The 54,837-nt window shown below is 63.6% G+C and carries 57 protein-coding genes and 3 pseudogenes (2 of these 60 cut by a window edge); 28 read left to right on the forward strand and 32 right to left on the reverse strand.

Annotation, left to right across the window (positions count from 1 at the left end; translation table 11 throughout):
• Positions 1-387: the 5' portion of an ABC transporter permease gene (locus H1B27_RS18030; RefSeq protein WP_061877936.1), read on the reverse strand. The gene continues 750 nt to the left of window position 1, outside the view; only the first 387 of its 1,137 coding nucleotides appear in the window; its start codon is at positions 385-387; the stop codon falls past the left edge of the window.
• A 174-nt stretch (positions 388-561) separates the two neighbouring features.
• Between H1B27_RS18030 and H1B27_RS18035 the strand changes: the two genes are divergently transcribed.
• Entirely contained in the window at positions 562-837 is a 276-nt protein-coding gene (locus H1B27_RS18035; RefSeq protein ID WP_197966963.1) for a hypothetical protein, read from the forward strand.
• Positions 838-1,326 (forward strand): phage holin family protein, encoded by a 489-nt coding sequence (locus H1B27_RS18040; protein WP_061877934.1) that lies wholly within the window; start codon positions 838-840, stop codon positions 1,324-1,326.
• A gap of 36 nt (positions 1,327-1,362) precedes the next feature.
• On the opposite strand, the gene H1B27_RS18045 is transcribed toward H1B27_RS18040, so the two are convergent.
• Complete coding sequence (locus tag H1B27_RS18045; protein WP_197966964.1) at positions 1,363-4,056, reverse strand: bifunctional acetate--CoA ligase family protein/GNAT family N-acetyltransferase; 2,694 nt, start codon at positions 4,054-4,056, stop codon at positions 1,363-1,365.
• Between the two features lie 63 nt (positions 4,057-4,119).
• Entirely contained in the window at positions 4,120-4,953 is an 834-nt protein-coding gene (locus H1B27_RS18050; RefSeq protein ID WP_197966965.1) for a universal stress protein, read from the reverse strand.
• Between the two features lie 171 nt (positions 4,954-5,124).
• Here H1B27_RS18050 and H1B27_RS18055 point away from each other — a divergent pair, with 171 nt between their 5' ends.
• The 3 genes from H1B27_RS18055 to H1B27_RS18065 are packed head-to-tail and all read left to right on the forward strand — an operon-like array spanning position 5,125 to position 8,656.
• Positions 5,125-6,108, forward strand: coding sequence for a zinc-dependent alcohol dehydrogenase family protein (locus H1B27_RS18055; RefSeq protein WP_197966966.1), 984 nt, complete (start codon positions 5,125-5,127; stop codon positions 6,106-6,108).
• 11 nt (positions 6,109-6,119) lie between these two features.
• The gene (locus H1B27_RS18060; RefSeq protein ID WP_246515496.1) at positions 6,120-7,670 is read left to right on the forward strand and encodes a bifunctional aminoglycoside phosphotransferase/ATP-binding protein; all 1,551 of its coding nucleotides are present in this window, start codon (positions 6,120-6,122) and stop codon (positions 7,668-7,670) included.
• A gap of 11 nt (positions 7,671-7,681) precedes the next feature.
• Entirely contained in the window at positions 7,682-8,656 is a 975-nt protein-coding gene (locus tag H1B27_RS18065) for a CHAD domain-containing protein (protein WP_061877930.1), read from the forward strand.
• On the opposite strand, the gene H1B27_RS18070 is transcribed toward H1B27_RS18065, so the two are convergent.
• On the reverse strand, positions 8,653-10,506 hold the full coding sequence (locus H1B27_RS18070) for a PHA/PHB synthase family protein (protein WP_197966967.1): 1,854 nt from the start codon (positions 10,504-10,506) through the stop codon (positions 8,653-8,655). The genes H1B27_RS18065 and H1B27_RS18070 overlap by 4 nt on opposite strands.
• A gap of 207 nt (positions 10,507-10,713) precedes the next feature.
• On the opposite strand from H1B27_RS18070, the gene H1B27_RS18075 reads away from it, so the two are divergent.
• Complete coding sequence (locus H1B27_RS18075; protein WP_061877928.1) at positions 10,714-11,442, forward strand: CBS domain-containing protein; 729 nt, start codon at positions 10,714-10,716, stop codon at positions 11,440-11,442.
• A gap of 40 nt (positions 11,443-11,482) precedes the next feature.
• Here the strand turns inward: H1B27_RS18075 and H1B27_RS18080 are convergent, their stop codons facing one another.
• The 3 genes from H1B27_RS18080 to H1B27_RS18090 form a co-directional block, all read right to left on the reverse strand.
• Positions 11,483-11,947, reverse strand: a complete 465-nt coding sequence (locus H1B27_RS18080; protein WP_197488662.1) for a RidA family protein — start codon at positions 11,945-11,947, stop codon at positions 11,483-11,485.
• Positions 11,948-11,962: 15 nt separating this feature from the next.
• The gene (locus tag H1B27_RS18085) at positions 11,963-13,654 is read right to left on the reverse strand and encodes a benzoate-CoA ligase family protein (RefSeq protein WP_197966968.1); all 1,692 of its coding nucleotides are present in this window, start codon (positions 13,652-13,654) and stop codon (positions 11,963-11,965) included.
• A gap of 147 nt (positions 13,655-13,801) precedes the next feature.
• Complete coding sequence (locus tag H1B27_RS18090) at positions 13,802-14,320, reverse strand: MarR family winged helix-turn-helix transcriptional regulator (protein WP_028181148.1); 519 nt, start codon at positions 14,318-14,320, stop codon at positions 13,802-13,804.
• A 251-nt stretch (positions 14,321-14,571) separates the two neighbouring features.
• Between H1B27_RS18090 and H1B27_RS18095 the strand changes: the two genes are divergently transcribed.
• Together H1B27_RS18095 and H1B27_RS18100 are read left to right on the forward strand one after the other, a co-directional pair.
• On the forward strand, positions 14,572-15,747 hold the full coding sequence (locus H1B27_RS18095; RefSeq protein WP_061877926.1) for an ABC transporter substrate-binding protein: 1,176 nt from the start codon (positions 14,572-14,574) through the stop codon (positions 15,745-15,747).
• A gap of 30 nt (positions 15,748-15,777) precedes the next feature.
• Positions 15,778-16,230: a cupin domain-containing protein gene (locus H1B27_RS18100; protein ID WP_061877925.1), complete on the forward strand. Its 453-nt coding sequence runs from the start codon at positions 15,778-15,780 to the stop codon at positions 16,228-16,230.
• Positions 16,231-16,239: 9 nt separating this feature from the next.
• On the opposite strand, the gene H1B27_RS18105 is transcribed toward H1B27_RS18100, so the two are convergent.
• The 4 genes from H1B27_RS18105 to H1B27_RS18120 all read right to left on the reverse strand — a co-directional run bounded on the left by H1B27_RS18105 (position 16,240) and on the right by H1B27_RS18120 (position 21,636).
• The gene (locus H1B27_RS18105) at positions 16,240-17,490 is read right to left on the reverse strand and encodes a flavin-dependent oxidoreductase (RefSeq protein ID WP_197966969.1); all 1,251 of its coding nucleotides are present in this window, start codon (positions 17,488-17,490) and stop codon (positions 16,240-16,242) included.
• Positions 17,491-17,541: 51 nt separating this feature from the next.
• Positions 17,542-19,893 (reverse strand): bifunctional salicylyl-CoA 5-hydroxylase/oxidoreductase, encoded by a 2,352-nt coding sequence (locus H1B27_RS18110; protein WP_197966970.1) that lies wholly within the window; start codon positions 19,891-19,893, stop codon positions 17,542-17,544.
• Between the two features lie 101 nt (positions 19,894-19,994).
• Positions 19,995-20,831, reverse strand: coding sequence for an enoyl-CoA hydratase family protein (locus H1B27_RS18115; protein ID WP_197966971.1), 837 nt, complete (start codon positions 20,829-20,831; stop codon positions 19,995-19,997).
• 43 nt (positions 20,832-20,874) lie between these two features.
• A complete protein-coding gene (locus H1B27_RS18120; RefSeq protein WP_197966972.1) occupies positions 20,875-21,636 on the reverse strand; it encodes an SDR family NAD(P)-dependent oxidoreductase in 762 nt (253 codons plus the stop codon).
• 212 nt (positions 21,637-21,848) lie between these two features.
• Between H1B27_RS18120 and H1B27_RS18125 the strand changes: the two genes are divergently transcribed.
• The 5 genes from H1B27_RS18125 to H1B27_RS18145 are packed head-to-tail and all read left to right on the forward strand — an operon-like array spanning position 21,849 to position 27,567.
• Entirely contained in the window at positions 21,849-22,646 is a 798-nt protein-coding gene (locus H1B27_RS18125; protein WP_061877920.1) for an alpha/beta fold hydrolase, read from the forward strand.
• 12 nt (positions 22,647-22,658) lie between these two features.
• A complete protein-coding gene (locus H1B27_RS18130; RefSeq protein ID WP_061877919.1) occupies positions 22,659-23,948 on the forward strand; it encodes an acyl-CoA dehydrogenase family protein in 1,290 nt (429 codons plus the stop codon).
• 2 nt (positions 23,949-23,950) lie between these two features.
• The gene (locus H1B27_RS18135; protein ID WP_197966973.1) at positions 23,951-25,486 is read left to right on the forward strand and encodes a class I adenylate-forming enzyme family protein; all 1,536 of its coding nucleotides are present in this window, start codon (positions 23,951-23,953) and stop codon (positions 25,484-25,486) included.
• Complete coding sequence (locus tag H1B27_RS18140) at positions 25,483-26,571, forward strand: NAD/NADP-dependent octopine/nopaline dehydrogenase family protein (protein ID WP_197966974.1); 1,089 nt, start codon at positions 25,483-25,485, stop codon at positions 26,569-26,571. The genes H1B27_RS18135 and H1B27_RS18140 overlap by 4 nt, the downstream gene beginning before the upstream one ends.
• Positions 26,572-26,574: 3 nt before the next feature.
• Complete coding sequence (locus H1B27_RS18145) at positions 26,575-27,567, forward strand: 3-hydroxybutyryl-CoA dehydrogenase (RefSeq protein ID WP_197966975.1); 993 nt, start codon at positions 26,575-26,577, stop codon at positions 27,565-27,567.
• Here the strand turns inward: H1B27_RS18145 and H1B27_RS18150 are convergent.
• The 6 genes from H1B27_RS18150 to H1B27_RS18175 all read right to left on the reverse strand — a co-directional run bounded on the left by H1B27_RS18150 (position 27,564) and on the right by H1B27_RS18175 (position 33,885).
• Positions 27,564-28,610 (reverse strand): 2,5-dihydroxypyridine 5,6-dioxygenase NicX family protein, encoded by a 1,047-nt coding sequence (locus H1B27_RS18150; RefSeq protein ID WP_197966976.1) that lies wholly within the window; start codon positions 28,608-28,610, stop codon positions 27,564-27,566. The genes H1B27_RS18145 and H1B27_RS18150 overlap by 4 nt on opposite strands.
• A gap of 32 nt (positions 28,611-28,642) precedes the next feature.
• Positions 28,643-29,410: an ABC transporter permease gene (locus tag H1B27_RS18155; RefSeq protein WP_197966977.1), complete on the reverse strand. Its 768-nt coding sequence runs from the start codon at positions 29,408-29,410 to the stop codon at positions 28,643-28,645.
• Positions 29,407-30,192 (reverse strand): ABC transporter permease, encoded by a 786-nt coding sequence (locus H1B27_RS18160; protein WP_197966978.1) that lies wholly within the window; start codon positions 30,190-30,192, stop codon positions 29,407-29,409. Before H1B27_RS18160 ends, H1B27_RS18155 begins: the two co-directional genes overlap by 4 nt.
• Positions 30,189-31,034 carry an ABC transporter ATP-binding protein gene (locus tag H1B27_RS18165; RefSeq protein ID WP_061877912.1) on the reverse strand — a complete coding sequence of 282 codons (846 nt, stop codon included), beginning with the start codon at positions 31,032-31,034 and terminating at the stop codon, positions 30,189-30,191. Before H1B27_RS18165 ends, H1B27_RS18160 begins: the two co-directional genes overlap by 4 nt.
• A gap of 94 nt (positions 31,035-31,128) precedes the next feature.
• Positions 31,129-32,823 (reverse strand): dihydroxy-acid dehydratase, encoded by a 1,695-nt coding sequence (ilvD, locus tag H1B27_RS18170; RefSeq protein ID WP_197966979.1) that lies wholly within the window; start codon positions 32,821-32,823, stop codon positions 31,129-31,131.
• A gap of 78 nt (positions 32,824-32,901) precedes the next feature.
• The gene (locus tag H1B27_RS18175) at positions 32,902-33,885 is read right to left on the reverse strand and encodes an ABC transporter substrate-binding protein (protein WP_197966980.1); all 984 of its coding nucleotides are present in this window, start codon (positions 33,883-33,885) and stop codon (positions 32,902-32,904) included.
• A gap of 166 nt (positions 33,886-34,051) precedes the next feature.
• Here H1B27_RS18175 and H1B27_RS18180 point away from each other — a divergent pair, with 166 nt between their 5' ends.
• On the forward strand, positions 34,052-34,969 hold the full coding sequence (locus H1B27_RS18180; protein WP_197966981.1) for an NAD(P)-dependent oxidoreductase: 918 nt from the start codon (positions 34,052-34,054) through the stop codon (positions 34,967-34,969).
• A gap of 15 nt (positions 34,970-34,984) precedes the next feature.
• Here the strand turns inward: H1B27_RS18180 and H1B27_RS18185 are convergent, their stop codons facing one another.
• From H1B27_RS18185 to H1B27_RS40170, 4 genes and pseudogenes are all read right to left on the reverse strand, one after another.
• Complete coding sequence (locus tag H1B27_RS18185; protein ID WP_197966982.1) at positions 34,985-35,548, reverse strand: flavin reductase family protein; 564 nt, start codon at positions 35,546-35,548, stop codon at positions 34,985-34,987.
• Between the two features lie 9 nt (positions 35,549-35,557).
• A complete protein-coding gene (locus H1B27_RS18190) occupies positions 35,558-36,763 on the reverse strand; it encodes an acyl-CoA dehydrogenase family protein (protein WP_246515497.1) in 1,206 nt (401 codons plus the stop codon).
• Between the two features lie 90 nt (positions 36,764-36,853).
• Positions 36,854-38,122 (reverse strand): CaiB/BaiF CoA transferase family protein, encoded by a 1,269-nt coding sequence (locus tag H1B27_RS18195; protein WP_197966984.1) that lies wholly within the window; start codon positions 38,120-38,122, stop codon positions 36,854-36,856.
• 239 nt (positions 38,123-38,361) lie between these two features.
• Positions 38,362-38,499: pseudogene (locus tag H1B27_RS40170) on the reverse strand (GNAT family N-acetyltransferase); the annotation flags it as partial.
• Positions 38,500-39,213: 714 nt separating this feature from the next.
• On the opposite strand from H1B27_RS40170, the gene H1B27_RS18200 reads away from it, so the two are divergent.
• Positions 39,214-39,414 carry a hypothetical protein gene (locus H1B27_RS18200; RefSeq protein WP_197966985.1) on the forward strand — a complete coding sequence of 67 codons (201 nt, stop codon included), beginning with the start codon at positions 39,214-39,216 and terminating at the stop codon, positions 39,412-39,414.
• Positions 39,378-39,638 carry a hypothetical protein gene (locus H1B27_RS18205; protein ID WP_311976958.1) on the forward strand — a complete coding sequence of 87 codons (261 nt, stop codon included), beginning with the start codon at positions 39,378-39,380 and terminating at the stop codon, positions 39,636-39,638. The genes H1B27_RS18200 and H1B27_RS18205 overlap by 37 nt, the downstream gene beginning before the upstream one ends.
• On the opposite strand, the gene H1B27_RS18210 is transcribed toward H1B27_RS18205, so the two are convergent.
• The 3 genes from H1B27_RS18210 to H1B27_RS18220 form a co-directional block, all read right to left on the reverse strand.
• A complete protein-coding gene (locus H1B27_RS18210) occupies positions 39,632-39,901 on the reverse strand; it encodes a DUF6894 family protein (protein WP_197966986.1) in 270 nt (89 codons plus the stop codon). The genes H1B27_RS18205 and H1B27_RS18210 overlap by 7 nt on opposite strands.
• Before the next feature lie 144 nt (positions 39,902-40,045).
• Entirely contained in the window at positions 40,046-40,294 is a 249-nt protein-coding gene (locus H1B27_RS18215; protein WP_061877902.1) for a hypothetical protein, read from the reverse strand.
• Between the two features lie 433 nt (positions 40,295-40,727).
• Positions 40,728-40,955: a hypothetical protein gene (locus tag H1B27_RS18220; protein WP_197966987.1), complete on the reverse strand. Its 228-nt coding sequence runs from the start codon at positions 40,953-40,955 to the stop codon at positions 40,728-40,730.
• A gap of 483 nt (positions 40,956-41,438) precedes the next feature.
• On the opposite strand from H1B27_RS18220, the gene H1B27_RS18225 reads away from it, so the two are divergent.
• From H1B27_RS18225 to H1B27_RS18245, 5 genes are all read left to right on the forward strand, one after another.
• Positions 41,439-41,759: a hypothetical protein gene (locus tag H1B27_RS18225; protein WP_061877899.1), complete on the forward strand. Its 321-nt coding sequence runs from the start codon at positions 41,439-41,441 to the stop codon at positions 41,757-41,759.
• Positions 41,760-41,770: 11 nt separating this feature from the next.
• Positions 41,771-42,397, forward strand: a complete 627-nt coding sequence (locus tag H1B27_RS18230) for a general stress protein (RefSeq protein ID WP_197966988.1) — start codon at positions 41,771-41,773, stop codon at positions 42,395-42,397.
• 231 nt (positions 42,398-42,628) lie between these two features.
• Positions 42,629-42,814: a hypothetical protein gene (locus H1B27_RS18235; protein WP_035676373.1), complete on the forward strand. Its 186-nt coding sequence runs from the start codon at positions 42,629-42,631 to the stop codon at positions 42,812-42,814.
• 234 nt (positions 42,815-43,048) lie between these two features.
• Entirely contained in the window at positions 43,049-44,335 is a 1,287-nt protein-coding gene (locus H1B27_RS18240) for an NRAMP family divalent metal transporter (protein ID WP_197966989.1), read from the forward strand.
• 138 nt (positions 44,336-44,473) lie between these two features.
• Positions 44,474-45,688 carry a mandelate racemase/muconate lactonizing enzyme family protein gene (locus H1B27_RS18245; RefSeq protein ID WP_197966990.1) on the forward strand — a complete coding sequence of 405 codons (1,215 nt, stop codon included), beginning with the start codon at positions 44,474-44,476 and terminating at the stop codon, positions 45,686-45,688.
• Positions 45,689-45,691: 3 nt separating this feature from the next.
• Here H1B27_RS18245 and H1B27_RS18250 read toward each other — a convergent pair whose 3' ends face one another.
• Both H1B27_RS18250 and rocF read right to left on the reverse strand, forming a co-directional pair.
• A complete protein-coding gene (locus H1B27_RS18250; protein WP_061877895.1) occupies positions 45,692-45,976 on the reverse strand; it encodes a hypothetical protein in 285 nt (94 codons plus the stop codon).
• 175 nt (positions 45,977-46,151) lie between these two features.
• Positions 46,152-47,129 carry an arginase gene (rocF, locus tag H1B27_RS18255; RefSeq protein WP_197966991.1) on the reverse strand — a complete coding sequence of 326 codons (978 nt, stop codon included), beginning with the start codon at positions 47,127-47,129 and terminating at the stop codon, positions 46,152-46,154.
• Positions 47,130-47,388: 259 nt separating this feature from the next.
• Between rocF and H1B27_RS18260 the strand changes: the two genes are divergently transcribed.
• Positions 47,389-47,649, forward strand: coding sequence for a hypothetical protein (locus tag H1B27_RS18260; RefSeq protein WP_061877893.1), 261 nt, complete (start codon positions 47,389-47,391; stop codon positions 47,647-47,649).
• 15 nt (positions 47,650-47,664) lie between these two features.
• Here H1B27_RS18260 and H1B27_RS18265 read toward each other — a convergent pair.
• Positions 47,665-47,982 (reverse strand): annotated as a pseudogene (locus H1B27_RS18265) (EAL domain-containing protein); the annotation flags it as partial.
• Here H1B27_RS18265 and H1B27_RS40175 point away from each other — a divergent pair.
• From H1B27_RS40175 to H1B27_RS18275, 3 genes and pseudogenes are all read left to right on the forward strand, one after another.
• Positions 47,982-48,197: pseudogene (locus H1B27_RS40175) on the forward strand (ShlB/FhaC/HecB family hemolysin secretion/activation protein); the annotation flags it as partial. The pseudogenes H1B27_RS18265 and H1B27_RS40175 overlap by 1 nt on opposite strands.
• A 148-nt stretch (positions 48,198-48,345) precedes the next feature.
• Positions 48,346-49,176 (forward strand): alpha/beta fold hydrolase, encoded by an 831-nt coding sequence (locus H1B27_RS18270; RefSeq protein WP_197966992.1) that lies wholly within the window; start codon positions 48,346-48,348, stop codon positions 49,174-49,176.
• A 291-nt stretch (positions 49,177-49,467) separates the two neighbouring features.
• Entirely contained in the window at positions 49,468-49,785 is a 318-nt protein-coding gene (locus H1B27_RS18275; RefSeq protein ID WP_197966993.1) for a c-type cytochrome, read from the forward strand.
• A 189-nt stretch (positions 49,786-49,974) separates the two neighbouring features.
• Here the strand turns inward: H1B27_RS18275 and H1B27_RS18280 are convergent, their stop codons facing one another.
• Both H1B27_RS18280 and H1B27_RS40180 read right to left on the reverse strand, forming a co-directional pair.
• Positions 49,975-50,316, reverse strand: coding sequence for a phasin (locus H1B27_RS18280; RefSeq protein ID WP_028178910.1), 342 nt, complete (start codon positions 50,314-50,316; stop codon positions 49,975-49,977).
• A gap of 132 nt (positions 50,317-50,448) precedes the next feature.
• Positions 50,449-50,634, reverse strand: a complete 186-nt coding sequence (locus H1B27_RS40180) for a hypothetical protein (protein ID WP_061877889.1) — start codon at positions 50,632-50,634, stop codon at positions 50,449-50,451.
• A gap of 627 nt (positions 50,635-51,261) precedes the next feature.
• Here H1B27_RS40180 and H1B27_RS18290 point away from each other — a divergent pair.
• Entirely contained in the window at positions 51,262-51,618 is a 357-nt protein-coding gene (locus H1B27_RS18290; protein WP_197966995.1) for a hypothetical protein, read from the forward strand.
• A gap of 45 nt (positions 51,619-51,663) precedes the next feature.
• On the opposite strand, the gene H1B27_RS18295 is transcribed toward H1B27_RS18290, so the two are convergent.
• Together H1B27_RS18295 and H1B27_RS18300 are read right to left on the reverse strand one after the other, a co-directional pair.
• A complete protein-coding gene (locus H1B27_RS18295) occupies positions 51,664-52,239 on the reverse strand; it encodes a hypothetical protein (protein ID WP_197966996.1) in 576 nt (191 codons plus the stop codon).
• Between the two features lie 46 nt (positions 52,240-52,285).
• Positions 52,286-52,819 carry a GcrA family cell cycle regulator gene (locus H1B27_RS18300; RefSeq protein ID WP_197966997.1) on the reverse strand — a complete coding sequence of 178 codons (534 nt, stop codon included), beginning with the start codon at positions 52,817-52,819 and terminating at the stop codon, positions 52,286-52,288.
• Positions 52,820-52,975: 156 nt separating this feature from the next.
• On the opposite strand from H1B27_RS18300, the gene H1B27_RS18305 reads away from it, so the two are divergent.
• Together H1B27_RS18305 and H1B27_RS18310 are read left to right on the forward strand one after the other, a co-directional pair.
• Positions 52,976-53,584 (forward strand): S24 family peptidase, encoded by a 609-nt coding sequence (locus H1B27_RS18305; protein ID WP_061877885.1) that lies wholly within the window; start codon positions 52,976-52,978, stop codon positions 53,582-53,584.
• A gap of 109 nt (positions 53,585-53,693) precedes the next feature.
• Entirely contained in the window at positions 53,694-53,969 is a 276-nt protein-coding gene (locus H1B27_RS18310; protein ID WP_197966998.1) for a hypothetical protein, read from the forward strand.
• A 38-nt stretch (positions 53,970-54,007) separates the two neighbouring features.
• Here H1B27_RS18310 and H1B27_RS18315 read toward each other — a convergent pair whose 3' ends face one another.
• Positions 54,008-54,837 carry the 3' portion of a quinone oxidoreductase family protein gene (locus H1B27_RS18315; protein ID WP_197966999.1) on the reverse strand. The gene runs 145 nt beyond the window's last position, so only the last 830 of its 975 coding nucleotides appear in the window; the start codon falls outside the window, past its right edge — the gene reads right to left on this strand; its stop codon occupies positions 54,008-54,010.

Raw genomic sequence — 54,837 nt, forward strand, 5'->3', positions numbered from 1 at the left:
CCGCGACCCGACCGTGGATTTGCCGAGATCGCCCAGCCTCGCCAGGACCGGATTGGGCGCAGGCGCCGGGGCCGGCGTGTGGCGGTTGACCTGGCGCACCTCGTCCATCAGCCCGCTGAAATGGTCGGCGACGCCGACGAATTCGGCCGATCTGCCTGACGATGCGGCCCTGCGCGACAGCTTTTCAAGGACCCAGGCGCCGAGCGTGTCGAGCGCGCTGATGCCCGACATGTCCAGGGTTACGACGCGCGACCGGTCGACGTCGCCTCCAACCGACCGGGACAAAGTTTCGAGCGTCATCACATTGGCGGCAGTCCAGGGCCCTTCAGGGCGCAATTTCAGCTCGTCGCCGGACGGCGTCGCGAGCAGCAGCGGTTCGTGGTTCACGCTTCCACCTCATCGGGACAATCGGTCCCCATTCAGCCGGCATTTCTAGGCTAGCATGTGGCGGCCGGTTTGACCTGTCTCAAGACCCGAACACGCCCTGCCCCTTGACGCAAATCAAGCGCGGTCGCACGGTGGGTCTTAGACTTGCCTCGATTTAACGAGGATACCAGATCCATGTTCGACAGTAACAGGATGGGCGAAGAACTGCGGGCGCTGAAGGTCGACGTCACACGTCTGCTGAGCACCGCCGGCGAGGAGTTGTTCGAGAGCTCGAAAGACCGCGCCGACGCACTCGCCGATCAGATCAGGGCCGCGCTCACCGAACTCGGCGAGACCGTCGAACAAGAGCAGGAGCAGCTTCAGGGCCTCGTTGCGGAGCGTCCGATCACATCGCTCGCCTCCGCCTTCGCGCTGGGCGTGGTTGTCGGCTTCATGTTCAGGAGACACTAGGTGAATACCGAGAACGTCGTCAAACATCTGCGCGTGCTGTGGCGTACCGACAGGATCATCGCGGACATCAGGCTGCGCCATCTGCTGATCGGCCTCGGCCTGCGCGCCTTCGCGGCGCTGATCGCCGCGTTCGGGCTCCTGATGCTGGAATTGTCCGCCTATTTCGCGCTGGTGCAGATCTGGAGCGCAATTGCCGCAGCTGCGATCCTCGGCGCCGTCAATTTTGTCATCGCGGCCGTTCTCTTCGTGATCGCCGGCCGCGCTCCGTCGGGACGTGACATCGAGCTCGCCAACGAAATTCACGGCGCCTCGATCGAAGCCCTCCAGCTCGAGGCGCGCGCGCTCCAGGCCCAGGTGTCGGGCGCGGTGCATCATCCGCTCAGCACGATCGTGCCGGTGCTGCTGCCGCTGATCGCAATCATCATCAAGAACCTGCGGACGCCGGCCAAGGCGTCCGCCGATGCGACATCGGCCGAAGCGCGCTCCTGAAGCCCGCACCTTGCGCTGACGCGCTCCAGCGCACGCTCAAAGCTTCAACTTGACGTCGCAAAGGTCGGGCTCGGACGGATCCGGCTTGACCTCGAAACCGAGCTGCCGGCACATGTCGAGCATCACGGTGTTCTCCTGGAGCACGTCGCCCGATATGGCCTTCAGTCCTTCCGACCGCGCATAGTCGATGATCAGCTGCATGAGCGCCCAGCCGAGCCCCCTGCCCTTGAGATCGGACCGTAGCAGGATCGCGTATTCGCCGCTCTCGTAGATCGAGTCCGAATGGAGCCGGACGACGCCGACCATTTCGCCGGTGGCCTCGTCGAATGCGATGAAGGCCATCGCGCGCGCATAGTCGAGCTGGGTCAGGCGTGCGATGAATTCGTGGGTGAATTCCTTCATCGGTGCGAAGAACCGCAGACGAAGGTCATGCGGGGTGACGTGGCCCAGGAATTCGTGGATGATCGGCTCGTCCTCGGGCCGCATGGGCCGCACGAAGATGTGCCAGTCGTCCTTGAGCTCGAGGCGGCGCTCCCATTGCGACGGATAGGCGCGAACGGCGAAATTGGCCGGGCCGGAGCCGACAAACTTCCGCTGCGGCGGCCCGACCGCAACGCGGGCATCGACCGCGGTCACGCCGGATTCGTCCGCCAGCAGCGGATTGATGTCGAATTCGCGGATCTCGGGAATGTCGGCCGCCATCTGCGCGAGCTTGACCAGCACCATGGCGACTGCGTCCAGCTTCACAGCCGGCACGTCCCGGTAAGCGCGGAGCAGCCGCGACACGCGCGTGCGCTCGATCAGGTCGCGGGCCAGCTGCAGATCGAGCGGCGGCAGCGCAAGCGCCTTGTCATTGATGATCTCCACCGCCGTCCCGCCCCGGCCGAAAACGACGACCGTGCCGAAGGTCGGATCGTCGGCGAGGCCAAGGATAAGCTCGCGCGCTTTTGCCTTGACGACCATCGCCTGGACGATGACGCCGCCGATGCGCGCCTCCGGACGCAGCTTTTTCGCGCGCGCGATGATGCCCGTGGCGGCCACTCGCACTGCTTCAGGCGTGGTCAGGTTGAGAACGACGCCGCCGACGTCGGATTTGTGGACGATGTCCCGCGACATGATCTTCAGCACGACGGTGTCGCCCTGTGCGAAGATGTCGTTCGCATAGGCAACCGCCTGCTCGACATCGGTCGCCGCATAGGTCGGCACCATCGCGATGTCATAGGCTTCGAGCAGGTGCTTGATCTCGACAGGTTCGAGCCATTCACGGCCATCCGCGACCGCGGCGGTGACGATCTGCCTCGCTCCCCGGGCGTCCGGAACGAAGGTATCAGGCATCGCCGGAGGAACCTGGCTCAGCTCCTCCACCACCTCGCGGTGCCGGACCAGATACATGAAGCCGCGCACGGCGTCGTCCTCGGTCGGATAGTTCGGCACACCGGCGCTGGAGAGTGTCTGGATGATGTGCTGATCGGCTCCAACCCAGGCCGCCAATACGGGCTTCGCCCAGCTGCGGTGCTGCTCGCGATATCTTCTGACGAGCTCCGTCACGGTCGTGGCGATCTCGGCGGCCGAGGCGATCGCCGTTTGCACGTTGAGGACCAGGACTGCGTCGTTGTCACGATCGGCCAGCAGTTCCTCCAGCGCCACCGCATAGCGCGAGGCGTCGGCATCGCCCACGATGTCGACGGGATTCGCACCGGACCAGGTCGGCGGCAGCGCTGCATCGAGCTTCTTGCGCGCTTCAGCCGAGATGGTTGCCGGAATTCCTCCGAGTTCGACCAATCGATCGATAGCAAGGACGCCGATGCCGCCACCGTTGGTCAGGATGGCGAGACGCTTTCCCGTCGGCGATTCGACACGGCCGAGCGTCTCGGCACAATCGAACAGCTCACGCAGATCGGAGACCCGCAGGACACCCGCGCGGCGGAACGCCGCGTCGTAGACGGCGTCGGCGCCGGCGAGCGCACCGGTGTGCGTGGCAGCCGCCTTCGCGCCCTGCGCCATGCGGCCGGATTTCACCACGACGACGGGCTTCACGCGCGCGGCGGCGCGCGCCGCCGACATGAACTTGCGCGCGTCCTTGATGGCCTCGATGTAGAGCAGGATCGCGCGGGTCTTGTGATCCATCGCGAAATGGTCGAGCAGATCGGCAATATCGACGTCGATCTGATCGCCGATCGAGACGATGCCGGAGAATCCGACGCCGCGCTGCGCAGCCCAATCGACCATGCCGGCGGCAATTGCGCCCGATTGCGAGATCAGCGCGAGGTTACCCGCCCCCGGCATGTGCGCGGCGAAACTGGCATTCAGGCTGACGCCGGGCATCATGATGCCGAGGCAGTTTGGGCCGATCAGGCGCATGCCGTGTTTTCGGGCAGCAGTGCTTGTGGCTTCGTGCAGCGATCCCGGTCCCTGGCCGAGCCCGGCCGAGACGATCAGTGCGCCCGCAGACCCGAGACGCCCGGCCTGGTCGACAATGCCTGGAATCTCGCCCGCGGGGGCGGTGATGACCACGAGTTCGGGCACGAAGTCCAGCCTGTCCAGGCTCTTCACCGCCGCGACGCCGCCGATCTCGGCATGGCGCGGATTGACGAGGCCAAACTGCCCCTTGAATCCAACCTTGCGAATGTTCTCCAGAACGGCACGTCCCACGGACCCCGAACGGGCGCTCGCCCCGACGAGCGCGACCGAGCGCGGCGATAGCAGGTTGTTCAGACGATAGGTTGACATGAAAGAAAATGCGCCGGGTCAGCGGCGGTTCCGACTGGTTGACGATCAGGACGAAGAAGGCGCCTAGTGCGAGATCATAACCCAGCACGGTGGCTGGCCAATGACGGTCTTTGTCACACCGCCCCAGACGATCTCGTTCAGGCGCGAATGATGATAGGCGCCCATCACGATCGCATCGATGCCATGGGAATTCGCCCAGCTTCCCAGTACCTTGCCGATCGAGCTGCCGCCGCATTTCGTTGTTTCGAACGAGGCATCGACCCCATGTTCCCTCAAATGATCGACGAGAGCCGTGCCGGATTGCACGACCGCCTCGGTCTTGTCGTCCGCCACGGTCACCACACGGACCGAGGTGGCAGCCCGAAGAATCGGCAACGCGTCGCCGACCGCACGCGCGGCGCGAGCAGAGTGATCCCAGGCAATCATGACGTTTTCGAATTCAGGCCGAAGTTCGTCCGCGAGATGTTCGGGACAAAGCAGAAGCGGCCGGCCGGATCCGAACAAGAAGGCTTCGACAATCCCCTCTGTTCGGCTGTCGTGCGGTTTCACGGGAACCAGCGTAAGGTCGCTGAAGCGAGCATGCTCGGCCAGGATCGCGCCGATCTGATCCGCAGGCACCTTGCCCGATCGGCTCTGGGCGCGAATGTTGGCACGGAAAGCTGCGCTGGTGAAGGCATTCAGGAGCTGCTGCATGTCGGAAGCCTCGGGACCGGCGTGCTCGGAATCGCGATCGTAAGGCAGCATCACCCTCGGTCGCTCGAAGATTTCTTCCTCGAGCGCGAGCGCGGTGATCCTGGCGCCGAGATCGGCGGCAACGGCCACGCATTTCTCCATCGCGACCACAGCCGGTCCGCGCGGCAGGCCGACAAGGGGCAGAAAGACGTCCTTGATGGGCATCCGCATTCTCCTGGGCCACCACGATAGGCCGGCGCTCGTCGAGGCGCTTGATCCTCGTCAAGGGCAAACTCTATTCGGTCACCCGGGAACCGGCGTTGACCGGCGTCAAGGACTGGTCGCTTGGTCATTCTATGAATAATTCAATCGGAGCGGTTCGCCCCGGAGAGACTCATGCGTGCGATGGTGTTGCCGGCTCCACGAGCGCGGCTCCAGATGGAGGAGCGGCCTGACCCGATTCCGGGCGAAGGTCAGCTCCGAGTGAAGATCGGCGCCTGCGGCGTATGCCGGACCGATCTCCATCTCGTCGATGCCGAGCTGCCCGATATTCGTTATCCGATCGTGCCTGGGCACGAGATCGTGGGCCGGGTCGATCTCGTTGGGCCGAACGTGGCAACACATGCGCCTGGCGATCGGGTCGGCATTCCCTGGCTCGGCTTCACCTGCGGAAAGTGTCGATTCTGCCGGGAGGGCATGGAAAACCTGTGTGACGCACCGCTCTTCACGGGCTATACGCGCGACGGCGGCTACGCGACCCACATCATCGCCGACGCACGCTACGCTTTTCCGCTCGGTGAGGCCGGCAGCGACGTGGAGATTGCACCCCTGCTGTGCGCAGGGCTGATCGGCTGGCGCTCGCTGGTTCTGGCCGGCCCCGCCGACCGGCTCGGCCTCTACGGCTTTGGCGCAGCCGGCCACATCATTGCGCAGGTCGCGGTTTGGCAGGGACGATCCGTCCATGCATTCACGCGACGCGGCGACGCCGCTGCACAAGACCTTGCACGCCGTCTCGGCGCGGTCTGGGCGGGGTCATCGGACGAAGCGCCCGACGAACCGCTCGACGCCGCCATCATCTACGCACCGGCCGGCGAGCTCGTTCCGGCCGCGTTGCGCGCCGTCCGCAAAGGCGGGCGCGTCGTATGCGCCGGCATCCACATGACCGACATTCCAAGCTTTCCGTATGACTTGCTCTGGCAGGAACGGCAGTTGGTCTCGGTCGCCAATCTGACCCGGCAGGATGGCCTCGATTTTCTAAAGGTCGCCCCGCAAGCCGGCGTGCGTACCGAGACGACGGCGTTTCCGCTCGATCAGGCCAACGAGGTTCTTGGCATGCTGCGGAATGGCCAGATTCTCGGCGCAGCCGTGCTGACGCCGTGATGGTGCTTCGAATGCCCGCTCCGATCGAGGATGAAACGGCGGCCCAGGAGCGCATCTTCCAGATGCTGACCGACCATCCCGGCGTGACGCGGATCGACACGCATGGAGCCTCGGTGTTCCTGGATGCGAAGCGCGCGCTGAAGATCAAGCGCGCCGTCCGGTTTCCGTTCCTTGATTATTCGACACTCGAGAAGCGCAAGGCGGCCTGCGAGGAGGAGATCAGGATCAACCGGCCGCTGGCGCCGCAGATCTATCACGGCGTCGTGGCGATCACCGAAGAGCCGGATGGATCTCTGAAGGTCGGCGGCGCCGGCCGGCCGATCGAATATGCGGTCGACATGTCGCGCTTCGACGAAAACAGGACGCTGGATCTTCTGGCAAAGGCCGGCCCGCTGGAGACGAAGCTCGCCTCGGCTGCCGCTGACGCAATCGTGGCGTCGCACGCGGCGGCGACACGCGCAGACGGAGAAGCCTGGGTCTCATCCATCCCGGCCCTGATCGACGGCAACAGTGACGGCCTGCGAGCCGGCGGACATTTCAACGCGGAAGACATCGAAAGGCTCGTCAAGGCTTTGCACGAGGCATATCTGCGTATTCGTCCCCTGCTCGCAGAGCGCGGCCGCCAGGGCTTCGTGCGCCGCTGTCATGGCGATCTGCACCTCGCAAACATCGTTCTGATCGATGATCGGCCCGTGCTGTTCGACGCCATCGAGTTCGATGCGCAGATGGCGACGGTCGACGTGCTCTACGATCTCGCATTCACCCTCATGGACCTGTTGCAGCACGACCAACTGCGCGCAGCCAATATCGCCCTGAACCGCTATCTTGCAGCGACGCCGGCCGACAATCTCGACGCGCTCTCCGCTCTGCCGCTGTTCATGTCCGTCCGTGCGGCGATCCGCGCCCAGGTGGCCCTGGCACGGCTGAAGCGGCCGCATTCCGATTGTCCCGGCATCCTCGACCAGGCGCAGCGCTATTTTGACCTCGCCAGGACGCTGATCCGTCCTCCCGCTCCGCGTCTGATTGCGGTCGGCGGACTGTCCGGCACCGGAAAGACCGTTCTGGCGTACGCGCTCGCGCCGCTCGTCGCGCCGCAGCCGGGAGCCGTCGTGCTGCGCAGCGATCTCGTCCGCAAGCAAATGTTCGGGGTCGAGGACACGCACCGTCTGCCGCCATCCGCCTATACGCCGGAGGTCACGGCCCACGTCTACGACGCGCTGGCTCAGCGCGCCCGGCGGGTGCTGGCGCAAGGCCATTCGGCGCTCATCGACGGCGTATTCGCCCGCGAGGACGAACGTGACGCGATCGCCGCGCTGGCGCGCGAGCGCAACGTTTCACTGAACGGTCTATTCCTGGTCGCGGACCTCGCGACCCGGCAGGCGCGGATCGGAAGCCGCCGGGGGGATGCATCGGACGCCACGCAAGAGGTTGCCGCGCTGCAAGAGCACTATAAGATCGGCCATGTCGGCTGGGCGACCATCGATGCATCCGGGACAGAAGAACAGACGCTGCAGAACTGCCGGGACGTGATCGCCAAGGGGCAAACAACGCAACCTGATTGATGCAGGCAAGGATGTCGGGACCCACCACAAGCTCGAGGGCGACCACGCGTGCCAAGCCGGCGACGCGGCGCAATACCCTGCCCGGCCGCCTCAGCCCCGGCATGGCCTGCGACACGGCCTTCCGGATCATCGCCCGCCGTCACCTCGATGACGTGATCGCTCAGCACGACGGGACCTGCCGCGGCGATCCCGAAGCTCTGCACCAGATCCGCATCGCACTGACGCATCTGCGTACTGCCATCCGCTTCTTCTCGCCGATGGTCGACGACGCCCTGCGCCCGAAGGTCTGGGCCGAACTGAAATGGCTGAACGGCCAGCTCGGCATGGTGCGGGACCTCGACGTGGCGATCGAGCGGGTCGTCGCCGAGACTGGCCACGAACTCGCCGTGGTCGCCGAGCTTCAGCAGTGGGACGAGAAACGGGCCGAGAGCCACAGGCTGCTGGCGCGTGCGCTGCAATCCGCACGGTACCGCCGCCTGGCCGAACAGACCTCGACGTGGATCGAAAGCGGCCCCTGGTCGACCCGGCGCAGCAAGGAAGCCATTCGACTGCGCCGCCGCACGCTCGCCGAACACGCGATGGAGCGGCTGACCGAGTGGGAGACGAGGCTGCTCAAGAAAGCGCGAAGACTCCGCAAGCTCGACGTCGAGAAACGACACAAGCTGCGACTCCTCAACAAGCGGCTGACCTATTCGATCGAATCGCTTCAGGACCTGTTCGCCGCGGAAACGCCGACGAAACACAAGTCCATCCTCAAGCAATTGCGCAAGGCACAAAGAGCGCTCGGACAATTGAACGACGATGCACGAGGACAGGCGCTGGCGGCGTCCTTGAACGGCGCCGGCCTCGGTGCCACCGATCGCTTTCTCAACCGAAAGCGGGAAAAGAAGCTGTTGCGAACCGCGTCGGTGGCCTACCGGAAACTGGACAAGGCCAAGCCGTTCCGCTCCTCGGATCTCGCGCCGGGCTCCGAGCCGGAGGTTTAGGTGTGAACATAGTCTCCCGGCGCATCGGGCAGGCCGGGTGCGCCTCCAAACCCGATCTGCGGCGGATCGCAGGGCGCGCCGGAGCGCGCCGCGAGCCATTTGGCCCATTCCGGCCACCACGACCCTTCAACGCGCGGGGCCAGCTTCACCCATTCATCCGCGCCGACATAGGGCGCATCAGCAGCCTTGGTCAGCACCTGATAGCTGTGGCCGGGCTCCTCTGGAGGCGCCACGACACCGGCATTGTGACCGCCGCTGGTCAACAGGAACGTCACGTCGGCATCGACCTGATAGTGGATCTTGTAGACGGATCGCCATGGCGCCACGTGATCGGCGAGCGTGCCGACCACGAACATCGGCACGTGAATATCGGAGAGCGAAACACTCCTGCCTCCGACGAGATAGCGCCCTCCCGCCAGATCGTTGTCGAGGAACAGCTTGCGCAGATACTCCGAATGCATGCGATAAGGCAGCCGCGTGGCGTCGGCGTTCCAGGCCATCAGGTCGCTCGGCGGCGCGCTCTCGCCCATCAGATAGTCATGTGAGAGCCGCGACCAGATCAGTTCGTTCGAGCGCAGCAACTGGAAGGCGCCGGCCATCTGCGTCGTGTCGAGATAGCCGCGCTGCCACATCATGTCTTCGAGAAAAGCCACCTGGCTCTCGTTGATGAAGAGCGTCAGCTCCCCGGCCTCGGTGAAATCAGTCTGCGCGGCAAGGAGCGTGACCGAGCCGAAGCGGTTATCACCGTCGCGCTCCATCGCGGCGGCGGCGATCGACAGCAATGTGCCCCCCAGACAATAGCCGAGCGCATGGGTCTTCCGACCCGGCATGATCAGGCCGATCATGTCCAGCGCCGCCATGACGCCCAGCCTGCGATAATCGTCAAAGGCGAGATCCCGATCCCTCGCATCCGGATTGCGCCAGGAGATCGCGAACACGGTGAAACCTTGACCCGTCAGATATTTGACCAGCGAGTTCTGCGGCGAGAGATCGAGGATGTAGTACTTCATGATCCAGGCCGGCACGATCAGGATCGGCTCGGGCCGCACCTGCGCGGTGGTCGGATAATACTGAATCAGCTCCATCAGCTCGTTGCGGTAGACGACCTTGCCGGGTGAAACCGCCACCGTCTTGCCGACCACGAACTGCCCGTCGTCCGCCAGTTTCGAGTTGGAGAGCAGGCGCATCAGGTCGCTGCACCAGTTCTGCCAGCCGAAGATGAAATTCTCCCCGCCGCTCTGGAACGCCTTCTCCAGCACCTTCGGATTGGTCGCAGCGAAGTTCGACGGCGCCAGCATGTCGAGCAACTGACGCATCGAGAACTCGACGATGGCTTCATTTGCATGCGACACGCCGCGTACGCCCGTCGCAGCATCGCGCCACCAGCGCTCTCCGAGCAGAAACGCCTGCGCCAGCAGGTTGAACGGCGCGATCTCCCATTGCGATCCCCTGAACCGGCGGTCCCGCTCCTGCGGCTGGATCACGGACCACGGCTTTTGCCCGGGCGACGCCGCGTGCGCGGCAGCTTTCGCGAGCCGGCCGACATCGCGAAGGGCGTTCCGCGAAATCTCCATCTGGCGCTGCGGCGCCGCGGCGAGATGCGAGCTCCAATCGAGCCAGGCGAGCGAGAGGGCAAGTGGCGAAATCCCGCCCGTGAACCGCGCCAGCATCGCGTGCAAGGCGCGGTCCAGAGGATATGGCTCTGATGCAGGCACGGAATCGGCCGCGACCGGAGTGCTTTCGAGTTTTCCGGGGCTCACAAGCGAGGCTTCGGGACCAGCGGCGGGATCGGCGGAGAGAACCTGCACCGCCGGCTCTTCAGCCCGTGGAAATTTCTGCACGACGCTCATAGCTCATGTTCCTGCGGGCTTCAGTTGTACGTGGATAAAGGGTACCGCGAGGCGTCGAAGCCGTGTTGAGCTGCATCAAGCCCGGGTCCGGATCACAATTTCTCAATCGGGATCGATCGTGTTTCGCCCGATTGACTTGCGTCAAACGGCACCTCGATGCCGGAGCTAGGTTGCGCGCATCGAAGTTTCAACAAAGCGGAGTCGTCCATGCGCGCCCATCAGATCATGACCCGGTCGGTCATCTCGGTCACCCCCGACACCAGCATCGTCGAAGCGGCAAATATCATGCTGAAGCGGCACGTCAGCGGTCTCACAGTGGTCGACGAGTCCGGCAAGCTGGTCGGCGTCGTGTCGGAAGGGGATTTCATCCGCCGCAGCGAAATCGGCACCGGCCGCAAGCGCGGACGCTGGCTTCGCTTCATCCTCGGTCCGGGCAAATCCGCGAGCGATTTCGTCCATGAGCACGGCCGCAAGGTCTCGGAAGTGATGACCGACTCGCCCGTGACGATCACGGAGGATACGGCGCTCGCGGAGATCGTCGATCTCATGGAGCGGAACAACATCAAGCGGCTGCCGGTCGTGCGCGGCGACAAGGTCGTCGGGATCGTATCCCGCGCCAATCTGCTGCAGGCGGTGGCGGGCCTCGCCCGCGAAGTACCGGATCCCACCGCGGATGACGACCACATTCGCAGCCGCATCATCGATACCATGGAGAAGAGCGACTGGTGCCCGTTCGGGCTGAACGTGATCGTGCGCAACGGTATCGTTCATCTCAGCGGCGTCATCACCGAAGAGCGCGCACGGCAGGCCGCGATCGTCGCCGCGGAGAACGTCGAGGGCGTGAAGAAGGTGCACGACCATCTTTGCTGGGTCGACACCATGTCGGGCGTCTATCTGAACTCGCCCGAGGACGATGAGCTCGCCAAAGCAAGCTAACCAGGGCGGGTCGATCAGGGAGAGCCGATCGCGACAGAGTTCAGCGAGGAATGACGGCGGTGGCTTCGATTTCGACGCGCGCCGCCTTCTCCACGAGGCGGACCACCTGAACCAGCGCCATCGCAGGATAATGGGCTCCGAAGACGTCGCGATAGACCCGGCCCAGTTCCTTCAGATTGGCCAGGTACTCGTCCATGTCGACGACGTACCAGGTCAGGCGCACGAGGTGCTCGGGCCGGGCACCGGCCTCGGCCAGGATCGCGGCGATGTTGCTCAAGGTCTGGCGTACCTGCGCGACGAAGCCTTCCGCGAGGCGCTCTTCTGCATCCCAGCCGATCACTCCGCCGGTGACGACGATACGCCCTTCAGCAGCCATGCCGTTGGCGTAGCCTTTCGGCACCGGCCAGCCTGACGGCTGGAGGATCTGCGCCCTGATGCGCGTTCCTTCCTCGGCTGCCGTCGGCAGTACCGCGAGTTGCGAGCCTTTCGGGGGCGTCACGGACAATTCTCTATCCTTCTCTCATTCCGCAGCGACGCCTGACGACGTCGCCGCGACCTGCGCCAGCTGCCGCAGGGCAAAGCGCTTCAGCTTGCCGGTTTCGGTCTTCGGCAATTGCGTCACGAACTCGATCGCGCGCGGATATTTGTAAGGCGCAATCTCGCGTTTGACATGCTCCTGCAGCTCCGCCACGAGCTGCGCGTCGGCCGTCACGCCGGGCGCGGCGATGACATAGGCCTTCACGATCATGCCGCGCGCCTCGTCCGGAGCGCCGACCACGCCGCACTCGGCAACCGCCGGATGCGTGAGCAGCGCCGCTTCGACATCGGTCCCCGCGATGTTGTAGCCGGCCGACACGATCATGTCGTCGGAGCGCGACTGGTACCAGAAATAGCCGTCGCTATCCATCAGATAGGTGTCGCCGGTGATGTTCCAGCCGTTCTGGACGTATTTCCTCTGCCGCTCGTCGGCCAGATAGCGGCAGCCGGTCGGCCCGCGCACGGCGAGACGGCCCATCGTTCCAGGCGGCACGTCGCGGCCCTCATCATCGACGATCTTGGCTTCATAGCCCGGCACGGGCTTGCCGGTGGCGCCGGGGCGGATCTCGTCCTCGGTCGCGCTGATGAAGATGTGCAGCATCTCGGTCGAACCGATGCCGTCCATCAGCTTGATCCCGGTGGCCTTGAACCAGGCATCGAATGTCGGCTTGGGCAGTGTTTCGCCCGCGGAGACGCATTTAAGAAGCGAGGAGATGTCGCGGCCCGGCAGCTTGCCGATCATGGCGCGGTATGCGGTCGGCGCCGTGAAGCAGACTGTGATCTTGTACTGCTCGATCGCCGACAGCAGGTCGTCCGGCGTCGTCTTCTCCAGCAGGACGAAGGACGCGCCGATATGCATCGGAAACAGCACGCCGCCGAAGCCGAAGGTGAAGGCGAGCGGGGCCGAGCCGATGAAGCGATCCTTCTGCTCGGCCCGCAGGATGTTGCGCGCATAGCCGTCGCAGACCGCGAGCATGTCGCGGTGGAAATGCATGGTGCCCTTGGGATCGCCTGTCGTGCCCGACGTGAAAGCGATCAGGCAGATGTCATCGGCGGCGGTATCGAGAGCCCCGAACTCCGGGCTCGTATCCGCGATCAGCGCTTCGAGCGAATCGGAAGCGCCGTTGCCCCAATAAACGACGCGCTCGAGACCGGGCGCTGCGGCCTTCGCCTTCTCCATCTCATCGGAGAGTTTTCCGTCACACAGTGCCAGCGTGATCGCCGCTTTCTGGATCGGATAGGACAGTTCCTTGGCGCGGAGCAGCGGCATCGTCGCCACGACGATGCCGCCGGCCTTGATCACCGCGAGATAGGTCGCAACCATCATGGGGTTGTTGGCAGAGCGCAACAGCACCCGGCCGCCGGGAACGAGATTGAGCTTGCCGACCAGCACGTTGGCGATGCGGTTCACCAGCGCCTGCAGCTCGCGATAGGTGTAGCTGACGGAAGGGCTGATGACGCAGGGTGCCTCGCCATGTCCCTGCTCGACCCAGCGATCCAGGAAATAGCTGACGCAGTTCAGTCGCGGGGGGTAGTGCAGCTCCGGCCGCGTGAAGATGAATTCGGGCCAGAGCTCGCGCGGCGGCAGATGTTGCCGCGCGAACGTATCGACATGGGCCGTCGCGGCGTTGCCGTCACACGAACCCGACATTTGAATCTTGGCGGCGTTGGCCATCGCACGCTCCTTTCAGCATGGATTGCACCCGGCAGCACGATCTGAAAACATTTTAGGCTTAAAACAATTCGGCGCAATAGCGGATTTTGGGCACGCCGTGCTTTTTCCTGCGGCAAGAGGGATCGGCGCCCCGCCCAGCGCCGGGGCTTACGACCGGCGGCGCGCGGCCGATTTCTGCGCGGACGCCTTGGTCTTGGCCAGGAGCCGCATCAGCTCGCGCACGTCCTTCGGGGTCAGGTCGGCGAAGAGATCGGCGATCCAGGTTTCGTGTTCCGCAGCCATTCGGCGAAACTCGGCGCGTCCGAGCTTCGTGAGTCGGATCACCTGGACGCGGCGGTCCGTCTCCGAGGTCCGGCGGTCGAGATGACCGGAGTCCACCAGACGCTCCACGAGGCCGGTCACATTGCCGTTCGACACCATCATGCGCTTGGAGACATCGGACAGCGTCATGCCGTCAGGCGCCTTGTCGAGCTGCGCCATCAGGTCGAAACGAGGCAGCGTGACGTCGAATCGCTGCCGGAGCCGGCCGCGCACCTCGCCCTCGATCAGCGTCGTGCAGGTCAGGAGCCGCAGCCACAGCCGAAGCTCTTCGGCGTGGTCCTCCGGCGTTTCGACGGCCTTGGTCTCGGAATCGAGCATGTTGATGCAGCCACTCACGGCCGGCATTGGCGCCGGCACGGATTCCCCAACGTTTTGAGCTTCAAATAAATCGGAGCCGGCTGCAAGTCCAAAGCTGCAACAATCAACCGCAGGACAATTTCTTTAGGCTTCAAACAATTGGCGCGCCGCTTGCATGCGGCGCTCCCCGCAGAGTGCGACGCCTCGAGCTCGGCTTGCCGCGGCGACCATCATCGGCATAAGTTTGAATTTGGAGTACGTGGCTTGCAGCGCAAGCCAATCGTCACGAGGGACAGATCATGAAGACGCAAATGACCTTAGCCGCAGCCGCCGTGCTGCTCGGCACCGTGGTGACCCCTGCCCTCGCCCAGGAAAAAATCAAGCTGGGCGTGATCGTGACCCTGTCGGGGCCTGCCGCCGCGCTTGGCCAACAGGTTCGGGACGGCTTCACGCTTGCAGTGAAAGATCTCGGCAGCAAGATGGGCGGCCGCGATGTCGAGGTCGTCGTCGTCGACGACGAGTTGAAGCCGGATGCAGCGGTGACCAAGGTCAAGGGCCTTCTCGAGCGCGAGAAGGTCGACTTCGTGGTCGGACCGATCTTCTCCAACATCCTCCAGGCGATCCACCGGCCCATCACGGAATCGAAGACCTTCCTGATCAGCCCCAATGCCGGGCCGTCGACCTTCGCCGGCAAGGACTGCAACCCGTTCTTCTATGTGACTTCGTATCAGAACGATCAGGTGCACGAGATCCTCGGCAAGGTCGCGCAGGATCGCGGCTACAAGCGCATGTACCTGATGGTGCCGAACTATCAGGCCGGCAAGGATTCGGTGGCCGGGTTCAAGCTCGACTACAAGGGCGAGATCGTCGAGGAATCCTACATGCCGCTGAACACGCTGGACTTCCAGCCGGAGCTGTCCAAGATTTCCTCGCAAAAGCCCGATGCTCTCTTCACGTTCATGCCCGGCGGCCTCGGCGTCAATCTCGTCAAGCAGTACCGGCAGGCGGGCCTTGCCGATACCATTCCGGTGCTCTCGGCGTTCACGGTGGATGAATCGACCCTGCCGGCGCAGCAGGACGCCGCGGTCGGCATGTTCGGCGGCGCGAACTGGGCGCCCAATCTCGACAATCCCCAGAACAAGAAGTTCGTTGCCGCCTATGAGGCCGCTTATAACATCGTGCCCGGCACCTACGCCTTTCAGGCCTATGACGCTGCGATGCTGATCGACAGCGCGGTCAAGGCGGTGAAGGGCGATCTATCGAACAAGGACGCCGTTCGGGCGGCGCTCAAGAAGGCCGACTTCACCTCGCTGCGCGGCACCTTCAAGTTCAACACCAACGGCTATCCCATCCAGGATTTCTACCTGACCAAAGTCGCCAAGCGTCCGGACGGCAAGTTCCAGACCGAGATCGTCCAGAAGGTCTTCGAGAATTACGGCGACCGCTATGCCAAGGACTGCAAGGCGGCGAACTAAGGCCGCGCATCGCGTTACGGGAGGACTAAAATGAAGAGCGAAATCACCGGCATCACCCGGGCGAATGAGGGCATCCAGGGCATTTCCTGGAACATCCTCGGCCAGACCTATGTGCCGAAGAGCTACGCCGAGCACAGCTTCTCCTGGCATGCGACACTTCCGCCGGGCACGTTTGTGCCGCCGCACATTCATCCCGATCAGGATGAGTATCTCTACATGCTGGAGGGCAAGCTCGATTTCGTGCTCGGCAATTCGGAGTCGCAGGCGAGCGCCGGCGATCTGATCCGGCTCGGCATGGGCGTGCCTCACGGCATCTTCAACAAGTCGGAGCAGACCGCAAAAGTGCTGTTCTGGGTCTCCCCGAGCCGCAAGCTGTTCGACTTGTTCTGGGGCCTTCACAACATGAAGGAGCAGAAGCCCGAGGACGTGGTGGCGCTGGCCGCCGAGTTCAACATCCACTTCCTGCCGCCGCCCGGCGGCTAGCAGCGTGTCTTAGGCGCGTACCGCCGCAAGTCCCGGGACGGCGGCAAAGCCGGCCTTGGTAGCGTAGCCACGCACGATCGCCTCGCGCTGGGAATAGCTCAGGACGTTGTCGACATTGTCGAAACCGTCAGGCGCGAGCTGCTCGACGGCGTCGATGACGCCTTCAGGACCGCCGCGCCGGTTGGAGCGGACGATCTCGGCCGTCATGGGCAGGCGCTTCTTTTCATATTCGAGCAGCGCCTGACGCGGATGTTCGGCGCGCACCAGCGCGTCCGCAAGGCAGCGCGCATCGAGGATCGCCTGCGAGGCGCCGTTCGACCCCACCGGATACATCGGATGCGCGGCGTCGCCGAGCAGCGTGACCCGGCCCGACGACCAATAGGGCAAGGGATCGCGGTCGCAGGTCGGATATTCGTAAAATTCGGGCGTTGCCGAGATCAGGCTCTTCACGTCGATATAGGGCACCGAGAAAAGTGCCACATGCGGCATCAGTTCCTCGCGCCGCCCCGGCCGCGACCAGTCTTCTTTCCGCGGCGGCGGTGCATTGCCCTCGCCCACTTTGACCAGCACCGCCCAATTGGTGAGGCGGCTTGCCGGGCTCGATCCTTCCGCGATCGGATAGATCACCACCTTGGCATTGAGACCGCCGGCCACGATCATCGATTTGCCGGTGAGGAACAGCGGCCAATCGCGGGCGCCGCGCCACAGCATCAAGCCGTTCCAGCACGGCGGCCCCTCGTTCGGGAACAGCGTCTCGCGGACGCGTGAGTGGATGCCGTCGGCGCCAATCAGGATATCCCCACGCGCGGTGCGGACGTGCGTGCCGGCACGATCGAAGAAGTAAGCGGTGACGCCGCCCTCATCCTGCGTGAAGGCACCAAGCCGGCAGCCGGTGTGAATTGCGTCCGGCCCGAGCCGTTCCTCGACGGCACGATGGATGACGCCCTGAAGGCGCCCACGATGGATCGAGAATTGCGGCACATCGTGACCGGCGTCGATGCCGCGGGCTTCGCGCCAGACTTCCTGGCCGTGGCGGTTGAGGTAATAGAGCTGATCCGTGCGGATCGCGACGTCGTCCAGCCTCTGCAACAGGCCGAGCCCGGCCAACTCGCGCATGGCATGCGGCAGCGTGTTGATGCCGACGCCGAGTTCGCGGACGGTGTCGGCCTGCTCGTAGATCTCGCAATCCAGGCCCCGCGAGCGGAACATCAACGCCGTCGTGAGACCACCGATACCGCCGCCGACGATAATCGCCTTCATCGCCCTAACTCCACTCGAAACACAGGCAATGGGTTAACGTCGCACGGGCGGTCACTCCGCCGCAAGCGGCTTTGTCGCCTCCGCCTTGAGCTCGGCCCGGGTCTTGGGCTTAGCCTTAATTCTCAGCTCCTCCAGATCCTGCCGGTCGCGCACGCTGTTGCGGAAAATCTGATCTTTTCCGGGCAGATATTGCGGCGGGCAGAATGCGTCGTCGGCCCCGTACCAGGCCGCCGCCTTCATGGTGAAGAAGGGATCGACGAGATGCGGACGGCCGAGCGCGACGAGATCCGCGCGGCCAGCGGCCAAAATGGTATTGGCCTGGTCCGCCGTGGTGATGTTGCCGACGCACATGGTGGCTACCCGCGCCTCGTTGCGGACCTGATCGGAGAACGGCGTCTGGAACATGCGCCCGTAGACCGGCTGCGCATCGCGCACCGTCTGGCCGGTCGAGACGTCGACGAGATCGACGCCCGCCTCGGTAAAAGCGCGCGCGATGGCGACGGCATCATCCCCGGTGATGCCTCCGTCAGCCCAATCGGTTGCGGAGATGCGCACCGACATCGGCTTGTGCGACGGCCACACTGCGCGTAGCGCCTCGAAGACCTCGAGCGGAAAACGCAGCCGGTTGGCGAGCGAGCCGCCATATTCGTCCGTGCGCGTATTGGTCAGCGGCGAGATGAAGCTGGCGAGCAGATAGCCGTGGGCGCAGTGCAATTCGAGCATGTCGAAGCCGCAGCGCTCGCCGCGCTCGGCCGCCGCGACGAAAGCGTCTCTCACCGCATTCATTCCGGCACGGTCAAGCTCGCGCGGCACCTGGCTGTCGGGGAAATAGGGCAGCGGCGATGCCGAAAAGACTTCCCAGCCGCCCTGTTCCAGGGGGCGATCCATACCGTCCCACATCAGCTTGGTTGCGCCCTTGCGCCCAGCGTGGCCCAATTGAAGGCAGATTTTTGCGGCCGAGTTGCCGTGGACGAAATCAACGATGCGCCGCCATGCGGCTTCCTGCTCGTCGTTCCACAGGCCGGCGCAGCCGGGAGTGATCCGGGCGTCGCGGCTGACACAGGTCATCTCCGTGAAGATCAATCCGGCACCGCCGATCGCTCGCGAACCGTAATGCACGAGGTGGAAGTCTGTCGGCACACCTTCCTTCGCCGAATACATGCACATCGGCGACATCACGGCGCGGTTGGCGATCTCCATCTCACGCAGGCGGAACGGCTGGAACAGCGGCACGATCGGCCGATCGGTGTCGACATCGAAGCCGCTGCTGCGCACCTGCCTGGCAAACGATTTTTCGACCTCCGCCACGAAATCCGGGGCGCGGAGTTTCAGATTGTCATAGGTGATCGCCTTCGACCGCGTCATGACGCCGAAGGCGAACTGCACCGGATCGAAATCCCAGAAGCGGTCGACATGCTCGAACCAGACCAGCGAAACGTCGGCGGCATGCTGGGTCTTCTCGACCTCCTCGCGGCGGCCGTGCTCATAAATTTCCAGCGCCGCCTCGATGCTGGGCGCCTTCTCCATCGCTTCGGCCAGCGCGATCGCGTCTTCCATCGCGAGCTTGGTGCCCGAGCCGACCGAGAAATGCGCGCTCGCCTTGGCGTCGCCGAGCAGGACCATGTTGTCCTTGACCCAGCGCTTGCTGCGGATCATGGGGAAGTTGCGCCACATCGAGCGGTTGGTCAGCAATCGATGCTCGCCGAGGAACCAGCCGAAGATGTCTGCCATCCGCGCGGCGGATTGAGCTTCGTCCAGCCCTGTCAGTCCCGCCCGCTCGAACGTCTCCGGATCGGTCTCGAAGATCCAGGTCGAATGCCCGACCTCATACTGATAGGCATGGGCGATGAACGGCCCCCACTCGGTCTCCTGGAAGATGAAGGTGAAGGCATCGAGCGGCCTGGTCGAGCCCATCCAGGCGAATTTGTTGGAGCGGATGTCGACCTCCGGCTGGAAATGGTCGACGTATTTCTCGCGAAAACGGCTGTTGATGCCGTCGGCGATGAGGATGAGATCGGCATCGGCGAAGCGGGATTCATCGTCGATGTCCACCTCGAAATGCAAGACGACGCCTAGCTCGCGAGCGCGCTCCTGAAGGATCAGAAGCAGCTTGCGTCGCGAGCAGCCGCAAAAGCCGTTGCCGCCCACCCGGTGCACCGTGCCGCGGAAATGCACGGCGATGTCATCCCAGTAGGCGAACTCCTGGGTGATGCGGCGATAGCTCGGAAGATCGTGCTTCTCGAAATTGTCGAGTGTCGCATCCGAGAACACCACGCCGAAGCCGAAGGTGTCGTCGGCGCGATTGCGCTCATACACGGCGATGTCGGCGCTTGGCCGCTGCTTCTTCAGCAGGATCGCCGCATAAAGACCCGCAGGTCCGCCACCGATGATCGCGACTTTCATGGGAGCCTCGCCAATTCACCCGGCCATGGAAACTATTTTAAGCCTAAAATAATTTGGCGCAAGTCCTCGTTGCTGGCGTGGACGCCGTCAAGGCTATCGGTCTAGTCGCCCCTGAATACCGGCTTGACCTTGTTGGCGAAAGCCTCGAAGGCGCGCTCGAAATCCGCCGTGGTCATGCACAACGCTTGGGCAACGGCCTCCGCCTCGATCGCCTCCTCCACCGACATCGCCCATTCCATGGCCAGCATCCGCTTGGTCATGGTGTTGGCGAAAGTCGGCCCATCCGCGATCTGCTTCGCCAGAATTTGAGCCTGAGGCAGCACCTGCTCCGGCGTGACGATGCGGCTGAAGAAGCCCCAGCGCTCGCCCTCTTCCGCGGTCATGAACCGGCCGGTGTAGAGCAGCTCGGAGGCGCGCGACTGCCCGATGATCCGCGGCAGGATTGCGCAGGCACCCATGTCGCAGCCGGCCAGCCCCACCTTGTTGAACAGGAACGCCACCTTGGCCCCGCTCGCCGCAAGGCGCATGTCGGATGCCATGGCGATGATCGCCCCGGCTCCGGCACAGATGCCCTCGACCGCGGCCACGATCGGCTGCGGACAGGCCCGCATCGCCTTGACGAGGTCGCCGGTCATCCGCGTGAAGGCAGTCAACCCCTTGGTATCCATCTTCACGAGCGGGCCGATGATCTCGAACACGTCGCCGCCGGACGAGAAATTGCCGCCGGCACCGGTAACGACGATGGATTTGACCGCATCGTCGAAGGCGCAGGCACGGAAGAAATCGGTCAGCTCCCGATAGCTTTCGAACGTCAGCGGATTCTTTCGTTCGGGGCGATTGAGCGTGACCGTCGCAACACCGTCGACCACAGCCAGCACGAAATGCTGCGGCGAGTAGTCTGCAAGCGGCACGGTGACGGGATTGGCGGGTCTGCTCATGCGATCTCCTTGGCTTCCTTGTTCCCCGACTGCACCAGGCACGCTAGACCTCGCCCCCGGCCACCGCAATCGCCTGCCCGGTGATTGCGCTCGCGCCTTCACCGCACAGCCAGAGAACCGTGTCTGCCACTTCCTGCGGCGTGATCAGGCGTCCTTGCGGATTGTGTTTCGCGAGTTCTGCAATGGCTTGCTCGCGCGTCCGCCCCGTCTTCTTCATGATGTTCTCGATGCTGCTTGCGACGAGATCGGTGTCGGTGAAGCCGGGACACACCGCATTCACGGTCACATTGCTTCCAGCCATCTCGAGGGCGAGCGAACGCACGAGACCGACTGCCGCGTGCTTTGCAGCAGCATACGCGCTGACATAGGCATAGCCCTTGAGCCCGGCCGTCGACGCGACCGCGACGATACGGCCATAGGGGCGATCCTTCATGCCCGGCAGCACAGCCTGGACGGCATGCACGACGCCCATGAAATTGACATCCATCATGCGCGCAAAAAGGGCGGCATCCGATTTCGCGAACGGCGCCGATTCAGCGCTGCCCGCATTGGCAATCAGGATGTCGATCGGCTTGCGCGCACTCGCTCCGGCAATGGCAGCTTTCAGGGACGCTTCGTTCGACACATCAGCGACGGCCGCAAAGTGCGCCGCACCCGCATTGACTGCCTCCTCGAGAACCGCCGCGCTCCGGCCAAGCACGGTCACGGTCGCGCCAGCGCCGACGAGAGAAGCAGCGATCGCGCGGCCGATGCCGCGGCCGCCGCCGGTCACCAGCGCGTGCGGCGAGTGCGGCAATCCGGACATGCGCTGTCTCCCCTCGGATCTCGTGGTCGTTCTTCCGATATATTTTAACCTTCAAATTTTTGCAACGAAGCCGGCGCTCGCCTCCCGAACATCGCCGCACAGAAGCGGCCCGGAAATTGCTTTAAGTATAAAATTATCTCTTCCCATCCCCCACAGGCCTGTTAGCATCGAAGGGCCAAGCAAAAGGATGTCGCGTGTCGCAGCCTGCGCCAATGATAACAAAGGACGGACGCTTCGCCTATGAAGCTGCGGGCGATCCCGGCGCGATACCCCTGATTTTCCTGCATGGCATTGGCGGCGCGGCGCGAAGTTGGAGGCGGCAACTTGCCACATTCGGCGACCGCTTCCGCGCGATCGCGTGGGATATGCCGGGCTATGGCGGATCGGCGCCGCTCGCCAGCGTCAGCATCGCTGCCCTGGCTGATGCACTTCAGCAATTCATCGAGCAGCTTGGCGCGGCCAAGCCCATTCTGGTCGGCCATTCCATCGGCGGCATGATCGTCCAGAAGTGGCTGGTGCAGTCCCCCAAACTGGCACGCGCGGTCGTGCTGGCGCAGACCAGCCCTGCCTTCGGCAAGGCTGACGGCGATTGGCAGAAATCATTCATCGCGGCACGGCTCGGGCCGCTCGATCGCGGGGAGACCATGAAGTCGCTGGCGCCAACGCTGGTGAAGGAGCTCGTCGGCGACGACCCCGATCCGAACGGGATGGAGCTTGCCCGCGAATGCATGGGAAGCGTGCCCGAGGCAAGCTATCGCGCCATGATGCTGGCTCTCATCGGCTTCGATCAGCGCAGCACGCTTCGGGATATTTCTCTCCCAACACTGCTGCTGTCCGGCTCCAGGGACAACAACGCGCCTGCGCCGATGATGGCAAAGACGGCGACCTATATCCCTGGGGCTGAATATGTCGAGCTCGCCGGCGTAGGCCATCTCGCCAATCTCGAACGCCCCGCCGCCTTTGACGAAGCTCTCGGCCGGTTTCTTAACTCACTCGCGACCAAAGCCTAAGGTAACTGCGCGATGACCATGCAAGTCAGCAAGACGATTGGCACGACCAACAAGATCGCGCTGGATGCGCCGATCTTCGATCCTGTTGCCTTCCGCCTGAGCGAGGAGCAAGCCGGCATCATTGCGCGCGCCCGCGAGATCGGCCAGAGCGTCTTTGCCGGCCGCGCCGCGACCTATGATCGCGAAGCGATCTTCCCGACCGAAAACTATCGCGACCTGCATCGCGTCGGGCTGCTCGGCATCGCAGTCCCCAAGAAGCACGGAGGACTTGGCGCGAACTACCAGACCTATGCCTTGGCCGCCGCCGAGATCGGCCGCTATTGTGGCGCGACCGCCCTCACCTGGAACATGCATGTCTGCTCGACCCTGTGGTCGGGCCCCCTCGCCGACGATCTCGACATGGATGTAGAGACGCGCGCGGAGCATGAGCGGCGGCGCGCGGTTCACTACAAGCGCATCGTCGAGCAGGGTGCGATCTACTCGCAACCCTTCTCTGAAGGTGGCGCGGCGGCGGCCGGCGGTGTCGCGTTTGGCACGGAAGCGAAGCCGGTTGCAGGGGGCTGGATCGTCAACGGCAAGAAGATCTTTGCCTCGCTCTCCGGCCACGCCGACTATTACGGCGTGCTTTGCACCGAGATCGAAGAAGGCGAGAAGGCCTCGCGCCGCAACACGCTTTACCTCGCCATCCCCGCCAAGTCGGAAGGGGTCTCTGTCGTCGGCGACTGGGATCCGCTCGGCATGCGGGGCACGGTCTCGCGGACGCTTCTGTTCAAGGACGTTTTCGTGCCGGAGGAGTCCGCGCTGATGCCGCGCGGCGTCTATTTCCAGGCAGCTCAGCGCTGGCCGCACATGTTCCTGACGCTGTCGCCGACCTATATGGGCCTGGCACAAGCCGCCTATGACTTCACCGTGCGCTACTTGCGCGGCGAGGTTCCGGGCATGCCGCCGGTCAAGCGGCGGATGTACCCGACCAAGCAGATCGCGGTCGCGCAGATGCAGATCAAGCTGGAGCAGATCAAGGGGATCTGGTTCCAGGCCGTCACCGAAGCCTGCGCCAATCCGAGCAAGGAGCAGGTGCTCCGGGCCTATGCCGCGCAATATTCGGTGATGGAAGGCGCCAATGAGCTCGCCGCACTCGCGATCCGCACCTGCGGCGGTCAGGCCATGCTCAGGTCGCTGCCGCTCGAACGGATCTATCGGGACAGCCGCTGCGGCTCGCTGATGCTGCCCTGGACCGCCGAGCTCTGCCTCGACCGGATCGGGCGCGAAGCGCTGTACGAGGCCGGTGAAACGGACGACTGACGGTGGACCTCTGCAGCCTGATAGACCGCAATGCGGCGTTCGCTCCAGACAAGACGGCTATTTCCTTCGAAGGGACGCGGCGGAGCTATGCGGCATTCGCCGCACGCATCGAACGGACAGCAACCGCCTTGAAGCAGGAGCTTGGTGTCGGCCGCGGCGACCGCGTCGCGATTCTGAGCCTGAACCGGCCCGATTATCTGGTGCTGCTCTATGCGTGCGCGCGGCTCGGGGCTATCCTGGTGCCACTGAACTGGCGGCTGGCTATCGCCGAGCAGCTGTTCATTCTCAGCGATGCCGGCGCCAAGGTTCTCGTGCTTGAGCAAGCCTTTGAGGGACTTCTTTCCACGCTCGCGCAGTCCGCACCGGGGACTGCCGTCGTCGGCCTCGACTTCGCACCGCCCGGCGGCACAACATTCGAAGGCCTGCTGGCCAGGAGCGACGGCACCAGCCGAAACCCGCACACCGATCTCTCGTGTCCGCTGCTGATCGTCTACACGTCGGGGACGACCGGGCGCCCGAAAGGCGCGGTACTGCGCCAGGAGGCGCTGTTCTGGAACGGCGTCATGAGCCAGCACATGCACAACATGACGTCCGACGACCACGTGCTGACCGTGCTGCCGTTCTTCCACGTCGGCGGCCTCAACATCCAGACGACGCCGGCGCTCCAACTGGGCGCGACGGTCACGATCCATGCGCGCTTTGCGCCGGATACCGCGCTTGCGGCCATCGAACAGGAGCGGCCGACACTCACGGTGCTGGTGCCTGCGATCATCCAGGCGGTGAGCGAGCATCCCGCCTGGGCGACCGCCGATCTTTCGTCGCTCAAGGCCGTCGCAACAGGCTCGACCATCGTGCCTCCACACCTGATCGAGCGTTTTGTCGCACGCGATGTCCCGGTGCTTCAGGTCTACGGCTCGACCGAGACCTGCCCGATCGCAATCTACACAAGGCTCGGCGGCGATCTTTCGCGCGCGGGATCGACCGGCCTTGCCGGCCTGTGCTGTGAAGCCAAAGTGATCGATCAGGCTGGCAATGAGATGCCGGCGGGCACGCCGGGCGAGATCGCGGTGCGCGGGCCCAACGTGTTCTTTGAATATTGGGGCAACGAGGCCGCAACGCGCGACGCGCTGCACGATGGCTGGTATCGTACCGGCGATATCGGCCTGTGTGATTCCGACGGTTATTTCTGGGTCCGCGACCGCAAGAAGAACATGATCATATCCGGCGGGGAAAACGTCTACCCGGCCGAGGTCGAGCGCGTCCTGCTCGAACATCCTGATGTCAGCGAATGCGCCGTGATCGGCCGGCCCGATCCGCGCTGGGACGAGGTGCCGATCGCCTATGTCATTGCGAAATCCGGCTGCCGGCTCGAGGCGGACGAATTGAGGGCGCATCTTCAGGCGCAACTCGCGCGCTATAAGGTTCCGCGCGAGATCGTGTTCGTCACCGATCTGCCGCGGACGGCGCTCGGCAAGGTCCAGCATTTCCTGCTGAAGCAGCTTGATACGCAGTCCCGCACGCAAGGAGAAGCATCTTGAAGATTGCGGTTCTGGGTGGGGGGAACGGCTCTTTCGCGGCCGCGGGCGATTTTGCACTGTCGGGACATGAGGTGCGGCTGTGGCGCCGCGATGCCGATCAGGTCGCGGCACATCGTGCCGCGGGCGCGCGCATCACGGTCAAGGATCACAACGGCCGCCACGAGGTGAAGCTCGCGCTGGTCACGACCGATATCGCCGAAGCCGTCAACGGCACGGAGCTGATCCTGTGCCCCGCCCCTGCCTTCGCACAGCCGGATATCGCCCGCCTGCTCGCCCCGCATCTGCGAGACGGCCACGTCGTGTTTCTGCCGCCGGCGACATTCGGCTCGATGATCTTCGCCCAGGCGGCGCGGGATGCCGGTAATCACGCCAAGGCAAGCTTTGCGGAGACCGGCACGCTGCCGTGGCTCACCCGCAAGCACGGGCCATTCGAGGTCGCGACCACCATCCGCGCCAAGCGATTGCCAGTGGGCGTATTCCCGCTCGACCAGGCTCCCCACGCGCTCGATGTCATCGGACGCGCTTTCCCGGGCGTGATCGAGCCATGTGGAGACGCGCTGTCCGGAGCGCTCATGAATGCAGGACCCATCATCCATCCGCCACTGATCGTGATGAACGCCGGCCCGATCGAACATTTCGAACGTTGGGACATTCACAAGGAAGGCACGCAAGCCGCGATCCGGCGGGTCACCGACGCGCTCGACGCCGAGCGGATCGCCGTGCGGGAGGCGCTCGGCTACGGCGCACCGCATTTCCCGCTCGCTCATCACTACGCGAAAGAAGGCGAGATCTGGATGTACGGCCGCGGCTCGCACGACCGTCTGACCGATTCCGGCGACTGGCGCGAACGGATCGTGCTGAGCGAGCACCGCTACATGCGCGAGGATCTGCGGCTCGGGCTGTCCCTGCTAGTTTCCGTCGCCGGCCTCGGGGGAGTGGCCACACCGCTGGCCAAGGCGTTCCTGTCGATCGGCGGCGCGATCTGCGGCGAGGATTTTGCGCGAGGTGGCCGGACGCTCGAGACGCTCGGGCTTGGCGATCTCAGCAGGGCTGAACTACAGACGCTGCTTCGTAACGGATTCTGATCGATGACCAATCGCATCAATATCGCCTGTCTCGGCGCTGGCCGCATGGGCCGGGGCATCGCCGTTGCCTTCGCCTATGCGGGACACAGGGTCACGATGATCGATATCAAGGCGCGTTCCGCGGAGGATTTCACCAGGCTGGAAACGGACGCGCTCGGTGAAGTCAGCAAGACTTTCGCCAGCCTTTCGAAGCTGGGGCTCTTGGCCGAGGCGGATGTCGATCCGCTCATCGCGCGCGTCTCGGTCGTCGCGGCCGCCGGACGCGATGCGGCACTGGCCGAGGCCGGCATGGTCTTCGAAGGCGTACCCGAGATGGTCGAGCTCAAGCGCGAGGTATTGGCGGCAGCGTCAAGCCAAGTCGGCCCGGATACGATCATTGCATCGACGACATCGACAATCCTCGTCGACGATCTCTCCGGCGCGATCGTGAACCCTCGCCGCTTCCTCAATGTGCATTGGCTCAATCCGGCCTATTTGATTCCGCTGGTCGAAATCTCGCCCGGCAAGGCCACCGATCCGGCCGTCATCGACGATGTCAAGGCATTGCTCGAGGGCATCGGCAAGGTACCGGTGGTCTGCGCCGCCACACCGGGTTTCATCGTCCCCCGCATCCAGGCGCTGGCAATGAACGAGGCCGCGCGCATGGTCGAGGAAGGCGTCGCCAGCGCTGAGGAGATCGACAAGGCGATCCGCTACGGCTTCGGCTTCCGCTACGCCGTGCTCGGGCTGCTCGAATTCATCGACTGGGGCGGCGGCGACATCCTCTACTACGCAAGCAGGTATCTGGAAGGCGCGCTCGGCAGCGAGCGCTATCGGGCACCGGACGTCATTTCACGCAACATGCATGAAGGCCGGATCGGCCTGCGCACGGGCGCAGGTTTTCTCGATTATTCCGAGCTCGACATCGACGCCTATCGCGCGAAGCGGCTCCAGGCCATGGTAGACCTGCTCCGGCATTTCGGACTGGCGCGCCCCCCGGTGCTCGACCGCAACTAGCCGAAGACGTCCTGGAGCACGCCCTCCCGGACCACCGCAACGCCGTCGAGCTCGATCGTCATTCCCATCATCGGCAGGTCGAAATGTCCTGCCGTGTAGCGCCCTGCGAATTCATTCGCGCCGGTCGAGAACAGGAAATTGCCGGAGACGGCCCGAATCTCGGTGCCGTTGGTGTCGCGCTGGTCGTACATCGACAGCGCCTCATAGCGCGCGCCCGGATTCATGCCGAAGCCGACATGCGACACGGCGTAGGCTTCGCGATCGCCCCAGGCGGCGAGATAGGCACGCATCATCGCAGCATCCGTGCCCTCGCCTTCCAGCTCGACGACATAGTCGTCCTTCAACGTCATCTTCACAGGAGACGTCAGGTAGCGCTTGAAAGTGAGGTTGATGTCGCCGGGTGCCATCACCAGCGTACCGTTGATGGTTCCGCTCTTGGGGAAGCTGACGACGATTCCGCCGGGCCAATGCGCCAGGGTGCCGGGTTTGTCGGTCCAGCCCCACACACCGACCGTGGAGGCGCCGACCATGTCGATGTCGAGCGCCGTTCCGGCCTTCGACGTCACCCGCATCCGCTTGGTCCCGCGTAGCATCTTCGCCGCGGCGCGAACACGCTTCTCGAGCGCGGGATCCGGCACCATGCGCTCCAGCGCCTCGGGATGCTCGTTGGAGATCACCAGGATCCGCGCGCCGGCTTTGAGGATCTCAGGCGTCTCCACCGCGTGCATCAGACCCTCGATGGTGCAATCCACCACGAAACCGGCCTGCTGCAATGCGCTGATCACCGGTCCAAGGCGCTGGATCGCCTCGCTCGCGCCCGTCGAACGAACCGGAACGATATTCCGGTTACGCGGCGTCGGCATCACCACATGAAACGGCCGCGCTCCCATTCGCAGCAGGGCAAGCTCCGCCAGATGCACGTTCAACGCACGCGACTGGGTTTCCGAGAGGATCGCCGCGGTATCTCCGGCCTTGACGGCACATCGCTCGAATATCTCGCAGAATGCATCAATCCATTTTGCCTCGATGCGATCGGCCAGCATGGTTCTCTCCCGGTCTTCAGAGTTCTTGTTTGTTACGCTTCAGGGAAGCCCCGGAGCAAGTACAAGCGCAGCGCTCCCAGCAGGCCGTTCAGGATCAGCCCCAGCAGCGAGATCGTGATCAATGGCACGAACATATCGACGGCCTGGAAGGTTCGGGCCGCCGTCACCAGCGCGTGCCCCAATCCGTCCGTCGACGTGATCATCTCGGCCAGAAACACCACGATGCAGGAAATGACAAGGCCGATCCGGCATCCCGTCAGGATCGACGGCATCGCGGCAGGCAGCACCACTTTGAAGAGGATTTCATAGCGCGGCGTTCCGGCCGCCATGGCCGACCAGATCAGCTTCTGCTCGACGGTCGATGCACCGTAATAGGTGGAGAGCAGAATGGGAAACAAGGCATCCGCGGCGACCAACGTGATCTTCGATCCGTGGCCGAACCCGAGCAGGAGCAGGAGCGCCGGATAGAGGGCAACCTTGGGCAACGGCGCCAATACGCGGACGATAGGACGGACCACGGCGTTGATCGCGGGGTTGGCGGCAGCCGCGATACCGATGCTCACGCCTAGCACGACCGCAATCGCGAACCCCGCAAACAGCCGGATCAGCGTTGCCGCGATCTCCTGCTGAAACGCGAACGTCACGAGCTGCTGAAGCAGCCGGCCGAAGACGAACCCCGGCGGCGGCAGCAAGACCGCGGGCGCAAAGCCGAATGACACCAAGCCCTGCCATACCGCGATCACCAGCACGATCGGGGCAATCCCAAGAAAGACGTTTGGGGAGAAAAAGCGCGACATCATGAGAAGCTCAGCGGCATGTCGAACTGCGGTTCGGACCAACGCACAAGTCTGGCACGAGCCCTTTCGAAAAGCGCGTCGAGGAAAATTCCCATCGCCCCCACGATGATGATCATCGCAAAGACGGTGTCGTATTGGCCCATGTCGAGCGCATTGAACAGGATATTGCCGGCGCCCGATTGACGGGCGATCATCTCACTGGTGATCATCGTGATCAGCGCCAGCACCAATCCTGTGCGGCACCCGGTCAGAATTTCCGGCAGCGCCGCGGGCAGCACGATCCGCACTAGGCGTTGTGCGGGCGAAAGCCCCATCGCGGCACCCGACCAAAGCATCTTCTCCTCGACCGCCTTGGCACCCTCGAAGCTGTGGTAGATCACGGGAAGGCTGACGCCCAGAAAGATCACCAGTGTCTTGGTGACGTCTCCAACGCCCAGCCAAAGCATGATAATCGGCATCAAGGCGGCCTTCGGCACCGGATAAATCACCATCAGGAGCGGATTGAAGAAGGCCGCGACGCCCCGGCTGCGTCCCATCAACAGCCCCAGTGGAATCGAAACCAGCACCGCTACACCGAACCCGATCGCCATGCGGCGAAGCGAAGCAAGGATGTTGAGCAGGGATTCCTTGTCGCCGAGAATGTCCGGAATTGCCCGGACCGCCTCAATCACCGTCGGGAAGCTGTCGTTCTTCAGTGCGACTGAGGCGACCTGCCACACCGCGAGCAATCCGATGCAGGCCAGCACCGGAGCAGCCCTCTTGATCAACGCAGCTGGTGTCATCATGAGACAGGCCCGGCTTCGTCGCTCTCATCGAACATGCGCTCGATATCGACGACGTACTTCTGATAGCGCGGGTCGAGCAACAACTCGTTGCGGCGGCGCGGCCGCGGCAGATCGATGTCGATGACTTGCCGGATTCGCCCGGGTGATTTCGACATCATGACGACCTTGTCCGAGAGGAAGACGGCCTCATCGACCGAATGAGTGACGAACAGCACCGTCTTGCGGTCGCGCTCCCAGATGGTCAGAAGATCGTTCTGCAGGCGCGTCCGGGTGTGCGCGTCGAGCGCACCGAACGGCTCGTCCATCAGCAGAACTTCGGGATGATAGGCGAGCGTTCGTGCCAGCGCGACGCGCTGCTTCATGCCGCCAGAAAGCTCTTTCGGATAGAAGTTCTCGTAGCCCTTGAGGCCGACCATCTCGATCAGGGCCCGGCTCTGCGCTTCGGCCTCGGCGGTGCGCACACCTTGCTGGCGTGGGCCATACATCACATTGCCCAGCACGGTCTTCCAGGGAAACAGGGCGAACTCCTGGAACACAGGTCCGCGATCCGGACCGGGCCCGGTAATCGCATGTCCCTTGATCTTCGCCATGCCGCTGGTCGGGCTGACAAAGCCGCCAACGATATAGAGCAGTGTCGACTTGCCGCAGCCGGACGGACCGAGAATTGAGACGAAGGCGCCCTCCTCGATCGTCAGCGAGATATCCGACAGCGCCAAATGATCCTTGCGCGCCGAGGTCTGAAAGACCTGCGAGACGCGATCGATCTCGATGATTGCGGAAGCCGGCTCTTGTGATGTCACCGGTCTCATCCATTCGCTCGATCTCGCAGCCACTACCGTCATCCCGTATCTCGTCTCACTCGCGCGAACATTCAGCAGCACGAGCTTAGCAAGAAACCTGCCAGACAGGCCTTCGCCTTCGCACACGTGCGGTGCGTCATTCGAACCACGGCCATTCTGCCGGGCCTTCATGCGTAACGGCTCCGCCCGGCGCTTGGCCGACCAGCCGCGCATATTTTGCGAGCGCACCTGCACGGTGACGCGGCGGGCGTTGCTTCCAATCGCGCCGCCGCGCGGTGAACTCCTGCTCGTCGAGCAGCACGTCCATCCGCCGATTTGCGGCATCGATCCGGATCCTGTCGCCGTCGCGAACAAGCGCCAATGGACCGCCAACAAACGCCTCGGGAGACACGTAGCCGATGCACATGCCGCGGGTCGCCCCCGAGAACCGCCCGTCGGTGATCAGGGCAACTTTTTCGCCCATGCCCTGTCCGTAGATCAGCGCGGTGACGCCGAGCATCTCACGCATGCCGGGGCCGCCGACCGGCCCTTCGTTGCGGATCACGAGGACCTCGCCCGCCTTGTAGCTGCGGTCGCGAACCGCTTTGACGCAGGCTTCCTCATCCTCGAAAACACGCGCGACGCCCTCGAAGAACTGGCTCTTCAAACCGGCAACCTTGATCACCGCACCGTCCGGACAGAGGTTGCCCTTCAGAACTGCAACGCCCCCATCTGGCATGATAGGCGCACGAGACGCGTAAACGACCACGCCATCGGGAGCATTGGCCGCATCATATTCTTCGGCAAGCGTTCGGCCCGTGATGGTGATGCAGCTGCCATCGATATGCCCGCTCTGGATCAGCTCGCGGATGACCACCGCCGCGCCGCCGATGTCGTAGACATCTTTCGCCGTGTATTTGCCCCCTGGCCGCAGATTTCCGATCAGCGGCGTCCTGGCAAATACCTCGCCCACATCGTCGATCGCGAATGCAATGCCGGCCTCGTTCGCGATGGCAGGAAGGTGCAACGCGGCGTTAGTCGAGCCGCCCGTCGCGGCCACGATCGCCGCGCCGTTCTCCAGGGACTTGCGCGTCACGATATCGCGCGGCAGCGGTCCACCACGCCCCAGCATCTCCATGATCAGCCGTCCGGCACGCCGCGAGATCTGCGCACGCTCAGCGTAGACACCGGGCACCATCGAAACGTTTGGAATGGTCAGGCCCATCGCCTCCGACACCATTCCCATGGTATTCGCGGTGAACTGGCCGGCGCACGCGCCGATCGTCGGCAAGCAGGCGCGCTCGATCCGCTCGAGCGTAGCGCCGTCGATCTCACCGGTCATGAAGCTGCCGACGGCCTCATAGGAGTCCAGCACCGTCAACGTTCGACCGTCCACGCGGCCCGGCAGCGAGCTGCCGCCATAGATGAAAATGGACGGCACGTTGCAGCGAACCATGCCCATCATCACGCCGGGAAGCGTCTTGTCGCATCCGCCGTACCCGATCAGCGCATCGTAGGCCAGTCCATGCACGACGGCTTCGATCGAATCGGCGATCAGCTCCCGCGAGAACAGGGAGAACTTCATCCCCTCGTGGTTCATGCTGATGCCGTCGGAAACCGAGACGGTCGAGAATTCGCGCGGTGTGCCGCCGGCTTCCTCGATGCCTGTCTTGGCCGCGGCGACCTGGAAATCGTGGGTCATGTTGCAGGGCGTCTGCTCGCCCTTCATGCTGACGATGCCTACCATCGGCTTGGCGATCGCAGCGTCGTCCAGCCCCATGGCGCGCATGAATGCACGATGCGGGGCCCGGTCAAGCCCGTTTGTGGTGACGCGTGATCGCAACTTCTTCATATGTGCATCTTCTTCATTCAGCGTCCCGGATGATCCGGAACGCTGCGGTCTCCTCGTCTGGGCAGCCCGCCAGGCCCCTTATTGCAGCGGTGCAACGATGGTCGGGTGCTTGAATTGTGCGACATCCAGTTTCGGCAGCATTCCTGTCTCCGCATAGATATCCAGCATCTTCTGGATCGCTGGGAAGTTTGGTGCTGCGCCTGGATCGCGACCGAAATCGTTGTCTTTGAGCAGGTAAGTCTCAAGCACCGGAACAGGCGCCTTCAGAACTTCATTGACCACCTTGAGGGTCTCTTCGCGGTTCGCCAGCGCCTTCTTCATGCCTGACGTGATGTCGCGAACATAGGCTTTGACCAGTTGCGGATTCTTGTCGACGAAATCGGCACGGCAGGCTTCCAGGATGTGCACGATGTTCGGCATGGCCTGGGACAGCGAGAACAGCTTCCTTGTGCCGCCCTTGGCCTCCGCGCGTGCGGCAAACGGCTGGTTCATGTTGACCGCATCGACGCGGCCTTGGCGCAGCGCGTCCTCGGAAACTGCAAAGCCGACCTCGACCAGCTTGATGTCCTTGGCCGGATCGACGCCATTCTGCTTCAAGAGCAGGTTGAATGGCCCTTGCGTGCCGCCACCGATCACGGAAATGCCGACCGTTTTGCCCTTGAGATCGGCGATCGTCTTGATGGGCGAGTCATCCTTGACGGCCCAATAGACCGAGAAACCGCCAGGCTTTTCGAAGACGTGTTGCGCGACGATATAGGCCTTGAGATTGCCGCCGACCACGCCATTGGAGAGCGACAGTGGCGCCTGCGTCGCGCAGTCCAGCGCGCCGGCCGCCAATGCCTGCGTCATCGGCGCGGTGCCCTGGAATTGGGTCCATTCGACGTTGTAGGTCTTGCCGATGCTGGGAAACTCGGCCGGCCTGCGCATCATCCAGTACTTGGATTCCTCGGCCGGGATCGTCCAACCGACGCGGATCGTCTGCTGCCCCCATGACGGGCTTGCCGCCGCGCTCGCGGCTGCTGCCGCCCCCAAAGCCAGGATCCATTTCGAAACGGTTCGCATCGTACCCACTCCGCTGCTCCGGCGCCGACAGGCGCCCCCAACCCGACCGCTTCAAATGTTTCATGGTTCAAACAATCAGGCAAGCCATGCAAGCCGGGCGGTTTTGCCCTCGGATGCACAATGTATGGTAAAGGGGCCGTCGCATTGCGACAGAAGGAGGCAACCTATGGCTGATGAGAGCAAGGCAAACCCGCAAGGCACCGAGAGGCTCGGCTATCTCGGCCTTGGGCTCATGGGCACGCCGATGACCCGACGCCTGCTCAAGGCCGGCTATCAGGTCGCTGTCTGGAACCGCTCGGAGGGCAAGGTGGCGCCGCTCGCCGAGGCCGGCGCCAAGCGCGCGGTCACGCCTCGTGATCTCCTGGTGAACTCGGATATCATCTTCATGTGCGTGACCGATGCGGCCGCGGTCGAGGAGGTGATCTTCGGGCCCCAAGGTCTGGCAGCGGCACCCGGCGCGGGCAAGCTTGTCGTCGACTTCTCGTCCATACATCCCGACGCAGCGCGTGATCTTGCAACGCGACTGAAAGACGCGAACGGTGCGGGCTGGATCGATGCGCCCGTGTCCGGAGGCACGAAGGGCGCCGAGGAAGGCACGCTCGCCATCATGGCGGGCGGGGAAGTTGGCGACATCGAGAGGGTGCGGCCCTATGTGCTGGCCATGGCGCGCAGGTTCACTCGCATGGGCCCGATCGGCGCCGGCCAGACCACGAAGCTGTGTAACCAGGTGATCGTCGGATGCGCGATGGCCGTCCTCGCGGAAGCGACGCGCCTTGCCGTGAATGCCGGAATCGATGCCAACCGGTTGCCCGAAGCACTCGCCGGCGGCTTTGCGGATTCCATTCCGCTCCAGCTGTTCGTGCCGCGGATGGTCCAGGGCATTCACAACCCACCGCTCGGTCACATCGCCACGATGCTCAAGGACCTCGATACGGTCGCCGATGTCGCACAGGCGACGTCGACGCCAGTGCCGATGGCCACCCTTGCCGGACAACTTTTCAGGCTGGCGAAAGCCGCGCGAGGTGCGGAAGCGGACGCGTTGGAAATCTACAAGCTATCGGCGCCGGAACGCCAGGCTGTCTAGGCGACCTGAAGCGCGTTACGGCGCCTGCTTGCGTTCATCGTCGGCCATGAAGCGGCCGAACGTCCCCCGTGCGAAGAGCAGCGGCTCCTTCGCATTGTAGGTGTAGGCCTCGACCGCGCCGAGAAAGATCACGTGGTCGCCGCCATAGTAGCGATTCACGGAGCGGCATTGAAAGTTGGCGACGCTCTCGGCGAGTACCGGCGCGTTGCCGAGGCCCGGCGCCCAGTCCACGCCGGTGAACTTGTCGTCCGATGATTTTGCGAATTTGTTCGCAAGCGCCTGTTGCGAAGCACCAAGCACGTTGACGGTGAAATGGCTGGCGTTCTGGAAGATGGTCAGGCTCGAGGAATAGACGACGAGGCTCCACAGAACCAGCGGTGGGTTCAGAGAGACCGACGCAAACGAATTGCACGTCAGTCCGTAGGGCTTGCCGTCAGGCGCTGCCGCCGTGATGATCGTGACGCCCGTTGCATAGGTTCCGAGCGCGTTGCGAAAATCGCGGGGATCGATCAGCGAGCTGTCGCTCGCGAACTCGTTGGCGGGATCGGGAGCGCGGGGCTGCTTCGGCAGATCATTCATCGGCCGGCCTCACAGCGTCAGATTCTCGGACGGCAGGCCGAGCGCCACTCGTCCATAATTGGTCCCGGCCGCATCGAAGTTGAACGCGAGATGCGAGTTGATCGCGTGCGCGTCGCGGAACTGCCGCTGCAACATGCCACTTGTGAACAGACCGCGCGCGCCACTCGCGGCAAACAGCATCGAGACCGAGTCCGTGCACAAGTTCACTGAGAAAGATCCGTCGCGCCGGTATCTGGTCTTGGTCGCCATGTCAGGGATATGGCCGCGCCGAGCGTCCGTCATGGCATCGAGGCAGGCCGACCGCATGATCAGGCGTGCGGCATCGATCTTCGCCGATGCCTCCGCGATCTTGATCTGCGTGCTTTGAAAATCGCTCAGCTTGGCACGATTGTAGGTTGAAATGCGATGACGCGCGACCTCTGTGTAATCGTCGAGGCATGCCTGCGCATTCCCCAGCGCGACGCCGGAGAGAACGTATGGGAAGAGCGAGAACACGGGTAACGCATACAGCGGATTCGGATTGACCTTGCTTCCCGGTGTCGGGCCACCTGAGAGGTCACCGACAGCGACCGTCATGTAGTCGGCCACGAAAGCGTCCCGGACTTCGACGTCGCAAGATCCCGTCCCGCGCAATCCTGCGACATTCCAGGTGTCCAGCACCGTGTAATCGCCCTTCGGCAGCAGGAAGATTCGATACTCGATGCCGTCCGCCTCGTCCTCGGAGTAGACCACGCTTGCCAGCATGTTCCATTCGCAGGAGGCAACCCCCGAGGAGAACGGCCAGCTTCCGTGCAGCCGGTATCCACCCGCGACCCGCGTAGCGCGCCCGGCGGGAAAAATGAACGAGGATGCGATTAGCGCGTCCGGATCACTGCCCCAGACCAGATCCTGCGCTTTCTGCTCGAACATGCCGAGCATCCAATGATGGCTCGCCAGATTGGCGAGATTCCAGGCTACCGACGCATCGGCGTGCCCGAGCAGCTCGGCGCAATCGACGAGGGCGACATAGTCGAGCTCGGCGCCGCCGATCCGGGCCGGCTGGAGCATCCGGAACAGGCCGGCGTCATGGAGATCCTTTTCGGTCTCCGGCGGAAGACGCCGCAGCTCCTCCGTCCGCGCTGCACGTTCGCCTAGTCGCGGCAGGAGCGCCCGAGTCTTCGCAATCATTGCCGCATAGACTTCTCCGCCGTCTTGCCGTCCGGTGGGCTGAGTCATGCGCGGCTCCTGACCGAGCGCCATTCGAGTCCCTCGCTTTCACACATTTATGCGGCGAGACCCTCGCTAAATCAAGCCGAGGCAAGGTCCTCAAGCCGGCGTCGGAGGCTTGGCCGAGCCAAAGGCGCCCTTCTCAGCAAATTGGGCGATGCGACGTTCGTCGTAACCGAGCGTATCATGCAGGACCTGCTTCGTATGCTGGCCCAACAGAGGTGCCGCAACGGGATCGATCGCGCCGGTCATGCCCATGGCAATCGGTGGCTCGATGTTTGGCACCCACTCCGCTGTCGGGTGCGGAATCCGGTTCAAGCGATGGCGCTCCCGCGCCTCGGGCGCATTGAACCCCTCCTCGACCGTGCGGAGGTAGCCGACCGGAATATTGGCCAGCTTCATCTTCGCCATCCAGTTTTCGAGCGTATCGCTTGCAAAGACCTCTGCAATGGCTGCCCGCAACAGCTCCTTGTTTTCCGAACGCGCCTTGCGCGTGGCAAACTGCGGATCGGTGATGAGATCGGGTCGGTTCAGGACCTCCACCACGAGCCGACGGTAGAGCCGGTCGTTGGCGCAGGCCATGTAGAGCGGCCCGTCGGAGGCTTCATAGACGCCGACGGTCGGAGATCCGCTCGGCGAATTGCCGAACCGGCCAGGGTTTTCGCCGTTGATGAGATAGGCCATGCCGTAGAAGCCGGTCATCCCCATCGCAACGTCGAACAGGGCGACTTCGACATGCTGGCCGCGGCCGAGCCGGTCCCGCGCCAGCAGCGCCATCAGGATAGCGTTGCAGGCGGACATCCCCGTCGCCATGTCGACGATGGGCGGGCCGGTACGGACCGCCGGGCCGTCGGCAAATCCGTTGAGCGACATGAAGCCGCTTTCCGCCTGGGTGATGGGATCGAAGCCGGGCCGCGAAGCAAACGGGCCGGTGCGTCCATAGGCGGAGATCGAGCAATAGACCAGCCGCGGGTTGAGCGGCGCGACCGACTCATAGTCGAGCCCGAACTTCTTCATCACTCCGCTCGAAAAGTTCTCCACGACCACATCTGCCTTGCGGATCAGATCCAGCGCGATCTCTCGGGCCTCCGGCACGGCAAGGTCGAGCGCAATGCCGCGCTTGTTGCGGTTCAGGCTGAGATAGGCAGCGCTTTCGCCGCCAATCTCGGCATGCTCATAGGCGCGCGTGTCGTCGCCGCCGTCGGGATTTTCGATCTTGATGACGTGGGCGCCATAATCGGCGAGCGTCTGGGTGCAGGCCGGGCCGGCGACCACGCGCGTGAAATCGACGACCAGCAGACCATCGAGCGCGGTCGGCCCTCCAGTCCCTCGCGACGAACGCACCGGCAATTGAGGCTTGGTGGGCATGATAGCGCTCCCTTACATCGGCTTATGGCCGCCGAATTTCCCGCAAGAGCGAACTTAAAGCCCGGCATGGTCGACTTCGCAAGTGCTTCGCCCGCATCGCCCAAATACGCAAAAAGGGCCCGGCAGCCATCAGGCTACCGGGCCCTTCGATGTTCCTGGCACATAGGCTGCGTGACGTCTCGCACCGGCTATTCACCGTTGCCACGTTCCGCATTACGGGAAAACCCCGCCCCATTCTCTCAGCGGAGCCACTTTCGCCAGTAAAGCGTGTGCGACCAGGCCCACGGCAATTCGGGTTCATAGAGCCGATAGCCCGCCTGGATGAAATTATTGGCAGATATCGGATTGTCCGTCGTATCGGAAACGATGCTCTCCCATCGTGCACTCGTCCACCCGCAGCGAGCCCAACAACACTCGGAAGAGAGCACCACCTTTAAGTTCTTCGGGGGACGATCGGAGGGAGATCCGACACGTCTTCGAATAACATGCCCCCTCAGGCTCGCCGACCTCCACGCACCCTTTAGAGTTCGGTCACATATGACACATTGTTTCGCCGATGACGGGCCAAGGGGCTTTCAATGCTCCAGCCGACGCACCGCGTCACCAGCCACCGCCATCCTCCTCCTTCGGAGGCGCGTCCATTGTCTTCCGTCCGAGAAACAGATCGGATCGCGGTTGCTTCAACAGCTCGCGGCATTCGCGCGCGATCCGCAGCATGTGTTCGGCCCGCTCGCGCCCGGCGGGCAACGGCCGATGGATGCGCACCTGCGCTCGCTTCGCTAGCAGGCAAGAGCGCGCCTGCTCTCTCAACCACCGCGTCCACGGACGAGAGACTGGCCGATCATGTCGTGCAACCGATCCGACGTCGCCTTTGTTCAAAAGTGAACTCAGAAATCGCGACGCCGCAAGATGAGTAAGTGGCTCAAATGGCTGAACTTGCGCCCGAAAATTTAATCTGCGGATGTATCAAATGATGTGACTCGCCTTCGCCGGAAGCGTAACCTTGGTCCATCACCGCAAGGCCCGTGGCATTCATCGGTGATGAGAACGCCAGTTGCGCTCCCGCCCCACCCCAACGAGGGAGCAGCGCCATGCTGACACGGCGTCGGTTCAAGCAGACCAGAACCCTGAACGAAAGACTCGCGGACGAAGCCGCTCGCTGTCGCGAGGAGGCGCGCGCGCTGGCGCCGGGGCGCCGCCGCGAGAGGCTGCTGCGCCAGGCGCGGCAGGACGAGACCGCCATGCAGATCGAGACGTGGCTGCGCTCGCCCGGCCTGAGGGCGCCGACATGATGCAGCAATATCGCGCTTATCTCGTCGGCGAGAACGGCGTCTTCCGCTCCGCCGAAGCATTCGAAGCCCCGTCCGATTCCTCCGCGCTGGTCGTTGCGAAGCAGTTCACGCGGCTGGGCAAGGTCGAAGTCTGGCAGCTCGGCCGCAAGGTCGCCGTGCTGGAGTCCGAGCAGTCTCGGCCGCCGCTGCCCGAGCCATCACGCCCCATGCTGACGCGTCAATGATCGCGTGACCGGGATCGCGACGTGAGATCTTCGATCTCGAAGCAGAACTTCACCTGCATGACGGGGCCGCCGGCGTCGCGAACGTCGATCGCCATCTCCTGCCGGCCGCCCGAGACCTGCGCGGAGAGCACCGCATCGCGCGCCATGTCGGCGACCGACTTGGCGGCCTCGGCCTGAACCGCGCGCGGGCCGGACAATTCCAGCCCCTCCTCGTCCAGCGCAATTCCGTTCTCGTCGCGAAGGTCGAAGTAGTATCGGGGCATTGTTGCATCCTCCGCCGTAATAGGCCGAGCGGCGGACAAAGGTTTCCAGCGGGACGAAAATATTCGCTTGGGATCAAAGGGTTTCGGGAACGGAGCGCGCGGGCTCGGCCGGGACCGGAGTACGCCAGCTCGCGCGCTCGCCTCTCACTCCTCCGCAAGCTTGCGCTCGATATAGGCGTCCACGGTCTCGGCGAACGAGCGTTGCACGCCGACCGCGGCATCGTGCTGGTCGAGCGCGTCGCGCTGGAGCACGCGCAGGCCGCGCCCGCGGGCGCTCGCCGGCGCCGTGTTCAGGAACTCATCGATGGCGCCCCTGGCGAGCGGAATGGCCTTGGGATCGCCCTTTGCGATCAGGAGCCGCAACAGGCTCTGGCATTCGGCAAGGCCCGGCATGGCTTCTCTCACCTTTGCTGCGATTTCGGCTTCGGCCGCTTGACCGGCTGGGTATGGGTGCCGAACAGCGCCAGCAAGAACGCGACTTCTTCCTTCGAACCGATCTGGATCATGATTATCTCTCCTGTTCGCTTTGTTTGGTCGGGGCCCGGAGCCGAGCAGTTCAGGACAATCGGGTTTCAGCACTGTTTCAGGCGTGTTTCGTCGAGGTCATCCGCACGGCCCCGCCTGTTTGCGTCCTCAAAATCAAAGCCCGCGACGGATTGCTCCGCGCGGGCTTTCATCGATCGCGCTGTTGCCTCGGGAGGCGCCGAAGCCCTGGCGGGACCACGGCCACCGCGCCTTCCGTCTCAGTGCATGTGACCGATTAGGTAGGCGCGCCGCCAAGAAGGATCACAGCGGGATGGCCCGAAGCCAAAGCACAGGCATTTCCTCAGTGCGAGGTGCAGACCTTGACGGTCTTCATGCCGGCCTCGGCTTCAGACCTGGTCTTGTAAACGGTGTCGCCGCTGACGACGGTCGTTTCCGTTGTCGTCGGCTTGGACTCGGTGATGGTGCACTTCTTGGTCTTGACGTCCTGCACCACGTAGAACGATTGCGCAAATGCGGGAGCCGCAACTGACGTCAGCACGGCGGCTGCAATGATCGCTTTGATATTCATCGTGTCCTCCTCCGGCAGCCTGATCATCAGGCCTGTCATCTACAAACAGGACAAATTGCCACTTGTTCCCGGTCTGAGATTCGAACCAACCGGCACCGACCGCGTTGGTGCGCCAACAGGAGGCTTCGATGTTGGACATGCGGCTCGTGACAACTTCTCTGGCGATGCTGATCGCGCTGCCGGCCGGAGCAGTAGCAGAGCCCGTCAAGGACCAGGCCGCGCCTGTTGTTCAAAGCTCCGCCGAAGCCCGCCCCATCCGCGTCATACTCCCAGCGCCCTGGGAGGCCACGAGGAGCCAAGGCGAGCCTGTGAAGTCTTCAAAGTAGCAGTCTGCTGGCGAACGTCCCTGCGGCGGTCGAGCGAAGGCCACGGCTCGCTCGACATTGCCGAGCAAACCGCCGCTGCAAACTCCACCAGCGTATTAGCAACCAATTCGAATCTCGCATGTTGTCGCCGGCACAATCACTTGCAGGAGACAAAAGCATGTCACGTCTAACTATGCTGGCCGCAACCCTGTTGCTGCTCGGCGCGGTCCCCGCGGGCGCACAGTCGCAGCCGGCGCAAAGCGGGCCCGGAAACAACGCCGTCAACAGCTCGGACCAGAACAACTCAAATGCGCCGGTCGCCGGCCGCAACAGCTTCACCGAGGGACAGGCGAAATCGCGGATCGAGGACGCGGGATATTCCAACGTCTCCGGCCTGCAGAAGGACAACGAAGGCGTCTGGCGCGGCAAGGCCGACAAGGCCGGCACCAAGAGCGATGTCAGCGTTGACTTCCAAGGCAACGTCAATCCCGCCAAGTAGGAGGAATTAGCATGACGACAACCATTTCCCGTCTCTACGACAATTATTCCGATGCGGAGCAGGCCGTCAGGCGGCTCGAAAACGCAGGCGTACCGCACTCCGACATCAGCATCGTCGCCAACAATTCGGACAATTGGTACGGCTCGTCGTCCGGCAAGGTCGACCGTGACCGCGACGGCACCGACGATCGCGCCGAAGGCGCCGGAACGGGTGCCGGCATCGGCGCCGGCCTCGGCGGCGCGGCAGGCTTGCTCGCCGGTCTCGGCCTGCTGGCGATCCCTGGCCTCGGGCCCGTCGTCGCCGCCGGCTGGCTTGCCGCGACCGCAGTCGGTGCGGCTGCCGGCGCGGCAACGGGCGGCATCGTAGGCGCCCTGACGGAAGCCGGCGTCTCCAGGGAGGATGCATCGCTCTATGCCGAGGGCGTTCGCCGTGGCGGCACGCTGGTGTCGGCAAGGGTCCCGGACCAGGATCGCTCACGCCTCGATGCGCTTCTGCACGAGAGGTCCGTGAACCTGCAGGATCGCAGCTCGGCCTGGAAGAAATCCGGCTGGACCGATTTCGATGCCGCCAGCCCGCCGCTCGCTCCCGACGACATCCGCCGCGAGCGCGAACTGTACGGCGCGGGCGGTCGGCGATAGGCCGGCAGCAGGCCCAACACGACAAAGGCCCCGCGACGCGGGGCCTTTTTTTCAGATCGAACGCCGGTCATCATTGCGACGCCGGCACTGTCCGATGGTCTCATCCTGCCAGTGTTTTGCCCGACGGGTCAAACTTTATCTTAAATGCAGCAAAGCGGATTTGGCGAAACGAAATCTCTTCGCGTCATGCTGGGACATGTCGCCTGGACGGGGCAAGCCGGGAGATCGTCAATGTACTACGTCGCCGCTGCATTGCTGGTGCTGTCGGGACTGTTCTATTCCGCGAGTCGTCATGAGCTCGGCCAATTCGGAGCGGACGTGTGCAGCTACGGCGGCACGTTCTGCGACAATCCGGTGGTGCTATTCACCGGCGCGGCGCTGGCCGCAGCCTGGGGCATGTTCGTCAGCGTGAAGTAGACGACCCGGGCCGCTTCATCCGAGACTCAGTTTGGTTTTCCCCCGCCGGTTGCGAGTTGCGGACGGGGCGACTTTCGAGACGTCTTGCGATGCTGGCAATCTACCCCTGTTTTGCCCGACGGAGCAAGTGCATTTAGCATTATCAGAAATATTCGCGCTGGCGCGGCAGGAACCTATGTTCCCTCGTTCGCATTTGTGAGGGACACACCAGTACCCCCGCGAGGTCCCCCGTTCATGCGCGACAGCGCCCTCACGCCGACGAAATCCGCGCCGACGCTGCTGCAAAGACTGGGGCCGGGCCTCGTCACCGGAGCTGCCGACGACGACCCGTCCGGCATCGCCACCTATTCGCAGGCCGGCGCGCAATTCGGCTACGGGCTGCTCTGGACCGTGTTCCTGACCACGCCGTTCATGATCGCGATCCAGCTCGTCAGCGCGCGGATCGGCCGCGTCACCGGCAAGGGGCTCGCCGCCAACGTCATGCAGATCGCGCCGCGCTGGGCGGTGCTGGCGCTCGTCGCCATGCTCGTTGCCGCGAACACGTTCAACATCGCCGCCGACATCGCCGCGATGGCCGAGGCGCTCTCGCTCGTCATCGGCGGCCTCAACCACGAGCACGCGCTGATCTTCGCGGCCGGCTCGACCCTGCTCCAGGTGTTCCTGCCTTATCGGCGCTATTCGCCGGTGCTGAAATTCCTCACCCTGGCGCTGTTCGCCTATGTCGCGACCGCCTTCACCGTCAATATCCCGTGGAGCACGGCGCTGCTCGCCGCGGTGTGGCCGGAGGCGAATGTCAGCGGCGACTATTTCATGATGGTTGTCGCCGTGCTCGGCACCACGATCAGCCCCTATCTGTTCTTCTGGCAGGCCTCGCAGGAGGTGGAGGAGATGAACCAGGGCCAGCGCGACAAGCCGCTTCGCGAGCTCAAGCGCGGCGGCGATCCGGAGCTGGCGCGCATCAGGGCCGACACCATTTCCGGCATGCTGCTGTCCAACGGCATCGCCTTCTTCATCATCCTCACCACGGCCTCGGTCCTGCATGCCAACGGCATCACCCACATCAATTCGGCGACCGAGGCGGCCGAAGCGCTGCGGCCGCTCGCCGGGGATTTCACCTTCGCCCTGTTTGCGATCGGCATCATCGGCACGGGCCTGCTCGCCATCCCGGTGCTGGCGGGCTCGGCCGCCTACGGCGTCGCGGAGATCTTCGGCTGGCGTGCCACGCTGGAGGCCAAGCCGGATCAAGCGGTGGGCTTCTACACCATCATCGCGGCGGCAACCCTCATCGGCTTCGGCCTCGGCTTCACCGGGATCGACTCGATCCACATGCTGGTGTGGAGCGCAGTGCTCAACGGCATCGTCGCCGTCCCCATCATGGCCATGATGATGCTGATCGTCTCGAGCCGCGTGATCATGGGCCGCTTCAGGGCCCGATCATGGCTGATCGCGCTGGGTTGGCTCGGCACTGCGCTGATGGCGCTGGCCGTCCTCGCCCTGCTCGTCTCTTCGGTGGTTGGCTGACGAGACCGGCGAAAGCGCCGCCGGGACGCGGTCGCTGGCTCATCGCTGCGCCCTTCACGCCGGTCCTCGGTTGGCCTAACAATGCGCTCCGCGCCCGGATCGAGCCACAAAGAAGAAGCCCGGGCGACAGGGAGCGACATGAGCAAATCATCAAAAGCAACAAGCCTCGAAATCCTTGCCTGCGATGCCGGGTGGAGAAACTATCATTTCGTCAAGCTGACGACCGAGGACGGCATCGTCGGCTGGAGCGAATTCGACGAGGGTTTCGGCTCGCCCGGCGTTGGGGCTGCCATCCAGCGCCTCTCCGCCCGTGTCATCGGGCAGAACGTCTTCCAGCACGAGCGCGTCTTTGCCGAATTGTTCGCGGCGACGCGTCCCGCCGCCGGCGGCGTGGTGGCGCAAGCCCTCGGTGCGATCGAGAATGCGCTGCTCGATGCCAAGGCGAAGTCTCTCGGCGTCCCCTGCTACGAGCTGCTCGGCGGCAAGATCCGCGACCGTATCCGGGTCTACTGGTCGCATTGCGCCACATGGCGCATCAATCACCCATCCTGGTACAAGCCGCCGATCGAAAGTCTCGACGGCGTCAAGGCGATGGGGCGCGAGGTCCGCGAGAAGAAGTTCACCGCGCTCAAGACCAACATCTTTTCCTATGACGACGGCAAGCCGACCGGCTGGCGTCCCGGCTTCGGCTCACCCTTCGCGCCCGAGATCAACGTCGACCGCAAGATCCTGCGCGACCTGCATATGCATCTGGAGGCGATCCGCGACGGCGCGGGTCCTGACGTCGACATCCTGCTGGATTGCAACTTCAACGCCAAGACCGAAGGCTATCTGAAGATCCTGCGCGCCATTGCCGACCTCGACATGTTCTGGGTCGAGATCGACAGCTTCAGTCCGGAAGCCCTCGGTTATATCCGAAGGCAGAGCCCGCACCCGATCTCATCCTGCGAGACGCTGCTTTCCTTGCGGGAATTCCTGCCCTATTTCCACGAGCAGGCGATGGACGTCGCGATCATCGACACGCCCTGGAACGGCGTCTGGCAATCGATGAAGATCGCGAGCGCGGCGGAAGCCTTCGAGGTCAACGTCGCCCCGCACAATTTCTACGGTCATCTCTGCTCGATGATGAACGCACATTTCTGTGCCGCGGTGCCGAACCTGCGCATCATGGAGATCGACATCGATCGTCTGTCCTGGGACCACGAGCTGTTCACGCATGCGCCGGAGATTCAGGACGGCCATCTGATCGTCCCGGACCGGCCCGGCTGGGGCACCGAGCCCAACGAGGACGCCTTGCGCGCGCACCCGCCGAAGACGAGCGGGGGGCTCCTCAATTACGGCCGCAAGAGCTGAGAGCTACGGCGTCACGGGATTGACGGTCGGGGACGTCTTCGGCCCCGGCCGTGCCGGCTCGACCGGTGACTTCGGTTCGGTCGGAATTACGGCGGCGCCCGCGGCGCGCGCCGCTTCTCCCGTGGTCGCGTACATCGCGACATGGGCGGGCTGGGTCTTGGCGCGGCTCCACGGCCCGTGGTCGACGATCAGCATTGCCGCAATCGTCACACCCGCCACGATCAGCGCGATCACACCGGGATGCCGAAGGGCGGTGGAAATGGAGTTTGCGAAACGACCACTCGTCATTGAAGGATCCGCTATTTTCCTGTCGCAGGTTAACTCGATCGCGCCCCACCTGGTTCCCCGCGCCCATGAAGCAAGTTCCAGGCCAGCACGTCCGACCCTGCTGCGGCGGCCGAATCCCAACTAGAATCACGCCTCCGACCGCCGCGCCTTCAGCGCACGAACGCCGACCGCCGTTTCACTCACCCGGAGCGATTGCGTTGCTCGGCGTCGGCCGGTCTGTGATCTGCTGGCCGAACAGGCTGCCGATCAGCTCGACTGCAGCACGCGCCGTCCGTCCACGTTCATCCAGGAAGGGGTTGAGCTCGACGATATCGACCGATCCTACCAGGCCGGAATCATGCAACAGCTCCATGATCAGGTGCGCCTCGCGATAGGTGGCGCCACCCGGCACCGTGGTGCCGACGCCCGGCGCCACGCAGGGGTCGAGGAAATCGACGTCGAAGCTGACATGCAGCACGCCATTGCTCGCCTTGACCCGTTCGATGACGCGCCGGATCATGACGGCGACGCCGAACTCGTCGATCTGGCGCATGTCGACGATCCTGATCCGACGCACGCGCATCAACTCCTTTTCGAGCCTGTCGATCGAACGCGCGCCGAACAGATCGAGCTTGTCCGGATCGATCGACGCGCGTGGATCGTCGCCGAGCAGACCATCGAGCCCGGGCTCGCCGCACAGGAATGCGGCTGACATGCCGTGCATGTTCGCGGTGATCGTCGTCTCCGGCGTGTTGTAGTCGGCATGGGCGTCGAGCCACAGCACGAAGAGTTCGCGTCCACGCTCCTGCCAGTGACGCGCCATCGCATTGACCGACCCCATCGACAGGGTGTGATCGCCGCCAAGGAAGATCGGCAGCGCACCTGATGTCGCGATCTCATAACCTCTGCGGCTCAGGACTCGTGTCCAGCGCTGGATTTCGCGGTAGTGATTGGCATTTTCGGGCGGCGTGTCGGTGAGGTCCCGGACGTCGGCCACGGACAGATCGCCATGATCGACCACCTCGAAATCGAGGCTTTCCAGCACCGTCGCAAGGCCTGCGGTGCGCAGCGCCGCGGGTCCCATCAAGGTGCCGCGCTGCGAAGCCCCCATGTCGATGGGAGCACCGAGCAAGGCGATGCGCCGGGCTCGATCCGTCATGGTCCGGTCGGTCACGGCTGTCTCCTGACATCAGCAAGGTTGTCCCAGCCTAACAGAGATTCGCACCCGTCGTTTCCCGGGGAGTTCGAGCGATCGGCAAATCATCCGGAACAAAATCCCGTGCGCTGAATTGCCCAACCAAGGCCGGCACCCGCCGTCAATCACGGCGCCTGTCGCGGATAGCCAAAGGTCGGCAGACCCGCTGTTCAAAACGAGCGCTCGCGCGGATAGCCAAAGGTGCCGGCTTCCATCATCACGCCCGGAGGTCGCGCCCTTGAGCACGGAGATACCGCAATCCACGTCCCAGCCCGGCATGGCCGAGCGTGCCATCGATACGGCCGCGGACGTCTCCCGTACCATCGGTGAAGTCGCCGGAGGCTTGCACGCAGCCGTCGATCGTCTGACCTCCGCAGTCGAGGAATCGCGCAAGCCCGGCGGGGCACTCGCGACGGTCGCAGCGGTCACCCGCGAAGCGCCGCTTGCCAGCCTGTTCGTTGCGTTCCTCTTTGGCATGGCGGTGGCGCGCCGGCGGTAGAAGCGAAGCCCCCGCTCAGGCAGCGCTAGCAGCCTCGTGCCCAGTCGCGAGGAACTGCCGATCGAATGCTTCTGCCGGCATCGGACGGCCGAAGAAATATCCCTGGCCTTCCTCGCATCCCATGCTGACCAGGAAGTCGGCAGTTGCCTTGTCCTCGATGCCTTCAGCCACGACTGTCAGACCGAGCTGCTTGCTGAGACCGATTGTCGAGCCGATGATTGCAGCATCGTCGGAATTCGCGAGAAGACCAAATACGAACGACCGGTCGATCTTGAGCCCGTCGAGCGGAAACGTCTTGAGATAGCTCAGGCTCGCATAGCCGGTGCCGAAATCACGACGGTTATCGCCTGAGCGACGGCCTATCGCTGACATCAGCCGGAGCCGGTGTGCGGTTCTTCTTTCCGTGCGATCTCCAGGCGGATCTCGGGGTGGCTGTCCCCTTGAGCTACCGGGCGCCGGACAACGAGCGCCGCAGCCCACGCTTCCTCTTCACACTTTCGAGCACGATCCGGGTCTGCCCCGAGCGCGGCAGGGCCTACTGTCTCTAGCTGTCCTTCCGTCGATCGAGCCGGCATGCGGCCCTTTTGCGGCCACGTCACAGACTTGCCTAAATTTAATCCCGTAACCTGCTCACGATCACTCGACCGGGAGTTCCCGATCACCATGTTCAGTCAAAGGTGATTTTGAGACAGAACCATGAGGAAGGTGTTTGCGATCCTGGCTTTGCTCTGCGTCCTCGGTGTCGGGCAGTATTTTGTCGTCAGCCAGTTCGCAATCCGCCATGAGACCCTGACCCTATTCGACGCCTCCCGCCAGCGGCCGATCTCGGTGGAGATTGCCGTGCGGCGCGACGCTGAGACCAAGGCCAATCTCGGGCTGTGGAAGCTCCCGCTCGCCATCATCAGTAACGGCAATACCGTCAAGGCCACCGAATATTCCTTCCTCGCCAATGTCCTCGCCGCACGAGGCTATCTGGTCGCCAGCATCCAGCAGGACTTGCCGAGCGATCCGCCGCTGATGACCCGTGTCGGTCAGCCATATGTCGGCCGGCGTGAAGTCTACATCCGCTGCGAAGCCAACATTCTCTTCGTATTAGGCGAACTGAAGAAGCGGCAGGAGAACGTCGGATACGACCATATCACCCTCGTCGGCCACTCCAACGGCGGCGATGTCTCCATGTACGTCGCCCATCAGCACCCGGAGCTGGTGTCGAAGGTGATCACGCTCGACAATCTGCGGGTGCCTTTCGTGCTCAGCGACCACATGAAGATCCTATCGTTTCGATCGAAGGACCCGCGTTTCGTGACAGATCCCGGCGTGCTGCCGTCCCCGGAAGAGGCCAAGGCACGCGGCATCGATATCGTCCACACCGGCGCGCAGCACACCGAGATGAGCGATCGCGGTCCGAACTCGGTCAAGGAGAAGATCCAGGAGACGCTCGACCGCTTCCTGCGTGACAGCGCCAGCAGCGCGCTTGCACCGGCGGATACGAAGAGCCCAATGATCATGAACCCAGGCGACTATTAGCCGGGAATGCTTTGCGGCAGATCAAAGGCAGCTGCAAAGCGGCACGATAGAAGAGCCATATGGCCTCGGAGAGACACGTGTCGCACTATACCGAAACTCTTGATACGAAAAGCCTTCATACGAAAGGCCTTGGCATGCCCGCGGCAAGAATGCCGTCATTCCTACGGCATCTCTATCGTTCGACCCGCAAGCTGCTGCGGTCGATCATCGCCCGAATTGACCTCTCGCAGTTTCCAGGATCATGCTGCGGATGAGCGCGGCGACCGCGTGCGAACGCAGAAAGATTGCCCTATGTCTCTGCATGTGAGACGGATTTGCCTGCTGCTTGGCGTAATCTCTGGCGTCGGCACGTCGTCCGCCCTCGCAGCTGACGCGGATCACGGCGCCGATCTCGCCAAGCGCTGGTGCGCGAGTTGCCATGTCGTGGCGAACGGGCAAACCCAGGCGAGCGCCGACGTTCCCTCCTTTGCATCCGTTGCGCGCAGGCCAGACTTCAGCCCGGAAAGGCTCGCCTTCTTCCTGCTCGATCCGCACCCGAAGATGCCGAATTTTCCCTTGAGCCGGAGCGAAGCCGCCGATATCGCGGCCTATATCTCATCGCTGCGTTAGCAGCCGCGGACGATCCCGACCCGATGCAAACGCAAATCCCTGCCGGAGGCCGGCAGGGATCAGCAGAAAGGATGACGGACGGCGAATGAGGTCATTCGGTGGCCCATCATGGACCTGCGCCTGTATCGAAGCGCGGATCTCCACGCCGCACAAGGTCAATTTGTGGGCACCCTGTGCACACACCGAGAATCAGGACTTGCCCTTGCCTTGTTGCATGAGAGTGCCGGTCATCTCGCGCATGTGATCTCCGGCGCTGGTGAACTGACTGCGCAGGAAATCCGACTGGATTCGCATCGCTTCCTGGAGATCGGTGGCATGCACCAGCTTGCGTGCATGCTCGAACGCCGACTTCATGTTCTGTTCGGTGAAAGCCAGCGCCTGCTTCGACACCTCCGTCCCCGCGCCCGGAACGGACGACATCGACTTGGTGGCGGCGTCAAAAAACATGCCGAATGCTTTTTCCGCCTGGTCAATCGTCTTCTCAGCCAGGTCGCGCAGTTCGGCCGGAACTTCGAGCTTCGGTTCGATCATGGTCGCACTCCTCCCTTTTCTTCAACTGAATACCACACTTGCCCGACCGCCTTCCAGCGGCCAGCCTAGCGGGAACGACGCCGGGGCGGCGGCCCAGGCAGAAAAATGAAGGAAACGGCGCAGGGCCGGACTTTAGGACAAGGGGTGCTCGGGAAAAGCTTCTTCCGTGGCGAGATCTTCGACCAGCTTGATCACTTCGAAACGCTGTCGAGGCGCGAGCTTCAGGAACGCGCGGAGAAGGCGCAGACTTTCGACAGTGCTGCTTGCAGGCACACCGAGCTTGAGATGCAACTCAGCCGCGAAATCGAGGTTTTTCATCTCGCACCTATGACAAGCACCGGCCTTCGTGATCCGCTCAAGAACCGAACGCCGCACCAGAACCAATCGCGACGAAGCCTCGGCCGCGGGCCGCCGAGTTCACACACTGAACTGCATCCGAACAATGGCCTCAACCGCTCGGTTGTAACTATGCCAAGGAACAACCCATCCGGCAAGCCCAACCGTGGGTGTAGCGACGCTTCGTCTGCATCGCATCACCGCGATTTCCGGATAACAGGAATATCGACCGCCGTCACCCACCTGCGTCAAGAAGTTGCATCAATCACGCACACAGCCCTGATCGCGATCAATCCGCACAACGTTTCAGCTTGTTTCCGATGTGAATGCACATCCGGCGCACGAATTGGCCGATGCTTCAGCACGCACACGTAATTGTTGAGCCCGACTTCGGCGGTTGTATCGCCGGCGCGAGAGGTCGATCTTGCAGCCGGTCCTGGTCTTGACGCCACAGTTCGCAGCCGGAACCGTCGGTCCGGGTGCAACTCCGCCGTGAACCGCCGTCCGCGAGCGAGCGACCAAGCCGTTGCGGCACGGCCACGCAGATACGGGCGCCATGGCTGGAAGACTCTTCGATTTGGGCGCGCGTCAGCACCAAAGGACAACGGCATGCTTTCTCGCTGCGATCTCATCAAGGGCACCGCGGTCGCGCTTCTCACCCTCTCGATACAAGGCGCATGGGCGCAGGAGACCAGGATGAACCTGTTCAAGATCGTCACCATCAAGGACGAAATCGTCGTCGGATTGTCGCAAGAGGAGCTTCAGGCGCTCGGCGGCAATGATGCGAGCGCCGTTGCACACGCGCTAGCACAGAAGGGCGACCTCACTGTCTGGCAATACAACGTGCATCGAGGCCCGAACGGCGAACTGCAGCAGGCGCCGACCGCCAAGATCGGGCTGCTGGCCCATGCCTCGCTGCGCGTCGAGCCCTACACCACGCCCTACCAGATCGTCCCTCACCCCTAAGCAATGGGTGGGACGCCGGCGGCCGCGACCACCGGCGCTCCACAATCATCCACGCCGGTCCCCGCGCGCCGTTCCCGTCTCCGTCGCGAAGCCGTAGATCAGCGCCAGCCGGTCCAAACATTCACGAAAACGCCGCGCAAAGTAATCGTTCCAGCGTTGCGTGCGGACGGCGCGACGCTGCCCAACCTGATCCATGGTCAGACCCAGCACCAGCACGTCGTGCACCAGCGCGGCGCCGTCGGTGCCGAGCTCTCGTTCAGCCCGGTTGAGCCGTAGCACCGCCTGGCGCTGGCTCTCGGTGACGGGCTCGCGCGTGCCCGTCCCATCGACATATTCGCGCGTCGTATCCACCGCCTGAGGGCCCCGCTCCGCCCGCTCCCAATCGTTCTGGAAGGCGCGCCCGCCGCGGTATTGCGCCTCGTCGATCTGGTGGTGTGCGTGCAGCCGGCCGAGCGGATCGTTGCGGATTGAGCGGATGGCCAGGATCTTCTCGCCTGAATCGAGCGCGAGCGGATTGTCGACCTCCACCTCCGCCACCTCGGCATTGAACGGCACCTCACGCGACCGCCGGTCGTAGATCTGCGCCAATTTGTAGGACCTGTTACGTCGGGCACGAGCCACTCGGGTACTCCTTGCAAGTCTGACGATTGAACGGACGGCTGCCGCTTCAGGCGGCCGAGACCAGCTTCAGCACGACGGGGCCTGCGGCACGGGCTAGCGCAGCCTCGGAACGGCGCGCCAGGCGGGCATGCGGCGCGCAGTAGCTGGAGCCCGGCTGGCGCGGGTGGCCGCAGAAGGTGATCTCTTCACCGTCCTTGTCGCCGCCATAGGGATAGCGGCAGTCGTCCGGCTCGAGTTCGACCAATTGGATCAGGCGCGGCTGGATGCCGACACAGCGCAACTTCACCCGCGCCGCAGGCTTCATGGCGGACTTCGGCGGCAGATTGAGGCTCGGCCACCCCACCCGGCGCGGAGAAAGCAGGCTGGGTTCACCCGGCAAGGGCGGCGCGAGCGCCGGGCTCGTCATCCATTGCGGCACGATGAGCCCGAGCCGCTTGGCGCGGCCAGCCACCGCGCTGCGCGTATAAGCCGTTCCAAACCTTGCGTTTATTTGTCTTCCGATCTCCGCATAAGACATGCCTTTGTGAAAATAGTCGCGAAGCGCGTCGGAGTGCTCCGACGGCCAATGGCCCGGTTCCATGCTGATGTCCCGTGATGCGCCTCCACCCGAGGAGGCGGGACGTACATTCCGTTATTCCGAATACAGAGTCAAGTCGTATTTCTGATATTCATAATTGCATCAATTCCGAATTTCGGATTACAAGAGGCGAGACGGCGCGCAATCGAGGGAATCACCATGTTGGACGTTGCAATGATCGAACGAGGCCTGGAGAAGACGGGCAAGAGCAAGGGCGGCCTGGCAGCAGCCATGGGCGTGCGACCCGGCGCGGTCTCGGAGATCCTCGGCGGCGAGCGTCTGGTAAAGGCATCGGAAATCATTCCGATCATGGAATATCTCGAGCTCAATCTCGCGCCGATCATGGGCCGCGTCGGAGCCGGCGCGGTGATCGAGCCGGACTATGAACAGGTCCCCCCGGAAGGTCTCGGCGACATCACATTGCCCTTCCCGATCATGGAAGAGACGGTTGCGTTCGAGATCGTAGGCGATTCGATGCTGCCCAAATACGAGAGCGGCGACGTGATCGTGGTCTACAAGGACCAGCGCCATCCGCTCTCGAGCTTCTACGGCGAAGAGGCAGTGGTCCGCCTCAAGACCGGCGAGCGCTATCTGAAGACCATCGAGCGGGGAAAATCGCCCTCCGTCGTCAATCTCACGAGCTTCAATGCCAAGCCGATCGTCGGCGTCAAGCTCGAGTGGGTGGGTGAGATCTGCCTGTCCATGCCGAAGGGGCAGCTCGAGCGGCTGCGTGCGAAATCGGCGCGCCCTCGCAAGAAGGGCAAGTAAGGACCACACGATCAGCGACTTCTGATTTATAGAAATCGCGATTGACAAAGTTCCGTTTTTCGGAAATACTCTACCGCGTCCCCGACCACGGGCGCGGCAGGATCGTTTCATGCAATACTTCGTCGTGATGATCGAATATGGGCGGCGGGGCCGCGAGGCGGTCGTCGATCCCGAAATCACGAGGCGAGAGGTCATCTCCCGCATCGCCTCGGGTGAATACCGGAACATCTCGTTCATCCACGAAATCGTGGAGAATACCGTCGAGGACGTAACCGAGGCCATGCTGACCGAGGCCGCCCTGCCCCAGATTGCGCCCGAGGATGTCGACCTCCAGGCAATCCGCCTTGATCATATCCGCGATCTGCGCAAGCACGAGCGGACGTGACGCAGGCCAAGCAGCTTGCGTCACGGCCCGGACGAGCCTCAGACCAGAAGAACGGTCGATCCCGTGGTCTTGCGCGCCGCAAGATCGGTATGCGCCTTGGCGGCGTCCTTCAGCGGATAGGTCTGGTGCACCTCGATCTTGACCGCGCCGGACTTGACGACGTCGAACAGTTCGTTCGCCATCGCGACCAGATTTTCGCGCTTGGCGGCGTAGGTGAACAGCGTCGGACGCGTGACGTAGAGCGACCCCTTCTGTGCCAGCAGGCCGAGATTGAGCGGCTCGACGGCTCCCGAAGACTGGCCGAACAGAGCCGCGACACCGAGCGGCGCGAGGCAATCCAGCGATTTGAGGAACGTGTCCTTGCCGACGGAATCGTAGACCACCGGCACCTTCTTGCCGCCGGTGATTTCGTCGACCCGCTTTACGAAATCTTCCCGCGTGTAGATGATCACATGGTCGCACCCATGTGCCTTGGCGAGTTTTGCCTTCTCGTCGGTGCTGACGGTGCCGATCACGGTCGCGCCGAGATGCTTGGCCCACTGACTCAAGATCAGACCGACGCCGCCGGCCGCAGCGTGAAGCAGGATGGTATCGCCGGCCTTCACCCGATAGGTCTGCCGGATCAGGTATTGCGTGGTGAGCCCCTTGAGCATCATTGCCGCCGCAGTCTTGTCATCGACGCCGTCGGGCAATTTCAACAGCCGGTCGGCGGGGATCAGCCGCGCCTCGGAATAAGCCCCGAGCGGCGAGGCGCCATAAGCGACGCGATCGCCCGGCTTCAGATCGGTGACACCGGGCCCGACCTCCTCGACGACACCAGCCGCCTCGCTGCCGAGCCCGCTCGGCAATTGCGCCGGATAGAGACCCG

The organism is Bradyrhizobium diversitatis (assembly GCF_016031635.1).
Classification (GTDB): domain Bacteria; phylum Pseudomonadota; class Alphaproteobacteria; order Rhizobiales; family Xanthobacteraceae; genus Bradyrhizobium; species Bradyrhizobium diversitatis.

What these genes read in the sequence shown, in the direction of transcription:
- H1B27_RS18290 (WP_197966995.1), top strand. Translation starts at nt 51,262, where the DNA reads ATGCTTTCTCGCTGCGATCTCATCAAGGGCACCGCGGTCGCGCTTCTC.
- H1B27_RS18070 (WP_197966967.1), bottom strand. Translation starts at nt 10,506, where the DNA reads ATGAGCGTCGTGCAGAAATTTCCACGGGCTGAAGAGCCGGCGGTGCAG.
- H1B27_RS18120 (WP_197966972.1), bottom strand. Translation starts at nt 21,636, where the DNA reads ATGTCCGGATTGCCGCACTCGCCGCACGCGCTGGTGACCGGCGGCGGC.
- H1B27_RS18305 (WP_061877885.1), top strand. Translation starts at nt 52,976, where the DNA reads ATGTTGGACGTTGCAATGATCGAACGAGGCCTGGAGAAGACGGGCAAG.
- H1B27_RS18180 (WP_197966981.1), top strand. Translation starts at nt 34,052, where the DNA reads ATGGCTGATGAGAGCAAGGCAAACCCGCAAGGCACCGAGAGGCTCGGC.
- H1B27_RS18220 (WP_197966987.1), bottom strand. Translation starts at nt 40,955, where the DNA reads ATGAATATCAAAGCGATCATTGCAGCCGCCGTGCTGACGTCAGTTGCG.
- H1B27_RS18050 (WP_197966965.1), bottom strand. Translation starts at nt 4,953, where the DNA reads ATGCCCATCAAGGACGTCTTTCTGCCCCTTGTCGGCCTGCCGCGCGGA.
- H1B27_RS18280 (WP_028178910.1), bottom strand. Translation starts at nt 50,316, where the DNA reads ATGATCGAACCGAAGCTCGAAGTTCCGGCCGAACTGCGCGACCTGGCT.
- ilvD (WP_197966979.1), bottom strand. Translation starts at nt 32,823, where the DNA reads ATGAAGAAGTTGCGATCACGCGTCACCACAAACGGGCTTGACCGGGCC.
- H1B27_RS18270 (WP_197966992.1), top strand. Translation starts at nt 48,346, where the DNA reads ATGAGGAAGGTGTTTGCGATCCTGGCTTTGCTCTGCGTCCTCGGTGTC.
- H1B27_RS18190 (WP_246515497.1), bottom strand. Translation starts at nt 36,763, where the DNA reads ATGACTCAGCCCACCGGACGGCAAGACGGCGGAGAAGTCTATGCGGCA.
- H1B27_RS18230 (WP_197966988.1), top strand. Translation starts at nt 41,771, where the DNA reads ATGACGACAACCATTTCCCGTCTCTACGACAATTATTCCGATGCGGAG.
- H1B27_RS18165 (WP_061877912.1), bottom strand. Translation starts at nt 31,034, where the DNA reads ATGACGGTAGTGGCTGCGAGATCGAGCGAATGGATGAGACCGGTGACA.
- H1B27_RS18240 (WP_197966989.1), top strand. Translation starts at nt 43,049, where the DNA reads ATGCGCGACAGCGCCCTCACGCCGACGAAATCCGCGCCGACGCTGCTG.
- H1B27_RS18110 (WP_197966970.1), bottom strand. Translation starts at nt 19,893, where the DNA reads ATGAAAGTCGCGATCATCGGTGGCGGACCTGCGGGTCTTTATGCGGCG.
- H1B27_RS18310 (WP_197966998.1), top strand. Translation starts at nt 53,694, where the DNA reads ATGCAATACTTCGTCGTGATGATCGAATATGGGCGGCGGGGCCGCGAG.
- H1B27_RS18160 (WP_197966978.1), bottom strand. Translation starts at nt 30,192, where the DNA reads ATGATGACACCAGCTGCGTTGATCAAGAGGGCTGCTCCGGTGCTGGCC.
- H1B27_RS18250 (WP_061877895.1), bottom strand. Translation starts at nt 45,976, where the DNA reads ATGACGAGTGGTCGTTTCGCAAACTCCATTTCCACCGCCCTTCGGCAT.
- H1B27_RS18225 (WP_061877899.1), top strand. Translation starts at nt 41,439, where the DNA reads ATGTCACGTCTAACTATGCTGGCCGCAACCCTGTTGCTGCTCGGCGCG.
- H1B27_RS18185 (WP_197966982.1), bottom strand. Translation starts at nt 35,548, where the DNA reads ATGAATGATCTGCCGAAGCAGCCCCGCGCTCCCGATCCCGCCAACGAG.
- H1B27_RS18035 (WP_197966963.1), top strand. Translation starts at nt 562, where the DNA reads ATGTTCGACAGTAACAGGATGGGCGAAGAACTGCGGGCGCTGAAGGTC.
- H1B27_RS18215 (WP_061877902.1), bottom strand. Translation starts at nt 40,294, where the DNA reads ATGCCGGGCCTTGCCGAATGCCAGAGCCTGTTGCGGCTCCTGATCGCA.
- H1B27_RS18300 (WP_197966997.1), bottom strand. Translation starts at nt 52,819, where the DNA reads ATGGAACCGGGCCATTGGCCGTCGGAGCACTCCGACGCGCTTCGCGAC.
- H1B27_RS18130 (WP_061877919.1), top strand. Translation starts at nt 22,659, where the DNA reads ATGACCATGCAAGTCAGCAAGACGATTGGCACGACCAACAAGATCGCG.
- H1B27_RS18155 (WP_197966977.1), bottom strand. Translation starts at nt 29,410, where the DNA reads ATGATGTCGCGCTTTTTCTCCCCAAACGTCTTTCTTGGGATTGCCCCG.
- H1B27_RS18085 (WP_197966968.1), bottom strand. Translation starts at nt 13,654, where the DNA reads ATGGCCAACGCCGCCAAGATTCAAATGTCGGGTTCGTGTGACGGCAAC.
- H1B27_RS18125 (WP_061877920.1), top strand. Translation starts at nt 21,849, where the DNA reads ATGATAACAAAGGACGGACGCTTCGCCTATGAAGCTGCGGGCGATCCC.
- H1B27_RS18055 (WP_197966966.1), top strand. Translation starts at nt 5,125, where the DNA reads ATGCGTGCGATGGTGTTGCCGGCTCCACGAGCGCGGCTCCAGATGGAG.
- H1B27_RS18210 (WP_197966986.1), bottom strand. Translation starts at nt 39,901, where the DNA reads ATGCCCCGATACTACTTCGACCTTCGCGACGAGAACGGAATTGCGCTG.
- H1B27_RS18105 (WP_197966969.1), bottom strand. Translation starts at nt 17,490, where the DNA reads ATGAAGGCGATTATCGTCGGCGGCGGTATCGGTGGTCTCACGACGGCG.
- H1B27_RS18090 (WP_028181148.1), bottom strand. Translation starts at nt 14,320, where the DNA reads ATGCCGGCCGTGAGTGGCTGCATCAACATGCTCGATTCCGAGACCAAG.
- H1B27_RS18200 (WP_197966985.1), top strand. Translation starts at nt 39,214, where the DNA reads ATGCTGACACGGCGTCGGTTCAAGCAGACCAGAACCCTGAACGAAAGA.
- H1B27_RS18045 (WP_197966964.1), bottom strand. Translation starts at nt 4,056, where the DNA reads ATGTCAACCTATCGTCTGAACAACCTGCTATCGCCGCGCTCGGTCGCG.
- H1B27_RS18195 (WP_197966984.1), bottom strand. Translation starts at nt 38,122, where the DNA reads ATGCCCACCAAGCCTCAATTGCCGGTGCGTTCGTCGCGAGGGACTGGA.
- H1B27_RS18175 (WP_197966980.1), bottom strand. Translation starts at nt 33,885, where the DNA reads ATGCGAACCGTTTCGAAATGGATCCTGGCTTTGGGGGCGGCAGCAGCC.
- H1B27_RS18145 (WP_197966975.1), top strand. Translation starts at nt 26,575, where the DNA reads ATGACCAATCGCATCAATATCGCCTGTCTCGGCGCTGGCCGCATGGGC.
- H1B27_RS18275 (WP_197966993.1), top strand. Translation starts at nt 49,468, where the DNA reads ATGTCTCTGCATGTGAGACGGATTTGCCTGCTGCTTGGCGTAATCTCT.
- H1B27_RS18235 (WP_035676373.1), top strand. Translation starts at nt 42,629, where the DNA reads ATGTACTACGTCGCCGCTGCATTGCTGGTGCTGTCGGGACTGTTCTAT.
- H1B27_RS18065 (WP_061877930.1), top strand. Translation starts at nt 7,682, where the DNA reads ATGTCGGGACCCACCACAAGCTCGAGGGCGACCACGCGTGCCAAGCCG.
- H1B27_RS18245 (WP_197966990.1), top strand. Translation starts at nt 44,474, where the DNA reads ATGAGCAAATCATCAAAAGCAACAAGCCTCGAAATCCTTGCCTGCGAT.
- H1B27_RS18060 (WP_246515496.1), top strand. Translation starts at nt 6,120, where the DNA reads ATGCCCGCTCCGATCGAGGATGAAACGGCGGCCCAGGAGCGCATCTTC.
- H1B27_RS40180 (WP_061877889.1), bottom strand. Translation starts at nt 50,634, where the DNA reads ATGAAAAACCTCGATTTCGCGGCTGAGTTGCATCTCAAGCTCGGTGTG.
- H1B27_RS18075 (WP_061877928.1), top strand. Translation starts at nt 10,714, where the DNA reads ATGCGCGCCCATCAGATCATGACCCGGTCGGTCATCTCGGTCACCCCC.
- H1B27_RS18100 (WP_061877925.1), top strand. Translation starts at nt 15,778, where the DNA reads ATGAAGAGCGAAATCACCGGCATCACCCGGGCGAATGAGGGCATCCAG.
- H1B27_RS18115 (WP_197966971.1), bottom strand. Translation starts at nt 20,831, where the DNA reads ATGAGCAGACCCGCCAATCCCGTCACCGTGCCGCTTGCAGACTACTCG.
- H1B27_RS18095 (WP_061877926.1), top strand. Translation starts at nt 14,572, where the DNA reads ATGAAGACGCAAATGACCTTAGCCGCAGCCGCCGTGCTGCTCGGCACC.
- H1B27_RS18150 (WP_197966976.1), bottom strand. Translation starts at nt 28,610, where the DNA reads ATGCTGGCCGATCGCATCGAGGCAAAATGGATTGATGCATTCTGCGAG.